Origin of the sequence: Methanobrevibacter sp. (assembly GCF_030539665.1) — an archaeon.
GTDB lineage: Archaea > Methanobacteriota > Methanobacteria > Methanobacteriales > Methanobacteriaceae > Methanocatella.
This window is the reverse complement of sequence record NZ_JAUNXR010000001.1, coordinates 164,767-222,437: the sequence shown is the minus strand read 5'-3', so window position 1 is coordinate 222,437 and position 57,671 is coordinate 164,767. Positions and strand designations below refer to the sequence as shown.

The 57,671-nt window shown below is 34.3% G+C and carries 57 protein-coding genes and 7 tRNA genes (1 of these 64 running past the window's edge); 18 read left to right on the top strand and 46 right to left on the bottom strand.

The features are described from left to right. The 6 genes from pheA to Q4P18_RS00990 form a co-directional block, all read right to left on the bottom strand. Positions 1-36 carry the start of a prephenate dehydratase gene (gene pheA / locus Q4P18_RS01015; RefSeq protein WP_303335148.1) on the bottom strand. It extends 774 nt beyond the left edge of the window, so only the first 36 of its 810 coding nucleotides appear in the window; the start codon lies at positions 34-36; its stop codon lies off the left edge, out of view. A gap of 48 nt (positions 37-84) precedes the next feature. Beyond that, entirely contained in the window at positions 85-906 is an 822-nt protein-coding gene (locus Q4P18_RS01010) for a CBS domain-containing protein (protein WP_303334583.1), read from the bottom strand. 25 nt (positions 907-931) lie between these two features. Next, positions 932-1,873, bottom strand: a complete 942-nt coding sequence (locus Q4P18_RS01005; protein WP_303334581.1) for a CBS domain-containing protein — start codon at positions 1,871-1,873, stop codon at positions 932-934. A gap of 64 nt (positions 1,874-1,937) precedes the next feature. Next, a complete protein-coding gene (locus Q4P18_RS01000; RefSeq protein ID WP_303334579.1) occupies positions 1,938-2,633 on the bottom strand; it encodes a 7-carboxy-7-deazaguanine synthase QueE in 696 nt (231 codons plus the stop codon). 2 nt (positions 2,634-2,635) lie between these two features. Beyond that, positions 2,636-3,157, bottom strand: a complete 522-nt coding sequence (locus Q4P18_RS00995; RefSeq protein WP_303334577.1) for a 6-carboxytetrahydropterin synthase — start codon at positions 3,155-3,157, stop codon at positions 2,636-2,638. Between the two features lie 13 nt (positions 3,158-3,170). Next, positions 3,171-3,764 carry a DUF366 family protein gene (locus Q4P18_RS00990; protein ID WP_303334575.1) on the bottom strand — a complete coding sequence of 198 codons (594 nt, stop codon included), beginning with the start codon at positions 3,762-3,764 and terminating at the stop codon, positions 3,171-3,173. A 759-nt stretch (positions 3,765-4,523) separates the two neighbouring features. On the opposite strand from Q4P18_RS00990, the gene Q4P18_RS00985 reads away from it, so the two are divergent. Further along, the gene (locus Q4P18_RS00985; RefSeq protein ID WP_303334573.1) at positions 4,524-5,588 is read left to right on the top strand and encodes a DNA polymerase subunit beta; all 1,065 of its coding nucleotides are present in this window, start codon (positions 4,524-4,526) and stop codon (positions 5,586-5,588) included. 138 nt (positions 5,589-5,726) lie between these two features. On the opposite strand, the gene Q4P18_RS00980 is transcribed toward Q4P18_RS00985, so the two are convergent. Both Q4P18_RS00980 and Q4P18_RS00975 read right to left on the bottom strand, forming a co-directional pair. Then, the gene (locus tag Q4P18_RS00980; protein ID WP_303334571.1) at positions 5,727-5,969 is read right to left on the bottom strand and encodes a hypothetical protein; all 243 of its coding nucleotides are present in this window, start codon (positions 5,967-5,969) and stop codon (positions 5,727-5,729) included. A 191-nt stretch (positions 5,970-6,160) separates the two neighbouring features. Continuing rightward, the gene (locus tag Q4P18_RS00975; protein ID WP_303334569.1) at positions 6,161-8,317 is read right to left on the bottom strand and encodes a hypothetical protein; all 2,157 of its coding nucleotides are present in this window, start codon (positions 8,315-8,317) and stop codon (positions 6,161-6,163) included. A 303-nt stretch (positions 8,318-8,620) separates the two neighbouring features. Between Q4P18_RS00975 and Q4P18_RS00970 the strand changes: the two genes are divergently transcribed. Together Q4P18_RS00970 and Q4P18_RS00965 are read left to right on the top strand one after the other, a co-directional pair. Then, on the top strand, positions 8,621-13,087 hold the full coding sequence (locus tag Q4P18_RS00970; protein WP_303334567.1) for an Ig-like domain repeat protein: 4,467 nt from the start codon (positions 8,621-8,623) through the stop codon (positions 13,085-13,087). Between the two features lie 232 nt (positions 13,088-13,319). Next, the gene (locus Q4P18_RS00965; protein WP_303334564.1) at positions 13,320-14,132 is read left to right on the top strand and encodes a Dna2/Cas4 domain-containing protein; all 813 of its coding nucleotides are present in this window, start codon (positions 13,320-13,322) and stop codon (positions 14,130-14,132) included. On the opposite strand, the gene Q4P18_RS00960 is transcribed toward Q4P18_RS00965, so the two are convergent. The 19 genes from Q4P18_RS00960 to Q4P18_RS00870 all read right to left on the bottom strand — a co-directional run bounded on the left by Q4P18_RS00960 (position 14,129) and on the right by Q4P18_RS00870 (position 25,742). Further along, the gene (locus Q4P18_RS00960; RefSeq protein ID WP_303334562.1) at positions 14,129-14,788 is read right to left on the bottom strand and encodes a DUF5612 domain-containing protein; all 660 of its coding nucleotides are present in this window, start codon (positions 14,786-14,788) and stop codon (positions 14,129-14,131) included. The genes Q4P18_RS00965 and Q4P18_RS00960 overlap by 4 nt on opposite strands. A 1-nt stretch (position 14,789) precedes the next feature. Further along, positions 14,790-15,044 (bottom strand): energy-converting hydrogenase B subunit P, encoded by a 255-nt coding sequence (locus tag Q4P18_RS00955; RefSeq protein WP_303334560.1) that lies wholly within the window; start codon positions 15,042-15,044, stop codon positions 14,790-14,792. Positions 15,045-15,053: 9 nt separating this feature from the next. Continuing rightward, entirely contained in the window at positions 15,054-16,052 is a 999-nt protein-coding gene (locus tag Q4P18_RS00950) for a respiratory chain complex I subunit 1 family protein (protein WP_303334558.1), read from the bottom strand. Positions 16,053-16,055: 3 nt separating this feature from the next. Then, entirely contained in the window at positions 16,056-17,183 is a 1,128-nt protein-coding gene (locus Q4P18_RS00945; RefSeq protein ID WP_303334556.1) for a nickel-dependent hydrogenase large subunit, read from the bottom strand. Between the two features lie 17 nt (positions 17,184-17,200). Further along, a complete protein-coding gene (locus tag Q4P18_RS00940) occupies positions 17,201-17,647 on the bottom strand; it encodes an NADH-quinone oxidoreductase subunit B family protein (protein ID WP_303334554.1) in 447 nt (148 codons plus the stop codon). A 12-nt stretch (positions 17,648-17,659) separates the two neighbouring features. Next, the gene (locus Q4P18_RS00935; RefSeq protein WP_303334552.1) at positions 17,660-18,145 is read right to left on the bottom strand and encodes a 4Fe-4S binding protein; all 486 of its coding nucleotides are present in this window, start codon (positions 18,143-18,145) and stop codon (positions 17,660-17,662) included. Beyond that, positions 18,146-19,555, bottom strand: coding sequence for a 4Fe-4S binding protein (locus tag Q4P18_RS00930; protein WP_303334550.1), 1,410 nt, complete (start codon positions 19,553-19,555; stop codon positions 18,146-18,148). It abuts the gene before it with no gap. Between the two features lie 17 nt (positions 19,556-19,572). Next, positions 19,573-19,830, bottom strand: coding sequence for an energy-converting hydrogenase B subunit J (locus tag Q4P18_RS00925; RefSeq protein WP_303334548.1), 258 nt, complete (start codon positions 19,828-19,830; stop codon positions 19,573-19,575). Between the two features lie 9 nt (positions 19,831-19,839). Beyond that, entirely contained in the window at positions 19,840-20,310 is a 471-nt protein-coding gene (locus Q4P18_RS00920) for an MnhB domain-containing protein (RefSeq protein ID WP_303334546.1), read from the bottom strand. After that, positions 20,307-20,585, bottom strand: coding sequence for an EhbH (locus tag Q4P18_RS00915; protein WP_303334544.1), 279 nt, complete (start codon positions 20,583-20,585; stop codon positions 20,307-20,309). The genes Q4P18_RS00920 and Q4P18_RS00915 overlap by 4 nt, the downstream gene beginning before the upstream one ends. Next, positions 20,578-20,913 (bottom strand): hydrogenase, encoded by a 336-nt coding sequence (locus Q4P18_RS00910; protein WP_303334541.1) that lies wholly within the window; start codon positions 20,911-20,913, stop codon positions 20,578-20,580. Before Q4P18_RS00910 ends, Q4P18_RS00915 begins: the two co-directional genes overlap by 8 nt. After that, positions 20,914-22,371, bottom strand: a complete 1,458-nt coding sequence (ehbF, locus tag Q4P18_RS00905; RefSeq protein WP_303334539.1) for an energy conserving hydrogenase EhbF — start codon at positions 22,369-22,371, stop codon at positions 20,914-20,916. Further along, positions 22,361-22,747 (bottom strand): cation:proton antiporter subunit C, encoded by a 387-nt coding sequence (locus Q4P18_RS00900; RefSeq protein ID WP_303334537.1) that lies wholly within the window; start codon positions 22,745-22,747, stop codon positions 22,361-22,363. The genes ehbF and Q4P18_RS00900 overlap by 11 nt, the downstream gene beginning before the upstream one ends. Next, the gene (locus Q4P18_RS00895) at positions 22,747-22,980 is read right to left on the bottom strand and encodes a DUF4040 domain-containing protein (protein WP_303334535.1); all 234 of its coding nucleotides are present in this window, start codon (positions 22,978-22,980) and stop codon (positions 22,747-22,749) included. Before Q4P18_RS00895 ends, Q4P18_RS00900 begins: the two co-directional genes overlap by 1 nt. A 1-nt stretch (position 22,981) precedes the next feature. Then, on the bottom strand, positions 22,982-23,416 hold the full coding sequence (locus Q4P18_RS00890; protein WP_303334533.1) for a cation:proton antiporter: 435 nt from the start codon (positions 23,414-23,416) through the stop codon (positions 22,982-22,984). Next, positions 23,416-23,679 (bottom strand): hypothetical protein, encoded by a 264-nt coding sequence (locus Q4P18_RS00885; RefSeq protein WP_303334531.1) that lies wholly within the window; start codon positions 23,677-23,679, stop codon positions 23,416-23,418. The genes Q4P18_RS00890 and Q4P18_RS00885 overlap by 1 nt, the downstream gene beginning before the upstream one ends. Positions 23,680-23,734: 55 nt before the next feature. Further along, complete coding sequence (locus tag Q4P18_RS00880) at positions 23,735-24,049, bottom strand: Na+/H+ antiporter subunit E (RefSeq protein ID WP_303334525.1); 315 nt, start codon at positions 24,047-24,049, stop codon at positions 23,735-23,737. A 152-nt stretch (positions 24,050-24,201) separates the two neighbouring features. Beyond that, positions 24,202-24,933, bottom strand: coding sequence for a metal-dependent hydrolase (locus tag Q4P18_RS00875; protein ID WP_303334524.1), 732 nt, complete (start codon positions 24,931-24,933; stop codon positions 24,202-24,204). Between the two features lie 68 nt (positions 24,934-25,001). Then, positions 25,002-25,742, bottom strand: a complete 741-nt coding sequence (locus tag Q4P18_RS00870) for a succinylglutamate desuccinylase/aspartoacylase family protein (RefSeq protein WP_303334521.1) — start codon at positions 25,740-25,742, stop codon at positions 25,002-25,004. Positions 25,743-25,808: 66 nt separating this feature from the next. Here Q4P18_RS00870 and Q4P18_RS00865 point away from each other — a divergent pair, with 66 nt between their 5' ends. The 4 genes from Q4P18_RS00865 to Q4P18_RS00850 all read left to right on the top strand — a co-directional run bounded on the left by Q4P18_RS00865 (position 25,809) and on the right by Q4P18_RS00850 (position 30,472). Then, entirely contained in the window at positions 25,809-27,785 is a 1,977-nt protein-coding gene (locus Q4P18_RS00865; protein ID WP_303334519.1) for an IGHMBP2 family helicase, read from the top strand. A 124-nt stretch (positions 27,786-27,909) separates the two neighbouring features. Next, positions 27,910-28,311, top strand: coding sequence for a hypothetical protein (locus Q4P18_RS00860; RefSeq protein ID WP_303334517.1), 402 nt, complete (start codon positions 27,910-27,912; stop codon positions 28,309-28,311). A gap of 249 nt (positions 28,312-28,560) precedes the next feature. Next, positions 28,561-29,730: an argininosuccinate synthase gene (locus Q4P18_RS00855; protein WP_303334515.1), complete on the top strand. Its 1,170-nt coding sequence runs from the start codon at positions 28,561-28,563 to the stop codon at positions 29,728-29,730. Positions 29,731-29,764: 34 nt separating this feature from the next. Next, positions 29,765-30,472, top strand: coding sequence for an NAD-dependent protein deacylase (locus Q4P18_RS00850; RefSeq protein WP_303334513.1), 708 nt, complete (start codon positions 29,765-29,767; stop codon positions 30,470-30,472). On the opposite strand, the gene sfsA is transcribed toward Q4P18_RS00850, so the two are convergent. Both sfsA and Q4P18_RS00840 read right to left on the bottom strand, forming a co-directional pair. Continuing rightward, on the bottom strand, positions 30,469-31,164 hold the full coding sequence (gene sfsA / locus Q4P18_RS00845; protein ID WP_303334510.1) for a DNA/RNA nuclease SfsA: 696 nt from the start codon (positions 31,162-31,164) through the stop codon (positions 30,469-30,471). The genes Q4P18_RS00850 and sfsA overlap by 4 nt on opposite strands. Before the next feature lie 4 nt (positions 31,165-31,168). Continuing rightward, positions 31,169-32,728, bottom strand: coding sequence for an NAD(P)H-hydrate dehydratase (locus Q4P18_RS00840; protein WP_368660179.1), 1,560 nt, complete (start codon positions 32,726-32,728; stop codon positions 31,169-31,171). 83 nt (positions 32,729-32,811) lie between these two features. Between Q4P18_RS00840 and Q4P18_RS00835 the strand changes: the two genes are divergently transcribed. Continuing rightward, on the top strand, positions 32,812-33,963 hold the full coding sequence (locus Q4P18_RS00835; protein WP_303334506.1) for an NAD-binding protein: 1,152 nt from the start codon (positions 32,812-32,814) through the stop codon (positions 33,961-33,963). Positions 33,964-34,151: 188 nt separating this feature from the next. Here the strand turns inward: Q4P18_RS00835 and fhcD are convergent, their stop codons facing one another. Together fhcD and Q4P18_RS00825 are read right to left on the bottom strand one after the other, a co-directional pair. Further along, positions 34,152-35,045, bottom strand: coding sequence for a formylmethanofuran--tetrahydromethanopterin N-formyltransferase (gene fhcD, locus Q4P18_RS00830; RefSeq protein ID WP_303334504.1), 894 nt, complete (start codon positions 35,043-35,045; stop codon positions 34,152-34,154). Positions 35,046-35,111: 66 nt separating this feature from the next. Then, positions 35,112-36,224, bottom strand: a complete 1,113-nt coding sequence (locus Q4P18_RS00825) for a UPF0104 family protein (RefSeq protein WP_303334502.1) — start codon at positions 36,222-36,224, stop codon at positions 35,112-35,114. A 77-nt stretch (positions 36,225-36,301) separates the two neighbouring features. Here Q4P18_RS00825 and Q4P18_RS00820 point away from each other — a divergent pair, with 77 nt between their 5' ends. Together Q4P18_RS00820 and Q4P18_RS00815 are read left to right on the top strand one after the other, a co-directional pair. Continuing rightward, positions 36,302-37,732 carry a TrkH family potassium uptake protein gene (locus Q4P18_RS00820; protein ID WP_303334500.1) on the top strand — a complete coding sequence of 477 codons (1,431 nt, stop codon included), beginning with the start codon at positions 36,302-36,304 and terminating at the stop codon, positions 37,730-37,732. A gap of 70 nt (positions 37,733-37,802) precedes the next feature. After that, positions 37,803-38,453 (top strand): TrkA family potassium uptake protein, encoded by a 651-nt coding sequence (locus Q4P18_RS00815; RefSeq protein ID WP_303334498.1) that lies wholly within the window; start codon positions 37,803-37,805, stop codon positions 38,451-38,453. A 2-nt stretch (positions 38,454-38,455) separates the two neighbouring features. Here Q4P18_RS00815 and Q4P18_RS00810 read toward each other — a convergent pair whose 3' ends face one another. The 9 genes from Q4P18_RS00810 to Q4P18_RS00770 all read right to left on the bottom strand — a co-directional run bounded on the left by Q4P18_RS00810 (position 38,456) and on the right by Q4P18_RS00770 (position 40,419). Beyond that, complete coding sequence (locus Q4P18_RS00810; protein WP_303334496.1) at positions 38,456-39,076, bottom strand: MBL fold metallo-hydrolase; 621 nt, start codon at positions 39,074-39,076, stop codon at positions 38,456-38,458. 34 nt (positions 39,077-39,110) lie between these two features. Next, a tRNA-Trp gene (locus Q4P18_RS00805) sits at positions 39,111-39,257 on the bottom strand. Between the two features lie 19 nt (positions 39,258-39,276). Further along, positions 39,277-39,348: transfer RNA gene (locus Q4P18_RS00800), tRNA-Cys, on the bottom strand. A 63-nt stretch (positions 39,349-39,411) separates the two neighbouring features. Next, a complete protein-coding gene (gene hjc, locus Q4P18_RS00795; protein ID WP_303334493.1) occupies positions 39,412-39,822 on the bottom strand; it encodes a Holliday junction resolvase Hjc in 411 nt (136 codons plus the stop codon). Between the two features lie 89 nt (positions 39,823-39,911). Then, positions 39,912-39,987, bottom strand: a tRNA-His gene (locus Q4P18_RS00790). A gap of 37 nt (positions 39,988-40,024) precedes the next feature. Then, positions 40,025-40,107, bottom strand: a tRNA-Leu gene (locus Q4P18_RS00785). A 55-nt stretch (positions 40,108-40,162) separates the two neighbouring features. Continuing rightward, positions 40,163-40,237: transfer RNA gene (locus Q4P18_RS00780), tRNA-Glu, on the bottom strand. A 29-nt stretch (positions 40,238-40,266) separates the two neighbouring features. Continuing rightward, a tRNA-Ile gene (locus tag Q4P18_RS00775) sits at positions 40,267-40,340 on the bottom strand. A gap of 6 nt (positions 40,341-40,346) precedes the next feature. Further along, positions 40,347-40,419: transfer RNA gene (locus tag Q4P18_RS00770), tRNA-Asn, on the bottom strand. A 217-nt stretch (positions 40,420-40,636) separates the two neighbouring features. On the opposite strand from Q4P18_RS00770, the gene Q4P18_RS00765 reads away from it, so the two are divergent. Then, entirely contained in the window at positions 40,637-41,626 is a 990-nt protein-coding gene (locus Q4P18_RS00765; protein WP_303334491.1) for a radical SAM protein, read from the top strand. Here the strand turns inward: Q4P18_RS00765 and Q4P18_RS00760 are convergent. After that, positions 41,623-41,967, bottom strand: a complete 345-nt coding sequence (locus Q4P18_RS00760) for a hypothetical protein (protein ID WP_303334489.1) — start codon at positions 41,965-41,967, stop codon at positions 41,623-41,625. The genes Q4P18_RS00765 and Q4P18_RS00760 overlap by 4 nt on opposite strands. 121 nt (positions 41,968-42,088) lie before the next feature. Between Q4P18_RS00760 and gatB the strand changes: the two genes are divergently transcribed. From gatB to hisE, 3 genes are read left to right on the top strand one after another with little or no spacing between them, the layout of a single operon-like run. Continuing rightward, positions 42,089-43,441 (top strand): Asp-tRNA(Asn)/Glu-tRNA(Gln) amidotransferase subunit GatB, encoded by a 1,353-nt coding sequence (gatB, locus tag Q4P18_RS00755; protein WP_303334487.1) that lies wholly within the window; start codon positions 42,089-42,091, stop codon positions 43,439-43,441. Positions 43,442-43,454: 13 nt separating this feature from the next. Further along, positions 43,455-44,261, top strand: coding sequence for a CBS domain-containing protein (locus Q4P18_RS00750; RefSeq protein ID WP_303334485.1), 807 nt, complete (start codon positions 43,455-43,457; stop codon positions 44,259-44,261). Between the two features lies 1 nt (position 44,262). Then, positions 44,263-44,550, top strand: coding sequence for a phosphoribosyl-ATP diphosphatase (gene hisE, locus Q4P18_RS00745; RefSeq protein ID WP_303334482.1), 288 nt, complete (start codon positions 44,263-44,265; stop codon positions 44,548-44,550). Here hisE and Q4P18_RS00740 read toward each other — a convergent pair whose 3' ends face one another. Continuing rightward, positions 44,551-45,117 carry an N-acetyltransferase gene (locus Q4P18_RS00740; protein ID WP_303334480.1) on the bottom strand — a complete coding sequence of 189 codons (567 nt, stop codon included), beginning with the start codon at positions 45,115-45,117 and terminating at the stop codon, positions 44,551-44,553. It lies immediately after the preceding gene. After that, positions 45,114-45,887: a nickel pincer cofactor biosynthesis protein LarB gene (gene larB, locus Q4P18_RS00735; protein ID WP_303334478.1), complete on the bottom strand. Its 774-nt coding sequence runs from the start codon at positions 45,885-45,887 to the stop codon at positions 45,114-45,116. Before larB ends, Q4P18_RS00740 begins: the two co-directional genes overlap by 4 nt. A 57-nt stretch (positions 45,888-45,944) precedes the next feature. On the opposite strand from larB, the gene hypF reads away from it, so the two are divergent. Further along, positions 45,945-48,212, top strand: coding sequence for a carbamoyltransferase HypF (gene hypF / locus Q4P18_RS00730; RefSeq protein ID WP_303334476.1), 2,268 nt, complete (start codon positions 45,945-45,947; stop codon positions 48,210-48,212). 24 nt (positions 48,213-48,236) lie between these two features. Here hypF and Q4P18_RS00725 read toward each other — a convergent pair whose 3' ends face one another. Further along, the gene (locus Q4P18_RS00725; protein ID WP_303334473.1) at positions 48,237-48,815 is read right to left on the bottom strand and encodes an ArsR family transcriptional regulator; all 579 of its coding nucleotides are present in this window, start codon (positions 48,813-48,815) and stop codon (positions 48,237-48,239) included. Between the two features lie 267 nt (positions 48,816-49,082). Between Q4P18_RS00725 and Q4P18_RS00720 the strand changes: the two genes are divergently transcribed. The 3 genes from Q4P18_RS00720 to dnaJ all read left to right on the top strand — a co-directional run bounded on the left by Q4P18_RS00720 (position 49,083) and on the right by dnaJ (position 52,843). Next, positions 49,083-49,652, top strand: a complete 570-nt coding sequence (locus Q4P18_RS00720) for a nucleotide exchange factor GrpE (protein ID WP_303334471.1) — start codon at positions 49,083-49,085, stop codon at positions 49,650-49,652. A 12-nt stretch (positions 49,653-49,664) separates the two neighbouring features. Then, the gene (gene dnaK / locus Q4P18_RS00715) at positions 49,665-51,545 is read left to right on the top strand and encodes a molecular chaperone DnaK (protein ID WP_303334470.1); all 1,881 of its coding nucleotides are present in this window, start codon (positions 49,665-49,667) and stop codon (positions 51,543-51,545) included. A 134-nt stretch (positions 51,546-51,679) separates the two neighbouring features. Beyond that, positions 51,680-52,843: a molecular chaperone DnaJ gene (gene dnaJ, locus Q4P18_RS00710; RefSeq protein WP_303334468.1), complete on the top strand. Its 1,164-nt coding sequence runs from the start codon at positions 51,680-51,682 to the stop codon at positions 52,841-52,843. A gap of 267 nt (positions 52,844-53,110) precedes the next feature. Here the strand turns inward: dnaJ and Q4P18_RS00705 are convergent, their stop codons facing one another. Together Q4P18_RS00705 and Q4P18_RS00700 are read right to left on the bottom strand one after the other, a co-directional pair. Continuing rightward, complete coding sequence (locus Q4P18_RS00705) at positions 53,111-56,977, bottom strand: Ig-like domain-containing protein (protein ID WP_303334466.1); 3,867 nt, start codon at positions 56,975-56,977, stop codon at positions 53,111-53,113. A gap of 293 nt (positions 56,978-57,270) precedes the next feature. Then, positions 57,271-57,671, bottom strand: a 401-nt coding sequence (locus tag Q4P18_RS00700) for a hypothetical protein (RefSeq protein ID WP_303334464.1), incomplete at its 5' end; no start/stop codon positions are given.

Below are 57,671 nucleotides of genomic sequence, written 5' to 3'. Positions count from 1 at the left end.
TGTGCCTTTAGGTCCTAAAAATGATATTGGTTTTATAAAAAGTCCTCCTAAAAAAATAATAATATAGCTAAAAAATAGCCATATTTAAGATTCTAACTCAATCAACAAACCTAAAATGTCTGTTTGAGTTATAATACCAACTACATAATTATTATCATTAATAGTTGGAATTCCATTGAATCCTGTTTCAATCATCAAATTATCAACTTTTGAAACGGATTCATATTCATTAGCAGATAATGGATTTGGAGTCATGATTTCATCCACTAAAAGTTCTTTTAAATGAACTTTTTGATGATTTTCAGGAACATTTTTCTTAATATCAAGGAATGCTCTAATCAAATCCTTATAAGTAATCATACCCACTAACTTATCATTTTCAATAACAGGAAGTCTGCCCACTTTTGCATCAATCATCAATCTTCTTGCATGAACCACCCTTTCGTCAGGTGAAACGGAAGTTATATTTTTAGACATTACATCCTTTACGTATAATTTGTCAAAAGCCTTTCCGTTAGCTAATGTTAAGAAGTCTGCTTTTGAAACAATTCCCACAAGATTATTTTCATCATCCATTACTGGAACAGAACCTATTCCATTGTCAAACATCAATTTAGCTACATCTATCAAATCCATATCTTCAGGAACGGTAATTATGTCCTTAACCATTACAGAGGAAACATGAATTCTTGAAATTGGCTTTTTCTCAAATTTTGCAGAGCCTATCTTATCAGCTATATCCCTTTCTGATATAATACCTACAAGTTCCTTTTTGTGTTCATGATTTGCATTTAAAACCGGCAATCTAGATATTTTATGTTTATGCATCAATTTTAATGCGTCTGTTAAATTTTGATCTTTATCGATAGTGATTAAATCTTCTGTCATTAAATTTTTAATTTTCATAACTTCATCTCCTACAAATAGTTATTTAGAATTTTTTAATAGCTTTGATAACATCTCTTTCGGTAATAATACCTACAATTTTGCCATCTTTTACAACAGGTGCTCCACCAATGTTCTTTTCAGCGAAGGTTAAGCATAAGTCACCTAATTTCTCATTTGGTGCAACAGTCACTAAATCAGTAACCATTATTTCAGAAAGTTTAGTGTCCAATACTTCTGTTGCAGAATTGCCTTTTAAATTACCGAATAGTTCTTTATCGTTTAAGAAGTTTACAATATCTGTTGAAGTTACCATTCCTAAAAGTTTTTTATTAGCTTTTGAAATGTCTGCATCCCCTCCAACAATAGGGATTCTTCTTAAGCTATTTCTTACCATTATTTTACATGCTCCTTCAACAGGGGTTCCAGGAGTGGTAGTGAAAACTTTAGTACTCATGTAGTCTTGTACTTCCTCTTCGGTCAATACTCCTGCAAGAGACAATGCAACATCCCTTTCGGTGATAATACCTACAAGGTTTCCGTCATGGTCAATAATTGGAACTGCACCAATTTGATTGTCCAGCATGGTTTTGATAGTCTCATCAACGGATGCCTTATTAGATAAGGTAATTACACCAGTTGACATGATTTCTTTAACAGGAACATTGATAGCCGCTAAAAAGTTATCATCATATTTTTTCTCGATGATGTTGAATTTATCTCCCCCACCAAGGAAATTTAAGACATCCATAACAGTAACAATACCTAAAACTTTACCTGAACCCGGATCGGTTACAGGCAATCTTCTGAATTTATGTTCCATCATAATTTCAGTTGTTTCTTTAATGCTGGTTGATGGTGGTATTGAAAGAACATCCCTGCTTGCCATTTCCATAATGTCCCCATCATGGTCTGCAGCTTTAGTTTGATGTTCAATTGAACCTCTATTTCCTGATTTACTTACATTTATTGCTTTTTTATCTTTCATTTGTATACACCTCTTTCGAGAGTTGCCACAGCAGAAAGGCAATGAAAACATTAAATAAAGATCACTATTCAATATTCAAAATCGGATGAATTTGCGGAATAGTGGAAACTTCAAAATATTCCCCTGCAATCTCTGAAAATTTAAATAACTTCCAAGTATTGCCCTTCCAGTCTGAAAGTGGACTGGATGGTTGAATATCAATTTGAAGCTCATTATTTATTGTACTTTCAGAAAGTTTTTCTATTACCTCTTTAATCGTATTCGTTTTTGTTGTTGGCAACGTAACGATTTTACAATATACCAATATAGACTTAGCCATTAATAAATGTAATGATTTAATCTCATTATCAAAAATAGTTTTATCATAATCATTATCAAAATGTTCAGGAAGTTTGATATCTAACGAAACAATGTTCAGATTTTTAATTCTATTTATATTATCTGGCAAAGTACCGTTTGTTTCCAGAAGTGTCTTCAAATCAATCCTTTCAGAAACCTCTGAGATGAAATCTGGGTATAGGCTTGGCTCCCCACCAGTAAATGAAACCACCTTACAGTCAGGTGTTTTTAGCCTATTGATTTCATCAACAACCTCTTCCACAGTCATTGACTTGCCGGATTTTTCAGATTTGCTTTTGTTTGTATCACAGTAGCTACAATCCAAATTGCATCCGGCAAAACGGACAAATATCTGCCTTTGACCAATATACGGTCCTTCACCCTGAAAACTTGAAAATATTTCAATTATTGGAGCTTTCATTTTTATTCCACAAATTCTTTTGTATACATTGCCCCTTGACCAATGCCTTCATTAACACATACTGAAAGTGTAAATAAATTATCATATTTCTTAGATAGCTCTTTGACTAAAATATCTGCAAAATATTTGGACAATTCCTCTGCTGAAGTATATGGAAGGTCTAAAAATACACAATCGTCAGCAGGAACGCTATATCCTTTACCATCCACCTTAAAATGAACGGTTTTTGCGTCCTCCAACTTTTCAATAGGGTCCGCCCATTTGGTAAAGTCCTTGAATTCAATCAAATCATTTTGAACTGGGATTAAAAGCCTGTGATCCAAGGTATCGCAAATGGCTTTTGTATATGCCTTAACATCTTTAAAATCAACTACAAAATCAAATTCCCCAGCACGGTCACCTTCAATTTCAACATCCACAAAATAGGAATGTCCATGGATATGACCGCAGGTTGGATGTCCTGGAATTATATGCGCTGAAGAGAACCTTAAATTGGATTGAATACCGTTAATTAAAATTTTCATCTTAAATCACCTACTATAATAAATTAGTTTTTGAAATATCATTTTCAATTGTTTCTAACTCCAATATAAATCTATCGACTGTTTCGTTAACTAGATCTACAAGATTGCCGTCATCAAATATCTGATTGTTGTCTTCATCAGTAATGTCAAACAAACCGATAGTATCCACATCATCAGGAGTTCCCTTATCTTCAAGATTAAGAGCAAAATGAATCTTCATACTGCTTAAGCTGGCTGTAGCGATTGATATGCTAAGTTTTCTGCCATCCACAAAGATATCATCACCCTCCCTTTTGGTTTCAACTCCCTTTTCAAACAATATTTCCCTAAATATCATCACAAGAAGTCTTTGGCGAAGATAAGCTATTCTCATATTGGCAGGTTGACAATCAAAAAATTCACAAATAAAATTAATCATATAATTAGACTTGATTTCAAGTCCTACATCAGCAAAATCCTTCAGGTTGTCCGGAGTTATGTTTACTGGACCAACCCATGTTATGATGGATGATCCGTAAATTCCAAATTCCCTAAAAGCCCAAGAAGCATCAATTTGACTTCCATCATATGGAAAAATTTCTGCAACATGTTTGTGTTCAATACTCATAAAATCTCCTAATTAAAGATATGGGCATTATTTTTATTAAATATGTTCATTGAAGAGAGATAGTGAAAAAATATATTCATGCGTGAAATTGACAGGATAGCACATATTTATAACAAATAAAACTCTTAATTAATATTCAAGAATATAGAAACTATATTCGAAGTCTTTATTAGACACTACAATATTAATTCTAATGAAAATAAATTAATGCTACAAGGAAGTTGCATATGACAATTTGCTATATGCAACTAGCATTAATGAATCAATAATGAAGAATTTATTTTTATCTTAACTTAAAATTTCCATATTAATCTGTTTTAAGGAAGTCTTTTCTATATCTGATTCTTCCACATTTTGAATATTGTATTAATCTGAAATATTGATTTAATTAATAATAATTGTTTTATTTAAAAATTGAATAGTTTAAAGACATGAATATTGAAAATAACGAACAATAGTTTAAATCAATAATATTGCTTTCATTTGCAAGAGAAACTATTTATAGTTTTTTCAACAAATCGGATTACAGAATATGTATTCACATATTTTATATCAATCCTTTGTTAATGAGTAATGAAGAATATCAAATGGGACTGTCTGGATTTTCTAGATATTGCGATATTCTTTATTTAATTTATTTTTTATGAAATCCACTTTTTGTTTAATGCCTTTACTAAAATAATCAATAATGACATGAATGCTCAAAAGAAAATGATTTTTATATAAAAATCGACAATTTATATATTAGGGAGTGTTTTTATGGAAAAGGTAAGAACAAGAGATTTTATTTATACCACTGACGGATTATTCTTTGCTTCAACAAATTATGTTCATCCTGAGGGTCGTTATATTTCATTTTTAAGATATGTTCCCGATGAAAATGGCGATCGTGAAAAGAACGGCACAAAATACAGAAAAGTAAGTTCTGATGAAGCTTATGAATATTTGACTGAAAATTATCCTGATTACCTTTATGATTGTGATGTAACCAAGGTCAAAAACATGATGGGGGTTCCACTTGAAAAGGTAGAGCAAATCATAAGGCCACAGAATCGTCTTAGGGACATAAGGGAAAATGGGGAAAGCAAAAATCCCGAAATCGTTGCTAAGCTTCTGGATGTTGCTGACTTTTTCCATTATGTGGCAGGCATTGATTATGACCATCTTGGAATTTCAGGCTCAATCCTTCCAGGACTTCATAAAAGTGATGTTTCAGACATTGATTTTGTAATTTTCGGCCTTGAAAATCATAGAAAAGCCATGAAAGCATTTAGGGAAAACAAAGGAAAGGACGTTTATATTGATGAAATCGGAAAATCAATAAAGGTAATGGGAATTACTGATGACTACTGGGATTTCCTTTACGATAAAAGAATAAAGGATGATAGCCTATCCAAAGAGGAATTCAGATGGTATGAAAACAGAAAAGGAAACCGTGGAACCATCGATGGAACATTATTTGACATATTGGCCACCAAGGACTATGATGAGATTGAAGGTGAATGGGGAGATACAGTTTATGAACCTATAGGAGTGGCAAGCGTCGAATGCAAGATTGTAAGTGCATTGGGAGCCTTTGACAACCCATCACTTTATACCATTGAAGACCTGAAGATAATTGACGGAGTAGAGGCTCCAATTACAGAATTGGTATCGTTTACCCACACCTATGCCGGAGAAGTGGAAGACGAAGAGGAAGTTGTAGCTCGCGGAAAGGTTGAAAAGGTAATTAAAAACGGAACTGACATCAGCTACAGACTTGTTGTCGGAACCACTAGAGAGTCCATAGACGAATACATTAAACTTAAGGAAAGTCCTGCCTAGGACTTTAATTTTCTATTTTTAAAAGTCAAAGATTGTTTATCAACACTACATTATCACATCTTTCAAATTGCTTATCATAACTAATTTTATTTTAAATACTGATTCTTTTATGGAGAATATTTGGCATAAAAACAAGTTTTATTGATATGGCTCCATTTCCAGCTCAACCGCATTGGTTTTTTCTTTTGTTTTCATCAAACCTACAATGTCATCGAAAGTCCACTCTTTTTCTCTTTTTCTAAAATTTAATTTTACATTATTGTCTTTATCTAAATCCCATTCAATAACATCATTTTCACCAATTTCCAATGTTTCAATTATTTGTCTGGGAATTGCTGTTTGTTTATTTAGATAAACCTTAGTTGTTGCGATAACCACCATTCTAAAACACCCTAATTATTTAATAATTATGTTATTATTAACTCCAGATAAATTTAATGTTAGAAGAGAGCTAAATTTTCCAGTTCAAATACAATATTTATTGCTGGGTGCAAAATATATAAAAAAGATAATATCTCCAAAACTCTAAAAATAAAGAAAAATGCCCTAAGGCATTTTAAAAAAAAACAAATTTAATCTTCTTTTGAACCATATCGCTTATAACCAACTAATAGCAATGCCAATAAAACAACAATACCTACTATGAAGTAAGGTTTTAAATCATCTGATTTAACTTTCTTGGATGTTTTTGAAACTTCATGAGCTTTTGAAGCACTAGCAGACTCTGCAGGACTTTCTGAAGATAACAATTGGCTTGTCAATCCCGGACTAATTGAAGATGTAACATTATTTCTCAATATCAAGGTACTATTTGTTACTGTGGAATTGCTGATGTTTGCATTGTCAACAATGTCGTTAACAATATTACCATTATTTTCGAAATTATTGCTGCTGTCCCCATTTAAGTTAGAATCAACATTCTCTGAAGAGTTACTGTTTTCAATGTCTGTGGTGGCATTTCCAGATATTGTGTTGTTACCGGTTACGTTTCCGGTTCCATTACCTGTCTGATTTCCAGCAATTGATGAATTTCCACTAGTGGAATTGTTTGGCAACTCTACAGAAGTGTTGTTATTAACTTCGGTGTTCGTATTATTAGTTGAGGGAGTGCCACTACCTGATTCCTTGTTAGCTTCAATCCTATTGTTTAAATCTTCAAGATAATCTTTTAACCAGTCTGGATATAATTCTTCAGACATGACCTTCTTATCCACTTTGAGTCCTGTGTTGTTCTTGACTGTTACGTTACGGAGGGATCCTCCAACCATAACTGCCTTGTTTCCTTCACCTTTGCTGGACACTATCTGATTGTTTGCAACGATTGTATCCACAACCATACCATTAGGCTGACCTTTCAAGGTTACTGCATATTGCCCTTCGGAGATTACAGTATTATATTGAATATTGTATGCATGATCATAGTTTGTCGGTTGTGAATAGCTGATTCCATAAAGGTTTCCTAAACTGCTGTTTAAGGTGTTGTGAACCTCTATGGTATTGTTCAGTATCAAATCATTGGTATCCTGAACTTCAATTCCTGCAACCAATGCCCAGGAGTCCCCTCCAGCACGGCCAGTGATGTTGATGTGGTTGCTTACAAGATGAATATGAGTTTCCCCATAGAAGTTGGAGGAATATATTCCGATGTTTGGACCGTTGCTTACTGAACTGATGTTGTTGAAAGCAAGCTTGAGATTGTTAGATGGTCCTGTGACCTGCATAGGATATGCAGTTCCATGTGACATTTGTCCCCCAGTAGTTCTGACATGGACGTTGTTGTAAACAACTGTTGTATCGTCACAGAGGAACATATCAATAGCATAAAGATAATTGTCCACATCAATTGGAGTGTCGTAGTCAACCTCTATTATTGTGTTGTTTTCTATAAGGGAGTAATCACACTTGTAAAGCAGACAAGCGTCCAATGTAGGGTATTGACCGAACCTTCCATTTCCGGATGTGTAAATGTAGTTGCCGGACATTGTTAGATGTTCACATTGTCCGAATGCTATTGTTGCAACGAATTCCATTCCTATTCCACCATATATTCCCTGATTCCAACTTACCGGCCTTAAGGGAAGTGAAGTATTGATTTTATTGCCATAAACCATTACATCGTCAGCATAAGTGATTGCCAGAGCATAATTGTATCCGTTTTCAAGATTGTGAGATTCGAAATAGATATCGTTGTTGCTTATGCTAACATTTTCGAAAGAATCTGTTTTGCTACCCTTCAAATAGATTCCATGAGCAGTAGAGTTCGGTGTGATGTAGCTAATCTTGTTGTTGGAAACCTTGATTCCATTGTTTTCTATTAGAATCAATGAATCATCACTGTTTGGAAAAGAAACATTTGCCAAAAAGATTCCGTTGGCCAATGTTATGTTTTCCCCTTTCAAATGAAATCCAGTATTAATGAAATATGAATCATTACAATTGATATTGACATTTGAATTAGCTATTTTCAAAGTGCCCAAATCAGTGAAATTGCCTGAAAATGAAATACTCTGGTTTTCATATTCAGATTTCAATTCGTTATTTGCAAAGTAGTCTGCGAAATTCTCATTGGTTATGACATGGTTATTAGAAAAATTCTGAACATTGCTGCTAAGCATTGAAACATTGTTCAAGTCATCTGTAGGATTTGCAAAACTGCAATTGATACAGATTAGAAAAATGAAAACAATACCCAGCAGTAGCTTTTTATTGAAATAATTTTTCAAAACCATACAAATTTTTCCTAATTTGATAGCCAAATAATTAAAAATTACTTGACTAATTCTTATATTTGCCTTATTATAATATAAAATGTTTGCTAAAATTACTTTTGATAAAGTGTTTTTAAAATTGTTTTAGAAAGGAATTGGGGTTTAATTAAAATTTTTTTTAAAATATAATGAATTAATAATTGAAAATTAAAAAAATAAAGAAATTGTAAAAAAACAATATTATATATATTATGAATACAAAATAAACAATCAATAAAGTAAATTTGAATATTAATTAAAAATACTTTATTAGAAATGACAAAGGTGTTAGAAATTAATAAAATTACAAAAATTTCATTTTTAATGATACTCCTGATTCTGAGTATCGGAGCAGTTAGTGCAGCAGACATTTCCGCTGACAACATGACTGCAGACACTGATGTTGATCTAATGCTTGATGATTCTCCAGCGAGGGTTTCAAGCGTAAATGTAAATGCAAATAATTATGCTGATTTAAAGGACTATTGTAAAAAAACTGATGTTAATTATGTTATAAATTTGACAGGTTCATCCAATACCGTAGAAATCCAAAATGGAACCTACTTGTTTGAAAACAATGTATTCATAAACAGTGTACAGAATATTCCTCAACAAAACACTGCAGGAAATATTCCACTTTTAATGGCAAGTGCAGCTTTGGTTACATCCAATGAAGATTCAGAGGATACTCCCACTGTCATTTATCAGAAAAATGGTACTTATAACTCAATTTATTATCATGAGGGTGAAAACCTTATTTTAATAGGTGAAAGTCGTGATGGAGTCATTTTTAAAGAAATGGAGATAAATCCGGATGGTCAAACTGGAAAATTTGGAAATTATACTTTTATAAACATGACAATTAAGGAAAATGGAAAATATCCATTAGAGTTGCCCCTTAATTCTAATGTGAAATTCATAAATTGTACATTTATTAATGTTTTTTTTAATCTAAATAGCGATATTGCTTTCCAATTTAATGTGGAATATAAAAGTTTTGGAAATGGGGTGTCAAATATAGGGCCTTATGATTTCCAAAATGCAAGTTATTCATTTATAAATTGTCATTTTTATTTTGAGAATGGTACTGATCAACCTGAAGTATGGTCAGGTAATCCAGCTTATTATGGAGATTCAATTAAAGCAGTAATATTTTCCGATTGTTTAGCTACTCTCAATATAATTGACTGTACATTTGAAAATATTGTAAGTGCAGATGATATTATTTACATGATGTTAATCCAGAGAAGAGGAGACGAAAGAATCAACATTGTTAACCCAACTATAATTGACTGTACTTATAACACTTTTGTAAACGCAGAAATACCTGGTTTGGATAGTGATGATAATGGTGTCGTTTCAATCACCTACAAACCTAAATTGAACGTGACCGTAGGAGATAGCAAAATCGGAGAACCTAACCCTGTCGTTATCACCCTTCCAGCGGATGCTACTGGAAACGTTACCGTCACCATCAATGGAAAAACCTACAAGGGAAAAGTCTCCAACGGAGCTGCAACCATTAATGCGGATCCTTTGGATTATGGAAACTATGCTGCTCATGTTGACTATTCAGGTGACGACAAATACACACCTGCCACCAAGGTAGCAAACTTTGCTGTTGGTTTTAACAATTACCTAACCAATGACACCTTCTTCTCTTACTTTAACCAAGACGGTACCTTGAAGGAAGAATATGGCTACAACAACTTGACTTTCAACGGCATATTCAGTAATTTGGGTGTAGAAACCGTTACCATCAACAAGCCAATAACAATTTATGGAAAAGAGACTGTCTTGAACAATATTGGATTGGTGATTGATTCTGATAATGTTTTAGTTAAAAACTTTACATTCAACATCAATGATTTGGAAAGTGCAATTGAAATTATCTCCAAAAACAACGTAACTTTAGTTAACAACACCATCAATTTCAATGCAACCGCTGACAAAGACGGATATGGAATTTATGCATCATCCGTTGAGAACATGACAGTTGCAAACAATACCATCAACTACATCGGAGCAACTGAGGAAAATGGTCCTGTAAATGCGATTATCTTTATTGAAAATGGAAAAAATATCAGCATGACCGGAAATAATATTTCTGCAACATTGGACTCAGTTCCTGTTAGCTACGAGCCATTACCTCCTTGGACAGCAACCATTTTTAGTCAAGGAGTTTACATGTCCGGAACTGACATAAATGTGGAAAACAATGATTTAAAAGTAAAGACTGGAGAAAGCTCCGGCGCTTACGATACCATATACGGCTTCATCTTAAATGCTGACAATGCCAGTTTTGCCAACAACAATATTACTGCAGAAGGAAACAGTTATATCTACGGACTAACCATCAGCGGTAAAAACAGCAATGTGACACAAAACAATATAAATGTTACCACACCTGGCAAATATGCAGGAGGAATTCAAATCAATTCCCCATATGCAGGCACAGTAAGTGAAAACAATGTCACAATCAAATCAAAGGATGTTGCATACGGAATTTTCACCTATGGTGATGTGAATGCAACCATTAAGGAAAACAATGTTGACATTGCTTCCAGCACCCTATATGCTATTGAAGTGATTGGAAACAATGAAACAGTAATTGAAAACAATATTACTGCAAAAGGAAATTACACAATCGGAATTGCAAGTAGTACCAATGGTCCTGTTACTATCAAGGACAACCAAATCAAAGTTGACGGTGAAGGATTGGGAGAACCAACTACCGGCGATTTGATCAAACCAACAAATGCTGGAATTTTAGTTACCAACTATCCTACCTCAGCAACCATTACAGGAAACACCATAATAGCAAACATTCCTGCAAAACCAATGGGTAACTTGACTGCAGGTATGAAATTGGCTTCATCAAATACATTAGTTGAAAACAATACCATAACAGTAACTCCAACTGCCGGATCAGGCTATGATTCAATATACGGATTATCCAGTACTGGTAACGATGTAACCATCAAGAACAACACCATAACAGTAGAAGGAGACAAAGCTCCATACGAATATGGTGTCTCCGTATCCGGTGACGATGTAAACATCGATTCCAACAAAATCACTGTTAACAATGACAAGAACTATGCTGACGGTATACAGGTAAATACTGGATTCAGTGGAACTGTTGCAAACAATGAAGTAAATGTAAAAGGCAATCAATCTGCTTATGGAATTATCTCTTCAGCATGGGGATCCACAACCGTGGAAGCAACCTACGACAACAACAATGTAACCGTTGACGGACAAACCGCATACGGATTACAATTGTTAGGAACTGAAGAAAATGCAACCAACAACAATGTTGCTGTAACCGGTGAATATACCATGGGTATAACCACCAACACACCAATAATTGAAATTAAAGATAACAATGTCACTGCAGAAGGTACTGGAAAAACCAGTTTACCAACCTATGACATGTTCGGTGCAACAAACCAAGGTATATTAATCTATAACAATGCAACCAAAGCAACAATAACCGGAAACAATGTAACCACTACAGGAGAATATGCTGTTAATGTCCTAAAAACAGAAAATAGTGTCTCAACAGTCAAAGACAATTATTTGGTCGCAGAAAAATTAACCGGTAATGACGCTATAAACAACATAACTGGTGAAATTGAAAACAACACACCTATTAAAGACATATTGGTATCCCAAGATCTTGTAAAATACTACAAAAACGGAACCCAATATACAGTGACTGTTTTAAACAACAAAGTTCCGGTAGCTAACAAGAAAGTTACTGTTGTACTTAATGGACCTTCCTTCAAAAACTTACAATACACAATTGTAACAAACAGCGAAGGTGTTGCAACATTACCGATTAACTTAGCACCTGGACAATACACAATCAATGCGTTCACTGACAATTCCGAAGAGATTGAAAACACAATTACTGTTTTACCACAATCATACTCTTTAGAAGCAGAAGACATTGACATGTTTGTAAAAGACGGAACCAAATATGAAGTAACATTGACTGATGCTAGCGGCAGCCCAGTTGCCAACACAAAAGTTACATTAACCCTTAACGGTAAATCGTTCAAAAATCTTAAATACGATAGGATCACTGATGCAAACGGTGTAGCAAGCTTGCCAATAAACTTAGCAGTAGGCCAATACGCAATCACCGCTACATACGGATCAGAATCAATTACAACAAATGTAAACGTTTTACCTAAAGAAAGTGCTTTAATTGCTGAAAATGTAGTAAAATACTACAAAAACGGAACTCAGTACAACGTGAAACTTTTAGATGAAAATGGAAAACCAGCTGCAGGAAAAACAATAACCGTAACATTAAACGGAGCATCCTTCAAAAATCTCAAGTACAACATTGTAACCAACAATGATGGAGTAGCTACCTTAAATATCGGTTTAGCACCTGGAGCATACACAATCACCGCAAATTACGGTGAAATGTCAACCACAAACACAATAAACGTTTTACCAACATTAACTACTGAAGACCTAACCAAAGCAGTAAACAAGCCTGCAAGTTTCACAGCTAAACTTGTAGACCAACAAGGTAAACCGATGGCTAACGCAAAAGTAAGTTTCACAATAACTGGAAAAACCATTAAAACCGTAACCTACACCAAAGTTACAGATGCAAATGGTATTGCTAGCTTACCTATCAACTTAGCTCAAGGAGACTATACAATCACTGTAAGTGACAATAGCGGAGCAAAAGCAGCAGGAAACGTGAAAGTTACAAAAGCAACCGCATAAAAATAAAATTTTAAAGTAGGGATTCCAAAATCCCTATGACCTTCTATTTTTAAAATAAATTTTACTCTTCAAAATCATTTTTGACCCCATTAAAAAATATTTCTTCTTTTGAAAAACAAATTACAGTCAAAAAACAATTTTAACCTCATTAAAAACTATTTATCTTAAATACAAGCCTAATTATTTATATAATCTTAATCTAAGTATAACTACAAAGTTTAGAGGTTATTAAATGACAAATATATCTTCAATAAAAACCTACATGTATTGTCCAAGAAAAGTCTACATACAAGAAAACATTGCACAGGAAAAAACACAGGCAAATCCTTTTTATACGGAAATAAAACTGCTTCAAAATGACATCAGCGACATCCTAAATAAGAACATGCGCAAAATAAAAAAAGAAATGACTCTTGAAGAAATTGAAAAAACACTTTCCCATGGAACCCGCAGATGCGTAGACAAAACATTTGAAGAAATAATGATTGGCGAGAATAAAATCGGCGACAAAAAAATAGAAGAGATTTATGATGATTTAAACAATCAAATCAAGTACAGTGTGAAAATACTGTCATTAAAGTCCAAAAAGGCAATGAGACTATTGAAAAAGGACGGGGCAAGAATATCAGAAATGTTTTTTCCAAGTTCAATGTGTTCCTACTACATAAAAGACGATAAGCTTGATTTAACTGGAATGTGTGATAAAATTGAAATAATTGATGGAATTTATTATCCAATCAGTTTTAAAAACAACACTCCCCCAATAAAAGGAGTTTGGAACCAGGATGCATTGGAACTAGCTGCCCAAGCAATTCTAATAGAACAGGAATTCGATTGTGACGTATATGTAGGTTTTGTGGAATATCAAAAAATAGGAGAAAGAAGACCTGTGGTTATGGATGTAAATATTAGAAAAGGAGTCTTTGATGTCCTGCATGAAATGAATCAACTGAAATTAATGAAAAAGGCCCCAAATGTGAAAATAAATAAGAAAAAGTGTGAGATGTGCGAATATGAAAATATATGTTTAGAAAAAAAGGTTTAAAATTTATTTTTACCTTTTAATCTGTCAATATCAAAAACAGCCGTATCCGCAATAGCCATCACTGCCATAACTCCCGCTTGTGTTGGATCGGTAACAACCAAATCAACAGCTTCAGTTATGCTTCCAGGCATATTCAGTGAAATGATTTTAATATCATTTTCCTCTTTTAATTTTTTAACAGATTCTGTAATTTTTCCACCCATGAGAGAGCCTGCAAGAACCAATGCATGAACCCTAGGCAATCTTGCAACACCTGCAACTGCCTCTGCAATATCCTGTTCCCCAACTAAAGGAATGGTATCCACACCTATCCTTTCACCACGTATATTGTGCCTATCTGCTTCACTGATTGCCCCAGAAGCTACTTGAGACACTTGGGCTCCACCACCCATTACAACTATGCGCTTCCCATAAATGTCATTGGAAGAGACGTTGGTTTCTACAGAAATTACTTCAGGAATCTTTTTAATGTCCTCAATCAATTTATCAATGTCCTCAACGTCCTCCACTTCAAAATCAATTGTTGCAGTGTCCTTTGAATCAATGAAAAGATGAGTGTAAGAGATGTTTACGTCATGATTACTCAACATTTGAGTTATATCATTTAAAACATGCTTTTCCTCATCGGTTTTAATTGTAATTGCATAATCTGTCATATTACGGCCTTACTTTATCTAATTCTGCATGAGCTCTTTTCCATAAAGCTAAAAAGTTATCCTCCCTTGAAACTGGAATAACTTCAACTCCCAATTCCCTTTGTTCCTGAATCCATTCTTCTTCAAATACCGGAATTTGAATTTTAATAGGCTCTGCAGTTTTGTTAACGACTATGAGGTTTCTGTAAGGGAAATCCCATTCAACAATATAACCTCCAAGAGCTACCATATGATAAGGCCTCATTACGAATTTCATATAATCACCTCATAATACTCCAAGTGCAATAGCTAAAACTCCAAGCAAGCTTGTTGCAATAGATACTGGCAACAATTGCCTGTTTGTAAATACTGGTGAGAATGCTGAAAATATTCCCATAGCCAATACGAAGATTAAAGCTACAATTATGTTTAAAATTATACTCCATGACAAGATGGTTGTTGGAATTCCAATGAAAAGCACTGAGAATAATGCTGCAAGTACAAACATTAAAAATCCTCTTGAAATGTAGACAATACCTCTATACTTAGCTGCATATTCCATGTATGGCCCTTCAATAACATCAGATTTTGCCTTGATGAATGAAAATGGATATTCGTTTAAGACAACCATGTATCCAATGAAGAACACTACTGCGGCAATCATACCTGATATTGTGAACAAATAAGGACCGTGAGCTTGTTGATATGCGACAATTCCACTTATGAAAATTGTTCCGGATTGAGCTACAGGACCAAATAATGCCAAATACAATGGAAATGAACCGTAAGTAATCATTCTCAATGATCTTTTAGCACTTAAATCTTCAATAAATGACCTTGTAACATCAGGATTTACAGCTCCCTTTACAACATCAGGGAAAGGCATTCTAACAGACATTACAGACTTGGACAATGCTCCCATCAACACATAGCAAATTTCTTCAACCTTAAGCAATCCAATGATAGCTATTAAACTGGATAAAGCAGGAATATAAAATGCTTGTGGTGTAATTGCTATTAAAATAACTAAAATAACTATAAAGCATACAATAGGCAATGCCTTATATAATCCTGGAACAGGAGAGGAAATTTTAACGTTTTCCTTAAATGCAAACTTAATTGGAGCCATTATCCCAGGAGATGTTACTGGAGGCCCTATCCTTTGCTGAATTCTTGCATGAACATACTTTCTTTCAACACCCGGCAAAAATGTACTTACAACAAAACATACAAGCACAGTAATTATTACTGCAATGATAGCAAATAAAATTGTTTCGATTGTCATTTTCTATCTCCTAATTATTTCTATTGCCCTATCAGTACATGTAAAACAAGGGTCGCATTGAACAATACATAATTGAGCATCAGTTATTTGATCGCCGATACATGCATATTGCATTGCACCAATATTCGCCATTGATGGAGTTCTGATAACGGAATGCCTTACTTTTCCTTTTTCCAAAGCATAGGAATGATATAATGTACCTCTTGGAACTTCAATATAGCTATCTATAATGTCTGTGTCAATCATATCCCAGTCATGATTGACAACTTTACCTTCAGGCAAACCTTCAATCACTTGCCTAATGATTTTGATGGATTCAAATGATTCCAATGCCCTCATTATTAGGTTAGATTTTACATCGCCATCTGGCTGAGTTATTACATTAAAGTCGAAAGGCTCATATTCAATCATACGAGTCCTTAAGTCGTTTGGAACTCCAGTCGCCCTAAGGGAAGGTCCTGTAACAGCTAATTTTAAAGCTTGCTTTTGTGGAAGCACTCCTATTCCTGTAATCCTACTCATTATGATATTGTCTGATGTGAATCTTTTAACAAAATCAGTAAGTCCTGCTTCAATTGCATCCATTCCTTCAATAACCCTTCTGATTCTATTGTCATCCAAATCACATCTAGGACGCACTCCTCCAAGAACGGAACAACCATATTGAACCCTGTTTCCCCCAATCATGTTCAAGAGTTCCATTACGGTTTCCCTTAAGTAGAACACCCTCATGGAAAATGTTTCGTGAGACAGTACTTCACAACCATGAGCCAAATAAAGGAAGTGGCTGTGCAAACGTTCAAGTTCGCCCATAAGTACACGAATATATTGAGCTCTCTCTGGAACTTCAATACCTATGCCTATTTCCCCAGTCCTACAGGAGTTCCATATATGTGCATTAGAACAGATTCCACAAATTTTCTCAGTAAGTGCATTTGCCTTCTCAACAGGCAAACCTTCCATTATTCTTTCAACACCCCTATGGTTTACACCAATGGTAATTTCAGCTTCGCGAACTATTTCATCTTCAACAAATAATCTTACCCTATAGGGTTCCAAAGCTGCAGGATGAACAGTACCCAATGGAATTTCTGTTTCAATAACCTTACTATTTGGTATTTTTTCTTCCATTTTTAACCTCCCTTAAATTAATCTTGCTCCAATAATTTTGGTAAAACTGATACCAAACCTGACAAAACGTCTTGTGGCCTTACAGCACAACCCGGAACCTTTGCATCAACAGGAATGATATTGTCTACAGGCCCTTCAATCTCTTCGGAAGGGATATCTCCATGAATATTTTTATAGACTCCACCCATCAATGCACAACCACCAGCAGCTATTACAATTTTTGGGTCAGGAATAGCTTCATAAATTGCCTCTAAAGGTTTTCTGTTTAAAGTTGTTACTGGACCTGTAACTACCAATACATCAGCTTCACGAGGATTCCATGTTAAAAAAACCTTATATTGTTCTGCATCAAATTTTGGTGATAAAACAGAATTTACAATCTCAATATCACAACCATTACATCCCCCAGTATAAACCAACATGAGATGTATTGCTCTTTTCCTTGCAAATGATTTAATTCCCATATAATCCTCCCTTTATTCCTTTTTATTTTTAACAATAGTTTTATCTGACAAATATTTAGAAATGACTTTAAGCTTATCTTCAGATATCTTAATAGGTTTATCAATCAAATCTGAAACTTCAATATGCTGTTCTCCAACTGAATTTGGATGAATGGTACCCTTAAGACCAAACAATGCATAAACCGGACAGAAATCATGACAATAATAACAAACGATGCATTTTAAAGAATCGATTTCTGGAATTTCTGTTTTGACCCAGTCATCAGTTAATGAAACCGGTGTTGCCAAAGCCTTCATTTCAATAGCATCAGTTGGACAGACGTTAGCACAACCCCCACATCCGATACATGCATCTGTGTCTAATGTTTCCTCTTGAACAACATTTCCTGTAGCTATCTGCCTACGCAACTCCATGTCAGTTACCCTATCAGCTGCAAAAAATATTCTCTTAAAGTTAGTGAATGCTCCATCTAAAGCTATTTTAAGTAAATCCTTCATTTAAATCCCCTCTGTGGAATCTTTAAATTTTCTCTCAAAGATAAATGAATTAGCAGGACATGCATTTACACATGCGCTGCAATAAGTACAGTTTTCCTCATTAACTTCAAAGCAGCCGTTATTTTCTTCAATAGCATCATAATGACATGCTTTATAACATAAACCACATTTGATACATGTTCTTTGATCAATAGCATTGAATCCACCTACAATGAATTTTTTATCCATAGTGGTTCTTGGAATCGCATCAACAGGACAGTAAACAGCACATTTACCACATAAAATACATTTGTCCAAGTCTACTGAAACATCTCCCCTATGAAGACTCATTGCATCCTCAGGACATACATTAACACAAGTTCCACAGGAAATGCAGTCATCGGAGATATAGCCGTCCCAGACATCCACTTTGAACTGTCTCGCATGAGTTACATCACATACCTGAACACATAAACCGCAGCTTACACAAAATCCTTTCAAAGTCGGATGCTCAATGCCTGTAACTTCATCAAAAACAACCATTCCGCAATCCTCTTTAAGAGTAGAAACTGGACATATTTCAATTGAATTTTCATGACTTTTAGCTACATCTGCAACATCCTTAGTTGGATCATATCTTTGTTTACCGTCAATCCTAACCATTGATCCGTTTTCAGATGTTTCAGCACATAATCCACAGTTAACACAGCTAACAATTGTTCCTTCTTGTGCAGTATTGATTTTGTTAATGTTAACTTCAAAGTCCCCAACAGAAATTGCATCATGAGGACAAGCATCAACACAGTTCAGACAAAGAGTACAAGTTCCATGATTTACAATCAAATGTTTGTTTATAGATCCGTTTGGACATGCATCAACACAAAGCCTACATTCAGTACAAATTCCCTCTTCCCTTTCATTCTTAACAACGATGGCTTCTGTTGGACAATAGTCTTCACATCTACCGCAGAAAATGCAATCATCAAAATTGGTTCCGAAATATCCTCTTGTTACTTCTTTTTTAGATGATTTTTCCGGTTTTTTATAGGTCGGTAGGGAAACATTTAATGATTTAATAAAGTCCATCTGTTTTTCTTCGTTTGCTTCAAAACCATCAATTCTAGAATGTGTCGGGCATGCATCAACACAAACTCCACAACGAGAACAAATTCCATAAACGGTACCGTCAATAATGCTAATGTTATTTGTAGGACAGTTATACATACAAATACCACATGCATTACATTTTGTTTTGTCTACAACATATCCTCCATAGCTATTAATGAAAATTGCATCATTAGGACAATTTTTATAACAAGCTCCACAAGTAAGACAACTGAATGCCTTACCTCCAATAAGCTTAATAGCTTTTGTAGGACATTGTTTAATACATTCTCCTATTCCATCACATGTATTAGTTGATAAAAACATAATAAAACTCCTACAAATTAATTAGCACTCCCTCTTGCAAATAAAATTTTTCCGATTAAAATTCCGATCAATGCAGATACAAATGCGGTTGCAATAGGCAAATCATTATAGAATGGGAATTGCCCAATTTGCCAAGCAGCAACAATTCCAGCAATTAAAATAACTACAAATGATGATATGGTGAAATTAATGCCACTTTCAGGATTCTTCTTAACTTGTGAACCTAGAATCAAACCTAATATAAATCCAAATATAATTGGCCCTAATACTAACATAACTTCACCTCATTCCTCTGTAATTTTTTTAAATCCTGCAAAAGCTATTACAATTGCACTCAATCCTACAAACACTTTCAAACCTACAAATATATTTAAATAAGGCACTATTCCCGCATTAGTCACATCAGGATAATGGAAAATTTCCTGAATCATTGCAGGAACAAGATTGGAAATATCTGCACCGACATTGTATAAAAATGATCCGGCAACAAACAGACCAACCAATCCAAATATGATAAACATTAACGCTCCGAAATTTTCCAAAACTTCAATATAAAGATGTGAAAATTTAATAGGAGATTCTTCAAGACCGTAGACAAGAATACAAAGAATCACACCTGCTGCAATCATTGCACCCCCCTGGAATCCACCTCCAGGAGTTATATGTCCACCAAGAACAGTCATTATACCTAAACAAAACAATATAACTGCTATAGGTAAAGCAATAATTTTTAAAATTACACTTCCTTGACTCATTCTTCTTTACCTCCTAATTTACCTTTACCAAATACTAATAAAACCACTAAACCAGCAGTCAATAGAATTAATGATTCTCCAAGAGTATCGTACCCTCTAAAATCAAAAATTACGATTGTAACTAAGTTTGGAGCTATTTGAGTTCCTAAAGCATTATAAATATTGCTTACACCTGGAACAATCATTTTGCTTAAATGGAACAATGAGTCTAAAAGAGTAATACTAAATATTACAGTAGCCACACTAGCTATCAAATTTCTAATTCCTCTAGACATATTGAGCCCCCCAATAGATAAATACAACAATTATTGCCAAAGTTAGAATGGCATAGAACACCATCTTATTTAAAGAATCTTCCTGCTCTATTTTAAATTTCGGAATCAAAGGCATGTTAATTACTAAAATAACAGCTAAAATTAAAGTTACCATACCTGCAACCAAAACATTCACATGTCTTAGTAAAAGTGCCACCAAACAGAAAGACACAATAATAAGGAATTCAGCTGTTAAAGTTCCAGAAACCTCAATATTTGTTACTGGACCTCCAGCAAATAGCTGTCTGAACTTTTTAACTACATCAAAGAATTTATCATACAACCACATCTATAACATACCTCCTACAAACTGTGAAATCCCATTTGTTACAATTCCAGGGAATAAACCTAATAACACAATAATGATTAAGAATATTACCAACGCAAATACCATTGATTTTGGAGCTTTCTTGTCTGGAATTTGAAGAGTATTTGGTTTTGGTCTTAAAAACATTGTATAGTATGTTTTAATGAACACTACAAATGTAGCAATACTTACAATAATAGCAAGCAAGGACAATTCAGGATATCCGCAACTTAATGAAGCTTGAATAAGCATTAATTTACTTTGGAAACCGTTTAACGGAGGTACACCAGCCATAGCCAGACCGGAAATTAAAACCAAAATTGCAATTTTCGGATGATAACCTATTAAACCACCCATCCTGCGAGTGTCTGTCTCACCAGATAAGTATGCGATTAAACCAAATCCTATGAACAATGAAGCTGTTACAACCATTTCATTTATAGCCTGGAAAAGACCAGCAGTAATAGCGAATTCAGTTCCAAGACCAATACCTAAACCAATGAAACCCAATTCACCAACAGCTAAAAATCCTATCATTCTTCTGAAATCTGTTTGTGTCAATGCCATTGTTACTCCTAAAATCATAGCAATAGCTGAAAATACTACAAGCAATACTTCAAAGAATGGTACGACACTATAAATTCTAAACATGATTAAAACAATTGAAACCATTGAAATTACAGTAAATGCCTGAAGCAATGCAGAAGCATGAGGCTCTGCTTTACTGTACATACCTGATTTTATGGTATGGAATGGTGGTAAACCAGATGCATATAACCATCCGAAGAATATTAAACCACAGCTCATTAAGAATACAGGAGAATTAACTACTACTCTTCCTGCCTTGATTGCCATTACAATATCAGTTATGTTTACAGATCCAGTAATTGCAAGTAAAAATCCGATACCCAATAGAATCATTGGACTGCCAATAGCCCCTAAAATCATATATTTTAAAGCCATTTCATAATGGTTTTCTATAGGGGAAGCTGCCACAATACCCACTTGAGCCAATGCAAGTATTTCGAAGAATACGAACATGTTAAAAATATCGTCTGTCAATAGCAATGCAGTTACAGCGGCAATACCCATAAACAATAGGAATACATATGGCCCAGATGCTTTCTTGTATTTGTTAATATAGATTAAAACCACAAGGAAGACCAATATTCCTAAAAGACCAATGAATATTTTTTGTAAAATATCAAATGAATATGTAATTGCCGGATGGTAAACAATTCCAGTTAAATTATCAATCATTGGAGGATATCCGCCAAAGAAATGAAGACCGTAATTTGATATAATTGGAATTATAGGCACTATAATCGCAACGACAATAGCTATGGCTTTAATTGTCTTGTTGAATTTTGAAAATGAACTTACAAGTAAAGCACAAATCAAAGGAATGATTACCATAAGTGGAATAAACTCATTCATCAATACCATCTCCTTTTGAATTGTCGGCAAGCATTACAGAAGTACTTAAAGTTCCGTATTTTTTGTAAAGTACCATTACCAGAGCAAGCATTACAGCCAATGTACTTGCACCGATTACGATACTTGTTAAAACTAAACCGAATGGCAATGGATATGCTGCATTTGCTGCAAACCAACCTTTATCCATTCCAGGCATTAAAATAGGAACTACCCCTCCTGCTTTATATCCAATACCAATAATAAACAGATTAACTCCTTCCTCAATAAAGCTAATTCCAATTACCTTTTTAATAATGTTGTCAAGGAAAATAGCTGCAAATAATCCGACAATTACCAATAATCCCGCAGTAATCAAAACTGCCAATTGTGTAGATGCCATCAGTTATCCTCCCTTTGAGTTTTTTTAACAGCTAACGCTATAAATACTGGTATAATAGCTGCACCCACAATTGCTTGTGTTAAAGCAACATCAGGAGCTAGTAAAATTTGGAATAAAACTGCTAAAGCTCCACCAGAAAATCCAGTTAAAATAGCTGCCTTTAATAAATCAGATTGGACAAGAGCAAGAACCGCACTTAAAACAGTAATAATCATCAATACATAATCTAACATCTTACTCCCCCTCAGTTATCTCTAATGTAGCTACTGACAATCCCATATCATCACTATCGTCAACAAAAACTGTTGATTGTTCCAATTCCTGAATTTTGGATTTTGGATGAATGAAAGGACTTTCAATCTCCACATCTTCTTCTTCATCAGTCTTTTCAATATTTGGATTGTTTAAACTATCTTCACTTTTGAAAAATGCATATCCGATTGCATGTGCAGTAAAAGGTGCTAAAATGAAGTAGATTCCTGCTAAAAGCCACTGCCCAATTGCAAGCATTGCCAAAATTATTGCAATATCGAAAACACCTACAATATGGATTCTAGCATAATCAACATTTTTCCCATTTCTGTTTAAACTTACAATACCTATCGCAGCTATTATAATAAAAATAGCTGAGATTATAAGAAGAATTGACTGTATATATTCTATATACATTAATTATCTCCCCCCATTGTCATAGCAAAGGCAACTGTACCTACAAAACCAAAGAATATTAAAGCCATTGAAATATCTTTGTAAAATTCAATAGCGTACATGTCCCCAACGAAAAGTAATGCTATAGCAAAGGCGACGACTGCTACTGAGCTCCCCAAAAGAGCCATAGAAGATGTTCTATATGCTCCCACTCTTAATGCAGCAAACATCATAATAATTAATGCAATTACCACAACATATTTTGAAATAAATAAAATATCCATACTATCCCACTTTTACGTTAAATAATCTCTAAAAAAGATTTAAAGAAAAAAAGAATTATTCTAACATCTTTTTAATGTATTTTTCAAAAGGAATGATCTCTTCTTTTTTTCTTGGAGAAATAGTAGCTACTTTAATAATTTTATTTTCAGAATCAAGATCCACAGATAAAGTTCCAGGAGTTAAAGAAATACTATTAGCTAAGATTGTTTGTGAAACAGGTCTTTCTAAAATTGTTTCTACATCCACAACTACAGGATCAATATTTCTTCCAATAACACCATTAAATGCAACAGAAACTGTTGCTTTTATAATTTCATAAATTAAATCAAAGAAATAAATAATTCCATAACTAATTCTAGTAAAAAACATTAAATAAGCTCCATCTCATCGATAAGTTAAGCCATAAAAATATGACTAGATAAATTATATAATTTTATAATTATATTTAACATGATTATTTATTATAAATCTTTCCTTATTACACCAAAATAATGAAAAAATCAACATGATTTAAAAAAATATCATGAAATTTTATAAGTGTTCAGAGAGTTTAAAATCAAATCTACGAACAAGTTTCCAAAATTAAAATAATAAAGGATAGCTATAGGTAAAAGAAGACAGATGCAAACAATTGCAAATTTCCTATGAACCTTTCTAGAAGAAAGTGGAGCCAATGGTTTTATTCCTGCGGGAGTGAAACAGTCCAATATTATATGGCTTAAGATTCCAATGAATATTGCGAAACTTAATTGAATATAGTCCAATCCACCCCTAGGTAAAAGCAATGCTCCAATAACCAACAAAGGCAAAAATACTAAAAAAACTTTCTTATTCAAGAATAAGAAACCCAATAAAATCACTATCAGCAGCATGACATAATAATGATTAAATTTTGGAAATGCAATGAAATTAACAACCAGATTATATGAAAAAATCAAGATTAAAGAAACTGCTGCTGTTAGGATAAACAAACCAAAAATAGAGTGTGTTAAACTTCTATGGTCTGAAAAAAAGAATACTGCCCCTAAAAATACAATAATCAAACCCAAATAATAAGGCAAATTAAATATATAAAGTCCTATAAAGATTATTAAACCAATTATAATCATTTGATATACTTTTTCTTTTTTGAACTTATGATCAAAATCCGGAAGATTAGCTCCAATAATTGTCAAAGCTATTAAAATTGGATTTTGAAAAAACAACAATGATAAAATAAGGGCAAAAATGGTATGGCCTTTATATGAAGACAATGACATCACCTTAATAAAATATTATCACTAAAATATAAAAAGAATTGGCAAGAGCATTTGAAAAGTAATTATAAACCAAAATAACTAAGAAAACTTTTCATCTGACCATAAGATCTCTCGACACTGCCTTTACCAACAGCACCGAAAGGGGAAACAACTTCACCAGTAATGGCAGGAATGCCCAATAGATTGCATTCATCCTCCATAGCCCCCTTATAAGAAGCACCTGCTTGAGGAAAGACAATACTTTTACAGCCAACATCCTGAGATACGAATCTGGAAATTATAAAACTTTCAGAAGTGGGATACTTTGATGAAAAAATAGATTCAAACCCAGGATTGCTGTTAACGGCAGTAGTATGAAAATCCCCAACGAAATCGATTTCCAAATTGATAATGGCCTCTAAAATCCTATAAGACAAAGAATTGGCAATATGGGCTGAACGATTTAAATCATTATACATATACTGTCTTTCGTTCCTCATTGTGGAAAACGGAGAAGCGAAAGGGATGAAATAAAGAGTATGGTTAAACTTTTTGTTATTATACTCATTTAAAAGCTTTAGATTAGCGATTTGAGAGGAAAGTTCATTACCATGAATTCCAGATAAAACCAATATACTGCTTCCACCACTCCCTTTTTTAAAAATGGGAGTTCCCATAACAGCTTTTTCCAGAACAAATTGATTTAATGGAGTCAATTCTATGTAATTAAAAATATTTTTGTTTTTGGAGATATATCCTCCAGAATCTTCGGATATGTAAGAATAAGTCAAATCACCAAAATCATCCGCATTTTTAAAAATCATTTAAGCCCTCATTAATTATTTATATATGCAAGTTATTTATAATTGTATTAGAAGGAGATGATTTCAGTGAAAAAATATATCAAAAAGCTAACTGCCCTTGTTGACGAGGAAAGAAAAGCTGAAATGGAGCTAATGATAAATGAAATAAAACGTTTATCCCCTGGAAAAAGAGAGCAATTAGGAAGGGCAATAAATAAGGTAAAAGGAAAAAATCTTGGAAAAGAATTAGGTTTCAACATAATACAATATGGAAGAAGAGAACCTATAGATACGGAGATTAGTGTTGGAGATATTGTATTAATAAGTATAGGGAACCCTTTGAAAAGTGATTTGACAGGAACAGTCACCGAAAAAGGTGGCAGATTCATAAAAGTAGCTATTGAAAACGTTCCTAGATGGGCATTGAAAAAGCATGTTCGCATTGACTTATATGCAAATGACGTCACTTTCAAAAGAATGGAAGAAAATCTTGCAAATCTCTCAATTAAAGGTAAAGATGCATTAGAATACAGCCTACATGTGAGAAAACCTAAAAAGGATGATGAAACCATTCTAAATAAGAAACTAGATTATGTAGATGATTCCTTAAACGAATCTCAAAAGATAGCTGTAAGAAAAGCATTGGCATCCAGAAGCTTCTTTTTGATACATGGGCCTTTTGGAACAGGAAAAACAAGAACATTGATTGAATTGATCAATCAGGAATATTTTATGGGGTCTAAGATATTGGCTACATCAGAAAGCAATAACGCCATTGACAACATTCTGGAAAGACTGGCCAAAAGCAATGACAAAATTAACCTAACAAGATTAGGACACCCTCAAAGGGTTGATAAAGAAAACATCCGATTTACATTAGCTTACAAAGTGGAAAACCATCCGTTGAATGAAAGAATAATAGAGCTTAGACAAAAGGCAGATGAGCTTATTGAAAAGCGTGACGAGTTTACAAAACCAAGTCCTAGATATAAGAGAGGATATAGCGACAGCGAAATCTACCGTCTGGGAGTAATGAGAAAAGGAGGACGTGGAATAAGTCCTGCCATCATGAATTCAATGGCAAAATGGATTGAACAAAATAAAAATGTTGATGAAATCCTTGACAACATCAAAAAAATTGAAGAGAACATCATAAAAGACATCATAAACAAAAGTGATGTTATCTTATCTACAAACTCATCAGCAGCCCTAGAATCAATTGCAAAAACAAAATTTGATGTGGCAATCATTGATGAGGCATCACAGGCAACAATTCCAAGCGTTTTGATTCCAATAGCCAAAGCGGACAAGTTTGTGCTTGCAGGAGACCATAAACAGCTCCCACCAACAATCATCAGTAAAAAGGCACTGGAGTTAGAAGACACATTGTTTGAAAGCCTTATAAACAAATATCCCGACAAGTCTGCCTTATTGAACATCCAATACAGGATGAACAACCTATTGATGGAGTTCCCAAACTCAGAATTCTACAATTCAAAGCTTAATAGTGCAGAAAATGTGGAAAACATTCTTATAACCGATATTATTGAAGAAAATAAGCTGTCTGAGATTGAGGATGTTAATATTGAAGACCAATTACTATCAACAAAGCAGCCATTGATATTTGTGGATACCTCAAAGCTTTCTAAAAACAGAGAAAAACAATTGAAAGATTCCAAATCCATCATAAATCTTGCAGAGGCGGAAGTTACATTGGACATTGCCGAGTTTTATCAAAAATTAGGAGTTGCAGACAAGGACATTGGAATCATAAGTCCTTATGCGGATCAAGTAAATCTAATAAAAAGCAGATCAGAATTTGAAGTTAAAACTGTCGATGGATTCCAAGGCCGTGAGAAAGAAATTATAATAATATCCACTGTAAGAAGCAATGATAAAGGAAGGATTGGTTTTTTAAGTGATTTGAGAAGGTTGAATGTTGCCCTAACAAGAGCTAAAAGAAAATTAATCGTAATAGGAAATAAGGAAACACTGAAAGTGAATCCAACCTATAAAAGACTAATTGAATATGCCTACGAAAATGATGCTGTTGTGTCTATTTAAAAAGGTTTAAATAGTATAAATGGCTATTAGAAAAACGAAACACAGAGTTCAAATCATTATTTATGAGGGGGAAAATCATTTCTCCTCACCTCCATTCCATAAAAGATTAAAACCAGGTAATAGCATGAGCGAAATATACAAAAAAGTGCTTTTGAAAAACATAGCAAAGACACTTGAATCTTATTCTTATAAATTTTTGAAGACTCTTGAAATAGAACCTGGAACCATAAACTGTTTATTCAAAAAGAATGACGATGATATCATCATAGTCACATTTAGCTATAAACCTACAACAGAATTTCAAAAACACAAAAATGAAGGGAATTATCTGAATGAAGGTTTTTATAGAAAGACCATAAATGGAAAAAATGGGTTTTACGGAATCATAACTGAATCCGATAAAAAATGGGAGAAGTTTACATATCTGCTTAACAACGAAACCCTTATGATTACAATATCAAGACTTGTGGACTCATCAATTCCTATGACCGACCTGGTTAAGGATTACTTGAATGTAACAAATTAGGCCCTAAAAACATACCTTTAAATAATATCATTCCCTAATAAGTGTTTGCAGATTAAGGTGAACTAAAGTCGTTTTAATCTTGTCTTAATTAGGTGGTTAAATATCCTCTATATGAAACACCAAAATCAAATTTAAAATACCACCACCTAATTAAGAAACCCTTATTTTATCTAACTATTAAATAGTATTAACAATAAAAATATTTCATGAATATTTATTCTTATAAAAATTTATTTTTGGTGAATATAAATGGATAAAGTCATTCTTGCATTCAGTGGTGGATTAGATACCTCTGTTTGTGTTAAATTATTACAGGAAGAATACGATTTAGAAGTAATTTCAGTATGTGTAGATGTTGGACAAGGCGAAGAAGAAATGAAAAAAGCTGAAATAATGGCTGAACAGATTGGAAGTTCAAAACATTACAACATAGACGCAAAAGAAGAATTCGCAAATGAATACATCGCAAGAGCTATCAAAGCAAATGCAGAATACGAAGGATATCCTTTAAGTACTGCTCTTGCAAGACCTTTAATCGCTAAAAAAATTATTGAAATAGCTGAAAAAGAAGGAGCAAAAGCTATTGCACACGGATGTACTGGAAAAGGAAACGACCAATTCAGATTTGAAGCTGTAATTTTAGCAATGTCTGATTTCGATATCATTGCACCAGTTCGTGAATTTAACCTTACCAGAACTGAAGAACAAGAATATGCTGCTTCAAAAGGAATTCAACTTAAAACAGATAAGATTTACAGTGTAGATGAAAACATTTGGGGAAGAAGTATTGAAGGAGGAAACCTCGAAGACCCTGCAAATGCACCAGACGAAGACATTTACGAATGGACTGCAGGATGGGAATCTGCACTAAACGTACCTCAAGAAATCACCATTGAGTTTGAAGAAGGTATTCCAGTAGCAATCAATGGTGAAATGATGCCTTTAATAGACATCATCAAAAAAGCAAACTTGATTGCTGGTGAAAACGGTATTGGAAGAGTAGATACCATCGAAAACAGAATGATCGGACTTAAAAGTAGGGAAATCTATGAAGTTCCAGGTGCAAAATTGTTAATAGCTGCTCACCAATACTTAGAGGAATTGGTTTTAACAACTGATGAATTAAGATTTGCAGAATACATGAGTACCCTCTATGCTGACTTGGTATACAGGGCATTATGGCAAGAACCTTTAAGAGAAGACCTTGACCAAGCATTTGATCAAATGCAAAGAAGAGTAAGCGGAGAAGTAACCTTAAGACTTTTCAAAGGAAATATTACAGTATTATCCAGAAAATCCCCTTACAGTTTACACAGCATTGAACAAATCACCTTTGAAGACAAAGAAACCGATCAAAGAGAAGTTGAAGGTATGATTAAATACCACGGTCTTCAAGCTGCAAACTATCAAAAATTATAGCTATTAAATTAGCTATCATTTCTTTCTTTTTTTTATGTCAAAAATCAACAAACTTCAAGAGATTATCGATAAGTCAGAAAATATCGTCTTTTTCGGTGGCGCTGGAGTGTCTACAGAAAGTGGAATTCCTGATTTTAGAAGCGATACTGGAATCTACAATTATACTCCTGAAGAAGTGCTCTCACACACTTATTTTGAAAACCACACAGAAGAGTTCTTTGACTATTATAGAAATCATTTAATATTTAACAATGCAAAACCAAATCCTGCCCATTTAAAGTTGGCTGAAGGAGAAAAGGCAGGTAAAATTAAAGCAGTCATCACACAAAATGTTGATGGCCTTCATCAAAAAGCAGGAAGTGAAAATGTCCTTGAACTTCATGGAAACGTCAATAGGAACTATTGTCAATTCTGTGGACGGGAATATGAGGTAAATAAAATTTTAACAACCCCCGGCATTCCCTATTGCGAATGTGATGGGCTTATAAAGCCAGATGTTGTTCTGTATGAAGAGCCTTTAAAAAATGATATTATCAGCGATTCGATTAAATATATCTCCCAGGCAGACACTTTAATAGTTGGCGGAACCTCTCTTGTTGTATATCCTGCAGCAGGACTTATTCAATATTTCAATGGGGAAAACCTCGTTTTGATCAATAAAAGTCCTACTGATTATGATTCCTTTGCAAGTCTCACAATAGCTGAACCAATAGGGGAAGTTTTCTCACAGATCAAATTTTAATCTTCCTTTTTGGACAGTTCAAATTCAAGAGACCTTTCAACAAAATTTATTCCATCCAATGTATTTTCAGTTTTGTAGACCAAAATTTCAACACCTGCATCATGTGCTTCATTTAATGTTTTTGAAAATTTAGGATCATTATCCCAGTTAGGTCTAAATTTATCTCCTGCAGGATGTTGAATCAGGAAAAATACGACTGTACGGATTCCCTGTTTTTTGAGCTTTATAAGTTCCTTTAGATGTTTTGTTCCCCTTTCGGTTGGAGCGTCTGGAAATCTTGCTTCATCATCAATTATTAAAGTTACCCCTTTGACTTCAACATAACATTCTTCATTTTCATTTGCAAGATATATATCAATTCTTGAATTATCAATTGTTTTTTCTCTTTGAAGAATAGAATAACCTGAAAGTTCTTTAATTTGATTATTTTCAATAGCTTCATATACAATGCGATTAGCTTCTTGAGAGTATAATGATACCAATTCATTTCTATTGACAACAAAGTGCAATGTGAATTTGGTTTTTCTGTTGGGATTGTCCGAAGGAGCCAAATAAACCTCAGCATCATCCACCAACAGCTCCTTGCACCTTCCAGTATTCGGCACGTGGGCTATTTCAATATTCCCATCAACTTCCACCTCCGCAACAAACCTGTTGGGACGATTTTTAAAGATGCCCTTAACATAATCCATCATATCATCCATTTAGCAATATTGAACCAATATTTTTAGTTAAATCTGTAGCTGAAAAGCCATAGCCATCCTTTTCAAATGCAACATCACCTGCCCTACCATTGACATAAGCAGCTACAATAGAAGCGTCAAAAGCATCCAAACCCTGTGAAAACAGACTTGCAGTTAAACCAGCCAAGGCATCTCCGGTTCCTCCAACAGTCATTCCAGGATTTCCAGTCTTGTTAATTTTAAACCTTTTCCTATTGACTATGAAATCATATTCCCCTTTGATGATGACAGTTCCCTTAATCTCCCTTACAATCCTCTGAAATGCAGTTACGGTTCCATCAACCATGTTGAAATTAGTTGCATCAGCTATTTTGAAATCATTTGACCTGATTCCAAGCTCTTTAATGACTTTATCGAAGAATGCCTTAAATTCAAACAAATGAGGAGTCAGAATAAGATTCTCATTGTTTTTAACCAGATTGATGTCTACCTCCTTTAATGCGTCAGCATCAATTACCATTGGCTTTTTGATTTTTGCTGCAAGAACGTTGAATAATTTTGAAGTGCCCTCACACCTTCCGGCTCCAGGACCTATCAACACGGCATCCACCGAATCTACAAGATCCATGATTTCATCCAAATGTTCCAAGCCCAGATAATCCCCTTCAAGTTCACGAACGATAAAGTCGGGAGAGGTCAATTTGACCGGCAGCGCTGCAGGTGTGGGTGTTGCAATATAAACCAAATCTGCACCTGCAGAAATGGCTGACAGGCCTGCAATGGCGGGCGCTCCAAAATAATCCTTGCTTCCTCCAACAATTAGCAGCTTTCCGTTGTTCCCCTTATGAGATGCGTCTGATCTGTTTTTGAGCCTTAGGAGGTCCCCAATACCTGTAAAGTATTCCGCTTCGATGGGAATTCCAATGTCGCAAATTACACTTCCTCCAGTGAGTTCCTCTCCTGCAAGCTCCACACCATCCTTGATTTTATGAAAACTGACAGTATATTCAGGATCTACTGCAATATCTGAAATTTCACCATTTTCAGGATTGAGGCCTGAAGGAACATCTACAGAAATTGTAAGACCATTAGATTCGTTTATCACCTCAATGGCTTTTCTTACTTTAGGCCTTAATTTTCCCCTAATTCCAGTTCCCAAAATGGCATCAATTATTATAAACTCGGAAAAACTTTCGCTTTGGGCAATCTGAGTATTTTCAATATCTTCCACACTATCCAGATTATAGATATTCAAGTGAGAAAGCCTCGGTTTCATGCTAAGAAGGATTTCATAATTTATCCTAGCGTTTTCATCCTTGATGGTTGGATTTAAATTATATATGTCAACCTCATATCCTCTGTTCAGCAAATATCTAGCAGCTACAAAACCATCCCCCCCATTTCCACCAGAACCTGTAAAAATAGCTACCTTAACTGGCTTTGAAAAGGTATAGACCGCAATCTTTCCAACCTCTTCAGCCAATGATTTTCCAGCTGATTCCATTAAACATAATCTTGAAAGACCCAAGCACTCGCAGTTAATGTCAGTAATTTTCATATCTAAAGGAGAAATCATTATAACACCTTTTTATAAATTTGTCTAAAATATAATATAAATTAATATAATATGTAGTCCAATACTAATTTTAATAGGTGATGAGAATAACTTTAAGAAAATTTGCAAGACAGATAATGAGTAAGCTTCCGCTAAACTACATAAGGAACGGAAGCATCCTTGTCATTGGGCTATTGATATATGGCATTATCGGTTCCAGAATTATAATGGGCCTGGACTTTTTTAACTCATTGTATTACAGCATAATCACAATGGCCACTGTAGGATATGGGGATATCGTGCCTAAAACTTTCATTCAAAAGATATTTTCCATGACTCTTGCATTGGGCGGTGTTGGAATAATAACATACATGTTCAGCATAATTCTTGAAAACTTCTCAAAAAGAATGAGCGAATACTCAAAAGGGGCAAAAATGTATAAGAAAATCAAGAAAATGAGAGACTATTACATCCTCTGCGGATATGGTCGTGTGGGAAAGGTTGTTTTTGAAGAGCTTAAGCAAAGAAATCAGAATGTGATAATAATAGAAAAAGACATTCAGGCCACACAGGACATCGATCCTGACGATTCCACAGTAATCATAAATAGGGACGCAACTGAAGACTCCCTTCTAAGCCAGATAATCTTTGACAAGTGCAGAAGCATTATAGTCACAACCGGTAGCGATGTCACTAACCTGTTTATCGTATTGACAATCAGGGAACTTCAGCCAAACGCATGGGTCGTTTCAAGATGCAGCAAGACAGAAAACATAAAAAGGCTTTACAAGGCAGGGGCAAACAAAATCGTGTCTCCGGAAATAATAGGTGGAGCCGACCTTTACTTTGAAGCTGCAAAGCCCCATCTGATTAGGATAACCCTAAGACACAATGTAGAAGACATCACCCGTGAAATGAAAATGATAATAGACCACAAATGCACATTGGAAAACATTGACTATCATTTCCCAGGAATCAGAGCTCCTTTGACACGTAAGATTGGAGTGTTGACCCTTGAAGAGATTGAGGAGTTTGAAGAAAAGCTGAAAAACAATCCTCAAAAAAGAAGTTCACTGAAAAACCTTTATGATTCAGTTCATGAAATACATTCACACTGGATTTCCGGCTCAGACAAGGCCAATATCGACAGGCTGATCAAGGAGATTGAAAAGAAGGACAAAATCATTGGAATTGACCTTACCAATGAAGAAATAGCTGAAATCACATCAAAATATATCCATCATGATGATTAAAATTTAAAACTCATTTAATGGATTAAACTATTATATGGCTCAATAAATCTTTTAATTTTTAAATCATAAAACCAATTTGCATTATTTTATAAAAATAATCATTTAATATGCATTAAATTAAATAAATCTCATTGCATTGAGAAAAACACTGAAATTTTAAAATAAAAAAAAAGATAAGGGCAGAACCCTTAGAATAAGTCTTGTAAGTTGATTTTGTAAGCTCCTAAGTTTCCACCGAAGTTACCAGCGTCGATTTCTAAAACACCGTCAACGGTACAAGCAGCTTCAATACCTGCTTTCATAGCAGCACGTACGGATTCTTCGTCAGCACCGTCAATTACGATTTCAAATACACCGTGTGCATCTTCTCTGATGTTGGATTCCATACCTTTTTCTTTTAAGCTGATACACATTTTTTCGTTGGTGGATGCGTCTAAGAATTCGTAACTGTTACAACCTACTTTTGAACCGGAAGCAACCATACCTCCAGGGAATGGAGTAATTACTTTAGGTACAGCAGCAATAGCGTCTACAGCTACTTCAGCAGCTATTAAACCGGACATTTTACTGTCAGCAATAATGAAGAAGTTTCCTCCAGCTACACCGTCTTTGTATCCGAATTTGTCTTCTACTAAGAAGTCACCAGACATAATTGGGATAGCGTGCATTTTTCTACCAGCGATTTCTAAGGTTTCTTCATATCCGTCACCGAAGAATTTTAATTTGAAACCGGTTTTGAGTAAGTCATCCTCATCGTCAAGAAGGTTGAATACTGCAGTGGTTGGTGCGGTTAAAATACACATTCCTACTCTTTCAAGAAGTTCGTGGTCTAATTTCTTTTTAGAACCGTTACAGATCATGATAACGTAACCAGGTCTTCCGTCAGGAGTTTCGGTTGGAGGCATGTAACAATCAATACCTGCTTCAGCAGGACATCCGATTACAGAAGTTCCGTATCCAGTAGCTTCAGTAGCTGCAACTTTAGCTAATTTTTTAGTAGCTGCAGTAACGAGTAATCTTGTAACTTTAATTCCGAAAGCTTCTGCGTAATTATCTTTAATTTCTACACCGTTAATTTCCATTATTTCACCTTATCAAAAAAATTTTGATATAATGAAATTTATAGTAAAGAAATAAAATAAAGTTTTCTATTTATTTTTTTCATCATAGTCCTTATCGAAAACTTTACCATCTTCACCAATATCTTCAAATTCATCAGTTATTTCGTCAAATGTTTGATCTGCCTTCGGATTGAATGAAATCTTATCGAATACTGACTTACCATAATAAGGAACAATGCACATTCCTATAATGGTAACCATCCAGAAGGAAATTAGTCTTTCCACAACGGTAGCTGCAGCACTGATAGATGTTGAGATGCCTGCCATTGAATAGAATATGATCATGATTCCGTCAACTGCACCGATTCCACCTGGAAGTGCAGGAATCATACCTACCAATGAAGCCATGATGAATACTTCACCAATAATAATAGGACTTATATTGGCTCCAAATGCCAAGAATACAATGTACACACGAAGAATCTCAAAAATCCAAATAATGAATGACAATGGAAGTGCATATTTAGCTATATTGTTCTTATCAAGCATCAATTTCAAGGTATCCTGAAAACCAGCTATTGTTTCGAAAACTTTCTTTTCAAGAGCCTCTGAATTCTTCTTATAAAATCTTCTAAGCAATGATATAATGAAATTTGAAACCTTTTCACTAAACTTTTCATTTAATACCATGTAAATTAAAATTGCGAGAACGGCCACGATTGCAATTACTGCTATAATCATAGCTATAATCAACCAGGTAGCAATTTTAAAGTAGAATGTAGCGCCAATAATTGTCAAAATAGCTAATACAATAAACGGGAATGTATCTAAAGCCCTATCGGCCACAACTGTTGCAAATGTCTCTTCCATCGGATAATCTGAATCCCTAGCCAATATGTATGCCCTTACAGGTTCTCCCCCACCTCTTCCAGCAGGAGTAATATTGTTAAATGCAAGACCTACAAATGTCATTGGAAGCAAGTTTTTAATTGACACGTCAATATCTGCTACCTTATTAATAATATGCCATCTCAAAGCATACATATAACAGATAAAAATTTGCACTACAACGGCCAATAAAATTAAATACATGTCAGCCTTTTCCAATGCTGAAATAATGTTATCAATACCAACTATATAAAGCATTACCGCAAGGATAATCAAACTTATTCCTAAAAAAATTACAGATTTATGCTTCATTTTCATCTCTCCATATTAACATTATTACATATGTGTTATTAATATTTATATATTGATTTATCCAAATTATTAAAGTGATGCGATACATAAATAAAAACGACATTATTTCTATCTTAAGCTATTCCGGACAGATGATGGAAGTTATAGGAATAATGTGTTTATTACCTATAGTTTTTGAATTTATTTCATTGGAATTTAATGTTATGGGCTATGTTATCGCCGGACTTATTTCATTTACTTTTGGAATTCTTTTCGACAAGGGATTTTCGAAATATAGGAAACGCATGAGATTGAAACATGCTATGATCGTTTCCGCATTCATATGGATGTGGGCAAGTATTATTGGTGGAGTAGCTCTCTGTTTAGTTACAAATCTAGATTATCTGTCATGTGTTTTTGAAAATATGTCCGCATTGACTGGTACTGGAATAACAATGTTCCGAAATGTTGAATCATTGCCTTTATCAGTTCTATTTTTCAGATCATTCGAACAATGGATTGGAGGATTGGGAGTAATTATTCTGGTTATTGGAGTAATGACCCGACCAGGAACAGCTACTGCAAAATTATACCAATCCGAAGCTCGTGAAGAACGTTTGGAACCAAGTATAAAAAGTACTCTTAAAAAAACATTCCACATTTATTTGATTTATACAGTCGGTGGAATCATACTATATTTAATAGCAGGAATGCCTTTGTTCGATTCCATAAATGCCTCATTCACATCCATATCCACTGGAGGAATGTCAATAAAAAATGCAAACATGGGCTTTTACCACAACGACTGGATTTACCTTATCACAATCATCCTTATGATATTGGGAGCTACAAGTTTTACAGCCCATTATAGAATTATTAAAACACGTGGAATGTCACTCATTAAGGATTTGCAATTTCAAATCATGCTCATAATCGTTGCAATAGGATTTATCCTGATTACAACAATATATCATTTTATTCCAATAGAAACATTGTTTACTGTGGTATCAGCGATTACCACAACAGGAGCTTCTGTTGAACCTGATAAAATATTCAATGCTTGGCCGATATTTCCTTTAATCGTAATTATGACATTTATGCTCATTGGTGGTTCTAGCGGATCTACCGTAGGTTCAATTAAACTTTTACGTGTCATAATGTTCTTCAAAGGAGTTTATAAACACTTGAAGGAAATCATGTCCCCTGAAGGAAGGGTAATGGTAATAAAAATATCAAATCATATAATTCCAACAAAAGCAGTGACGGAAAGTGGAACCTACATTACTCTATTTATGGTATTCGTTCTTATCGGATGGGCTCTATTCTGTGCATTCGGATACGATCCGTTTAAAAGCCTATTTGGAATAGTCTCCCTCCAGGGTAACAACGGTTTGGAATTGGGAATTATCAATTTTGATTTGCATTGGTTTTTAAAGATAGTTTCAATATTCCACATGTGGATCGGAAGGCTGGAAATCTTTCCAGTACTGGTTTTATTAAAAACATGCTTCGAAGTACTTAAAATATAATGACAAATATTAGAAAGATTTAAAATGAATATTGTTCAAATAATATAAATATTTATTTAGAGGGATTATAATGTATGTTATTATAATGGGTGCTGGACGTGTTGGTCTTTCACTTGCAAATTTATTAATTGAAGATGGATATGATATAACCGTAATTGACAGTAACGAAGAATTATGCAGAAACGCCGCTGCAGAGTTAGATGCATTAGTAATATGTGGAAATGGAACTAATTCCAAGCTATTAGAGGAAGTCAATATTGATGAAGCGGATTTCTTCGTTGCAACAACCGGAAACGATGAAGCAAACCTTTTATCCTGTATTATTGTAAAAAAATATAACGTTCCAAACATTATTGCTAGAGTAAGTAACCCTGACAATGAAGAGGCATTCATTGAAGTGGGAATCGATAACGTAATAAGTCCTGAAAGAACTGCTTCAGGATTTTTAGAAAAGCTTATCAGCCGTCCTAATGTTGCAGATTTGATAACCCTTGGAGAAGGAAATGCAGAGATTTTAGATATGACTGTAACAAATGACAAGGTAATCGGTAAGAAAATATCTGAAATATCACCAACTAAAGACTATATTATAATAGCTACTTATCCTAATGGAGAATTGATGATACCTCAAAATGATACCGTCCTATCAAGAGGAGAAAAGATTTCAATTCTTGTAAAACAGGGAGCATTTAAAAAAGTAGGTAAAAAGTTCGAAAAATAAAGTTAAATCGAATTAATATAATTGTAAGAAGCATTGATATGAGCCTTACCATTTCCCTCAACAATAGGCCCATGACCTGGAAGAATATTTTCAACATCTAATTCTTTCAATCTTCCAACGGACTTTTTCATGTCTTCATAGCTGCCCCCTATATCCATTCTACCGATTCCCCCATGAGCAAAAATTGTATCTCCACTTATGAGGGTTTTGCCATCCCATAAGCAGATTCCTCCTGCAGAATGACCTGGAGTATCAATTACTTCAAAAGTACTAATTTTATCTCCTTCCTTTAAGAAAATATCAACATCACAACGTTCAATATCATGGCCAAATAATCTTGAACAGGTATTTTCATCATCTTTCATAATGGAACGACCATCAATATCTCCAATAGCCACTTTCGCATTAGGAAAATCTTTATTGCCTCCAACATGATCATAATGGCAATGAGTATTGACAATCATTTTAATATCATCCACTTCAATACCATATTCCTTAAGTTTTGAGTATAAATAATCAGTATGTTGTCCTGTACCTGTATCAACCAATATTTCCTTATCAATTACAAAGTAATTAGAATCTTCAGATGCGCTAGGAATGCAAATAACATTATCAATAATCATAAAATAAGTTATAAAAAAAGTAGTATATAAAAAGTGGGGTCACAGGGATTTGAACCCCGATCCTGGGATTTCTCTTGTCTCAGTACTCCAATTGTTCATCACAACGGATACTGTTCAGTTACGCGTATTTTCATCAAAGACAACTGGAGTCCCAGATGATGCCTGGTTACACTATAACCCCACATGATTAACAAATGAAAAGCCAAGAGAGAGATTTGAACTCCCGTGTAATTGGTCTGCAGCCAACCGCTTCGCCTCTAAGCTATCTTGGCATCTTGATATTATATTAATTAAACATCATATATAAATATTGCTATTATGCGAAATAGCTCCAATTAATCAAATTTAACTTGTTTGTCAATTCCAGTAATTTCATCAATTTCTAAAGCTTTTTCAAGAGCAAAGTTTTTCTCAATTTTATAATTGTTCTTTTTGGTTCTTTCTACATCCTTGGGTTCTAAAAACAACCATTTGGTATACTTGAATTTTACACCAATATAACATTTAGCTCCAAATTTCTCAGAAAATTCATGCAGATCATCAATTTGAGGATAATCAATATATATCTTATCTTTTGTAGTAGTTTTAACTTCAATGGCCAGATAAATCTTACCGTTTCCAGCAATAACATCAGGCAATGGCCTTTTAGTAGCTCCTCCTGATGCTGGAGCCCTCATAGCTGCAAAATCTCTTTCCCATAATTTATGCACTAAATCTCTTTCTTCAGCTGAACCTTTTTTTGCCAAATTAACACCATTATTATGTTTATAAAATAATATATTAAATAATTCTGTTAGAGCATTTGAAAAGTAATAATTTAAAAAAAGTTTATAAATGGGGCCGGGGCCGAGATTTGAACCCGAGTCACAGGATCCACAGTCCCGTAGGATGACCGCCTACCCTACCCCGGCATAATAAATGATATAAAACTAAAAAAAATAATGTTAATGCGGGAGCAGGGATTTGAACCCTGGTAGACCTGCGTCAACAGGTCCTAAGCCTGTCCCCTTTGGCCTCTCGGGCACCCCCGCTTACGAAAGAAAGGATACATAGAAACCATTAAAAATCTTAACAAAATTTTTTAAATGCTCCGGCCGGGATTCGAACCCGAGTCTTCGGCTCGAAAGGCCGAAATGATTGGCCGGACTACACCACCGGAGCATATGTACAAACAAAATGAAATTTTAAAATGGGCCCAATGGGGTTCGAACCCATGGCCTTCCGGTTATGAGCCGGACGCTCTACCTGGCTAAGCTATGGGCCCAAAAAGCGCCATCGACAGGGCTCGAACCTGTGACCAATCGGTTAACAGCCGAACGCTCTACCTACTGAGCTACGATGGCATAAGATACCCAATTCTTAACCAAATAAATAACCCATGTTTAAAATTCAAAGACTTCAAACAGTAATAAATAATCTATAACTAATACTATATAAAGCTTTTGATTTTATAATTATCATATATTTCGTGCCATGTAACATGACAACATCTATTAATAGATTAGAACAAACTAATATATAACTTTAACTATTTAAACGGGAAAAAACAAAATTAAATTATTGATTGATATGAATTTAGAACTATTTGATTTAATAAAAGATGCCAATAATATTACATTAAAAAACCATGGAAATACCGTGAGTTTGGAAAGGGCCGTCTTTCTCTCCTGGTGGTGTGATAAGGGAGATTGTGCTTTTTGTTATATGAGCACTCAAAAAAATAAAATAAAAGATCCTGCAAAAGCTAGAAGAAAAGTGCCTAACATATATGCTGAAGCAGAAATGTGCAGAAGATTACACTGGAATATTGAATTTCTTTCAGGAGGATATGAATCCTTTACAACACCAGAGATAAAAGAGATAGCTACAACCATAAAAAATATTATGGGAGAAGGAGTTTGGTTAAATACTGGAATAACAGAAGAATTAAATGAATATGGTAATGAGATAAAAGGAATTACCGGTGCTGTTGAAGTAGCTAACCAAAAACTTCATAAAGAAATTTGCCCATCCAAAAGTCTTGAAGACATAAGCAACATGTTAGAAGTGGCGGGAGATTTGGGTTTTAAAAAGGCAATCACCATAATATTAGGGCTTGGAGAAACATTGGAAGATTTGGAATACCTTATAGACTACATAAAAACATACAAAATTGACAGAGTGATTTTTTATTCTTTAAATCCCCATAAAGAGACAATTTATGCTGAAAGTTCACAGCCTGCCTCCCTTTACTATGCGGAAGTTGTAGCGAGAATCAGAGTTGAATTCCCATCTCTGGAAATCATTTGTGGAACCTGGATTGACAATTTAGCCAATATCGGGATTCTTATTTTAAGTGGAGCTACAGGAATTACAAAGTTCCCGTTATTTAAAATGTTTGGGACAAAGTATGGAAAGCGTGTAGAGGAAGAAGTAAAGGCAGCAGGGCGTCAGTTAAAAGGAACATTTACTGACAAGGCCATGCTAGGACCTGAAAAAAGTAACATTAACCCAGAATGGGATAAATTTATAAAAAGATATGTAAAAGAGTCCCTTAAAAACAAGTATTAAAAAGAGACCTCTAATGAATTTGAGCTTATTGTAAATGTATCTGTAGTAATTGAAAATGTTAGACTAGCAGAACCAATAACAAACGGGTTGGATATGGTTGCATCTTCTCCAAAGTCCGCCTTAATTAAGTCAATAGAAGGTAAAACAAATGGAAAACTAAATTCAACTTTACTATGAGCTTTTATTTCTCCAAATTCATGCACCATTTCTTGAGAAAATCCTTTTACTTTTTCCAAATGAAAATCTGAATCGTTAACAACAATCCATTTTATTTCTATTTTATCACCTTCGCCAAAGGATTTTGGTGCTTCCTGATAAAATTTAATTTTAGATTTTGGCATTTAAAAATCTCCCTTTAAGAAATATTTATTAATAAATTTATATAAATAAATAACATAATATTAAAATTTATTTATTATATAATTTTCTAAAATTATTGGAGGAATTATTATTAGTGTAAATATGAAATGTGGGCTTGAAATCCACGTACAATTAGAAACAGAGTCCAAATTATTTTGTGATTGTCCAACAAATTATCAAGAGGCTCCTGAAAACTCAAATATTTGTCCAGTATGTTTAAACCAACCTGGTGCAAAGCCTCATCCAACTAATGAAAAAGCTTTAGAAAATGCATTGATGATAGCTTTAATGCTCAACTGTAAAATTGATAAAGGATTCACTTATTTCATGAGAAAACATTATGACTATCCGGATTTGCCTTCAGGATACCAAAGAACTTCAGTACCAATCGGATATGAAGGAGAATTGAATGGAGTTAGAATTAGAGAAATTCACGTAGAAGAAGATCCTGGTCAATACAAACCAGATAGAGGTATCGTGAACTTTAACCGTTCTGGAATTCCTTTGGTGGAAATCGTAACCGAACCTGACATAAAGTCTCCTGAAGAAGCAAGAAGCTTTTTAAATGAATTGATTCGTGTTCTTCAATACAGTGGAGGAGCACGTGGTGAAGGTACAATGAGAGCAGACGTAAACATTTCTATTGAAGGTGGAAACAGAGTAGAAATGAAAAACGTAAACTCAATTAAAGGTGCTTACAGAGCTTTGAAATTTGAACTTGTGAGGCAAAAAAACCTTATGAAAAGAGGAGCTGAAATTAAACAAGAAACCCGTGCATACCTTGAATCTCAAATGATAACAGTGGGAATGAGATTAAAAGAAGATGCTGACGATTACAGATTTATTCCTGACCCTGATTTACCTCCAATGGAAATATCACAAGAAAAAATTGATGAAATTCTTGAAACAATGCCTGAAGCTCCACACAACAAGGTGAAAAGGTTTGTTGAAGAATATAATGTTGATGAAGAAACTGCAAAGGTATTGACTTCCGAATTGGATTTGGCTATAGCTTATGAAGAAGTGGCAAAACAAGTCGACTCAAAATTTGCCGCTAAATGGATGAGAGACGAACTTAAAAGAGTTTTATCATACAATAAGTTATCATTTGGTGAAAGTGGAATTACCGTAGACCAATTGGTAGAATTCTTAAACCTTTTATTGAATAAAGAAATCACTACAAAAGCAGGGCAAAGAGTTATTGAACAAATGCCTAACAATGACAAATCACCAAAAGCTATTGCTGAAGAATTAGGATTGATTGGTGTGGCTGGAGACGATGAAGTATTATCAGCTGTAAAAGAAGCAATAGAACAAAATCCAAAAGCTGTGAATGACTATCTTGAAGGCCAGGAAGCTTCTTTAAACTTCCTTGTAGGTCAAGTAATGAGAATAACTCGTGGAAAAGCTGATCCTGGAGAAACTGTAAAATTATTAAAAGAAAACATTCAATAGGTGAGGGGTAAAAATGGCTAAAAAGAAATCTTTTGTAAAAGATTATATGACAAAAAATGTTATAAGCGTAAGCCCTTCCACCCCTACTGAAGAAGTAATTCGAATAATGAAAGAAAGTAATCATAACAGTTATCCAGTGGTTAATGAAGATGAAAGATTGGTTGGTATTGTAACTTCCTTCGATATTCTACTTAAAGATTGGGCTGATGAAGTAAAAGATTTAATGACAACTGATCTTGTAGTTGCAAATGAAGAGCTAAGCATTAATGATGCTTCAAGAGTGATGTTCAGAAGAGGAATATCAAGAATGCCTGTCATCAATAGAGAAGGCAGACTTGTTGGAATTATCACAAATACGGATATGGTACGTTCCCACATTGAAAGATCAACTCCAAATAAAGTAGAATACTTTAAAAATACTTTAGAACAATTATATGGAATCAAAACCACTTTAAAACATATGAAAGTGGAAACAGAGAAGCTTAGACCAACACAAGATAGAGTTTATGCTGATGAGTTAGAAGGCAGAATCTATGAACTTAAAAGAGGACTGGCTGAACCTGCAATTGTCGTTAAAACTGGGGACAGATGGATTCTTGTAGACGGACATCATAGATCTGTAGCTTCAAAAGAGTTAGGATGTAAAGAAGTAGATTCATATGTTATTGATTTGGGTCGGGACATCCGTTTAGGAATGGAAAGAACTGCTGATGAAGCTGGAATCAAGACTTTTGAAGATATTGAAATTATTGATGACGACCAACATCCATTAATAGCTCTTACTGAAACTATTAAAGACCAACAAAACAAAGAGGATTAAAATGTCAGATGAAGTAATAAGAGCAGTTTATGAAGTGCTTGAATCAAGAAGAGACAATCCTATTGACTCTTACACCTCCAATATTATGCAAGACAGCGACAAAAAAGCTGAGGATAAAATTCTTGAAAAAATAGCCGAAGAAACTGGAGAAGTATTAATAGCTACCAAAAACAAAGAAAATTTAGTTTACGAATCCGTAGACCTGTTGTTTTTCACATTACTCAATTGTGTTTATCAGGGAATTACAATTGAAGAAATCTTTGAAGAGTTTGAAAGAAGAAGAAAATAGCTATTTTTCTTTTTCTAAAACATACTCCATATTAAACATTCCTCTTTTTAAAAATTCCTTTTTATTGAAAACTTCAAATCCTATTTTTTCATAAAGTCTTTTGGCTCCTTCGTTTCTAAAATCCGCGTCAAGAGTGACTCTTTTGAAATTGTTTTTTCGTGCATATTCTATTACCGTGTCCAGGACTTTTTTTCCAATTCCTTTTCCACGACATTCACTTGAAATTGCCAAGTCAGCTACATGCAAATCATCCTTTTCAACATCACATAAAACAAAGTAATCCAAAATATCAATAGCTAGCAATTTAAAAGAAGTAAATTTAGAAAGTGAATGAATAAATGAAGGTTTTTTACGAATCCAGAAGACAATAATTCCAATTATTTTTCCCCCATCCAAAATCACATAGAAATCCTCAGAACCACCTTTAAAAAGACTTTTGGAAATGTCTTTAATGGCCAAGTCCTTGTTTTTATAAAGCTGATTGAATGTCCTGAAGTCCACGTCATAAAGCAGGGAAGCCACTTTTTCAACCGAATGTCCTTGAGGGTCAAACTTTTCAAATTTCATAAAAAACTCTTTATTATTGTAAGTGCAAAAATTGCCGCTCCAAAACCGTTGTCAATGTTGACTACAGAGATTCCAGGAGCGCAGGACTGAAGCATTGAATTTAAAGCAACAAAGCCTCCCTCCCCAACACCATATCCCACAGAAGTTGGAACAGCTATGATTGGAATGTCCACAAGGCCTGCAATTACAGTTGGAAGTGCCCCTTCCATACCAGCACACACTATCAAAACCTTTACATCCTCCTTAATCATGTCCGCAATGACTGGAAACAGCCTATGAATTCCTGCAACCCCAACATCATATGCGGTAATCGCTGCACATCCACCTTCCTCAACGATGACTTTGGCCTCCTCACCAACTTCAATATCGGAAGTTCCAGCAGTTATGATTCCAATGTTTGCCAATGGTTTTGATGTTTTAGGTTCTATTCTTAAAATAAGGATTCGTGCTTGCTTGTTATAATCGAAAACCACGCCCTCATCCATCAGATATCTCAAATCTTCCCTTAACCTATTGAATCTTTCTTCAGAAAGCCTAGTTACAATGAGATTCTCTTTAGAATTTTTAAAATAATTTTCAATGATTGTCAGCAAATCATCATAGGACTTGCTTTCAGCATAAACCGCTTCTGGAAAACCTGTTCTGTTAGTTCTTGAAGTGTCAAAATTAGCAACCCCCTCAAATTCCAAAACATTGTCTGCCTTAAGAAGTTTTTCACATTCCTCAAGTGAAATTTCATTATTTTTAAATTCTTCTAAAATCTTTCTCATAGATTAATAGTTTGGATTGTATTAAATATAAATATAGCTAAAATTAATTATTCTATAATGGCAAGTCAAAAATTATTAGTTGAAGGAATTGTACAGGGAGTGGGTTTTAGACCTTTTGTCTATAGACTAGCTAAAGATATGGGCATCAATGGAAATGTTCGTAATTTAGGAAATATCGTTGAAATAAATATCGATTCTAATTTTGACCAATTTAAAGAACGTTTGGTGAATGAACTTCCTCCAATAGCTAGCATAAACTCCATAAAATCTGAAGAAATTCCTGACCAAAACTTTAGTGACTTTACAATCCTTGAAAGTGATGACTATTCAGACGGAGTATCTGTCATACCTCCTGATGTGAGTATTTGCGATAAATGTTTAGAGGAGATTAGAGACCCAAACAATCGCCGCTACAAATATCCATTTAATGCCTGTACGGATTGCGGTCCTCGTTTTACTGTAATCGACTCCGTACCCTATGATAGAATCAACACTTCAATGAATGAGTTTCCCCTTTGTGATGACTGCCTTGAAGAGTATAAAGAACCTATGGACAGGCGCTATCACGGTGAAGCGATTTGCTGTGAAGAATGCGGACCTGAAATGATGCTTTATAGCAACTCCAAACTGGTCAACACTGATGATCCCATCAAAGAAGCAGCCAAACAATTGGGTAAAGGAAAAATAATAGCAATAAAAGGAATTGGTGGAACACATCTGGTTGTAGATGCATATAACAAAAAAGCAATACAAACCTTAAGGGATAGGTTAAATAGGCCAAATCAGGCCTTTGCAGTTATGAGTAAAGACCTTGAAACAGTCGAGGATTATACAATACTGTCTGAAAATGAAAAGAAAACATTGAAATCCCGTGAAAGACCAATTGTGGTTGTTAAAGCTAATAAAGACTATCCGTTTCCAGAAAATCTTACTGGAGGACTTCATACTATTGGCGTTATGCTCCCATATTCCCCAATGCACTACCTGTTGTTTGATGAAAGTGAAAGCGACACTTTGGTCATGACTTCTGCCAATATCCCAGGAGAACCAATGATGATTGATTCCGATGAGATTATAAACTTGGAAATTGCAGATTACAGCTTGGTTCACAATAGGGAAATCCTAAACCGTTGTGACGATTCTGTCGTAAGATTCAGGAACGATGAATTGTCCTTCATCAGAAGATCAAGAGGATATACCCCAACACCTGTAGAAATATCCGACAATTATGATATTAATGATTATGACGTCCTTTCATTAGGTCCTGAACTTGACGTTACCTTTTCAATAGCTACAAAGAACCTTGTTTATCCTTCACAGCATATTGGAAACACCAACAAATTCAAGACATTGGAATTCTTAAAAACAGCCATCACTCATTTGGAAAACATTTTGAAAATCAATGATTATGATGTTATTGCATGTGATCTCCACCCTAACTTCTTTACAACAAAATTGGCTAAGGAATATAGTGATAAATATGATGCCCAGCTACTGCAGGTTCAGCATCACTATGCACATGCAGTAAGTCTAATGAATGACAATAAATGCCCTGAAGCAGTTGTGATTGCTGCTGATGGTGTTGGATATGGTGACGACAATACCAGTTGGGGCGGAGAAATCCTATACAGCAACGTTGAGAGCTATAAAAGGCTAGCAAGTCTTGAGGCCCATAAAATGCCTGGAGGAGATCAGGCTACAAAATATCCTGCACGTATGCTTGCAAGTATACTTTCAACACAGTATTCAAATGAAGAATTGGAGCGTATTTTAAAAGAAAACTATTCACACCTATTTAAATACGGTGAAAAAGAAGTTGAAATGGTTCTAAAACAAATTGATGCTAATTTGAATGTCGGTTTAAGTTCAAGTACCGGACGTGTGCTTGATTCCGTTGCAGTAGCTTTAGACATATGTGGTGAGAGAACCTATGAAGGAGAATGTTCCATGAAACTTGAAAGTGCAGCATATAAATCCTCCAATCCTATAGCTATTGACTTTGAAATAAAAGATAATAAACTGATTACTTCAAAAATCCTAAAAGATGTTGTTGAAAATTATATTAATGGAGAAAATAAAAAAGACATTGCTGCAGGAGCACAAATCGCTGTTGCAAAAGGATTAAGTGAATTGGCAATTGAAAATGCGGGAAATGTAGATACAATAGGTGCAACCGGAGGAGTATTCTACAATGAATCCATTAGTAAGACCTGTAAGGAATATATAACTAAAAATGGATTTAATTTTATACAACATAAAAATAGCTGTAGTGGAGACGGATCAGTTTCCGTTGGGCAGGCCATTGTAGCGAAAGTTAAAAAATAATAAAAAATAATGAAAAATAGAATTTTATCTATTTTTCAAGGTTCTTTCAAGAATATATTCAGCTCTTTCTTTAAGATTTGAATATAATCTTATCTGATTTTTAAGTTCTTCTATAGCTTCTAATTGTCCATTATCTATCTTTTTCTCAATCTCGAGCAGTTTTGACCATTCATCTCCAGATGGTAATTGTGGAGTTAACAGAAGATCTTCAGGAATATTGGCTTCAAAACCTATTTTGTTGATTGTTACATTAATTGTTACATCATGTTCCAAGTCATAATATTTCCTTGGCCTTCCCCTCATGATTTTTTTGTAAGAGGAATTTAAGATTCCCATTTCCTCCATTGCCCTTAGGTGTGCAATAATTGCTTTTTGACCAATGTTTAATTCGCTGGATATTTCACTTACGAACATCGGTTCATCCTTTAAAAGATTAATTATATCCCTACGTGTTTTGCACCCCATTACATCAAAGATATCTTCAATATCAATATCTTCTATATCTGGATTGATGTTTCTATTAACTTCAATACCGCCTTTTGAATGTGAAATAGTATTAACAGATTTATCAGAAGATTTTTTATTTTTGCTAATATCTTTCATAATATACATTATTATATCGAAAGGTTTATATAACCTTTGGTTACTATAATATAATATACGAGAAACCTAACCTTTGGTTACTTTAATATTTGGTTGAAACAAAATCATCTAAAAATAGTCGTTGTTCGAACCATTTTCCTATATGTCCATAAATTCCCCAAATCCAAAAAATTAAAGTAACCAACAATACATTCTCAATTACAACGATTATTAGATGATTTAAAAATAATATTTATCGAATAATAAAAAACTTTTGTAGGTGACCAAATGGCTAGTGATAAAGAAGAAAAAATTGAAGAAGAAGAAAAAGATCTTCAGGATGACGACACAACAAAAGAAGAAAGTTCTGAAAATGATGAAGTGACTAAACTAAAAGAAGAAATAGAAACTCTCAAGGAAGAACTCGCATCCCAAGAAGAAAAGACTAACGAATACATATCATACAGCCAAAGACTTCAGGCAGACTTTGAAAACTTCAAAAAAATAAATGAAAAGCAAAAGCAGGAAGTTATCAAGTATGCCAATGAAAATCTAATTAAAAATATATTAGATAGCTATGAAGACTTAGGAAGAGCTTTGGAAAATTCATCAAATTATGATGAGTTAAAAGAAGGAATCGAATTAATAAATAACAAGCTACATGACGCTCTTAAAAAAGAGGGCCTCGAAGAAATTCCTACAAAAGGAGAAAAATTCGATCCGTTTAAGCATGAAGCTCTTATGGCTGAAGCAAATGATGACGTTGAAAACGGATACATCATTGAAGAGCTAATGAAAGGTTATACTCTTAAAGATAAAGTTATTAAATATTCAAAAGTGAAAGTTTGTAAAAAATAAATAGGTGATAGAATGGCAGATTCAAAAAAAGAAAAAATTATAGGTATTGATTTAGGAACAAGTAACTCAGCAGCATCCGTACTCGTAGGAGGAAAACCTACCGTAATCCCATCAGCAGAAGGAGCAAGCCAATATGGTAAAGCATTCCCAAGTTATGTGGCATTTACTGACGACGGACAAATGCTCGTAGGAGAACCTGCAAGAAGACAAGCAGTTACCAACCCTGAAAACACAATTAGTGCAATCAAAAGATTAATGGGAACAAACCAAAAAGTAAAAGCAAATGGAAAAGAATATTCCCCACAAGAAATTTCCGCATTCATCTTACAAAAAATTAAAAAAGATGCAGAAGCATTTTTAGGAGAACCAATTGAAAAGGCTGTTATTACCGTACCAGCATACTTTGACGATAACCAAAGAACTGCAACCAAAGATGCAGGAACCATTGCAGGATTAGATGTAGTAAGACTCGTAAACGAACCAACAGCAGCAAGTCTTGCATATGGTATTGACAAACAAGATGACGATGACCTAAACATCATGGTATACGATTTAGGTGGAGGAACATTAGACGTAACCATTATGGAATTCGGTGGAGGAGTATTTGAAGTAAAAGCTACCAGCGGAGATACCCAACTTGGTGGAACCGATATGGATAATGCAATTCTCAACTATTTAGCTTCCGAATTTGAAAAAGAAAATGGCATTAACCTTATGGATAACGATCAAGCTGTACAAAGATTAAGAGAAGCAGCAGAAAAAGCAAAAATCGAATTGTCCACAGTGCTAACCACTGAAGTAAACTTACCATTTATCGCAATGGGAACTGACGGATCCCCTAAAAACTTAATCATCACACTTACCAGAGCTAAATTAGAAGAATTAGTAGATGACATCGTTAAAAAATCCGGAAGTCCAATGCAACAAGCATTAGATGATGCTAAAATGAGCAAAAATGACATTGACAAAATCATTCTCGTTGGTGGACCTACAAGAATGCCAATCGTACAAAAATACGTTGAAAACTTCATAGGAAAACCAATCGAAAGAGGAATTGACCCAATGGAATGTGTATCTATGGGTGCATCCATCCAAGGAGGAGTATTAGCAGGAGAAATCAAAGACTTAGTTCTTTTAGATGTAACTCCATTATCCTTAGGTATTGAAACCCTTGGTGGAGTATCAACCACATTAATTGAAAGAAACACCACAATTCCAACTAAGAAAAGTCAAATCTTCTCAACTGCAGCAGACAACCAACCTTCCGTAGACATCAATGTGTTACAAGGTGAAAGGCCAATGGCTGCAGACAACACTAGTCTTGGAAGATTCCAATTAGTAGGTATCCCACCAGCACCAAGAGGAGTTCCTCAAATTGAAGTAACCTTCGATATTGATGCAAACGGTATTATTAATGTATCTGCTAAAGATAAAGGAACTGGAAAAGAACAAGCAATCACAATCACTTCTTCAACCAAATTATCCGATGAAGAAATTGAACAAAAAGTAAAAGAAGCAGAAATGAACGCTGAAGCTGACAAAGCTAAACAAGAAGAAATTCAAGTTAGAAACGATGCAGATTCAATGATCTATACTGCTGAAAAAACATTAGACGAATTGAAAGACCAAGTTAGTGATGATGACAGAACTAACATTGAAGGTCTTGTAAAAGATTTAAGAGAAGTTGTAGCTGGAGATGACATTGCTCAAATCAAAGAAAAAACAGAAGCTTTAACTAAAGCTGTACAAGAAATTGGTGCAAAAATCTACCAACAAGCAGAAGCAGCTCAACAACAAGCAGCAGGTCAAGACCCTAATGCTGGAGCTGAACAAGCACCAAATGACAACGATGACGATACAATCGATGCAGACTACAAAGTAAAAGACGAATAAGTGAAAATTGTTTAAGAAACGTTTTATTCCCATAGGTTAAATAATCAGAATCAACAAAAACAACTAACAGGAATAAAATGTTTAAAACAATTTTTTATTTTTTTATTTTAATACTATTTTTATAAGGTGGCTAAATGGCAGAAAAGCGAGATTATTATGATGTCCTTGGAGTTGACAAAGGGGCAGATGAAAAAGAAATTAAGAAAGCATATCGTAAACTAGCTATGAAATACCATCCTGATGTTAGTGAAGAAGAAGATGCATCTGAAAAATTCAAAGAAATAAGTGAAGCTTATGCTGTCTTATCAGATTCAGACAAACGTCAAAGATATGATCAATTTGGTCACGCAGGCATGGATGGATTCAATGTTGAAGATTTCTATCAAAACGTAAACTTTGATGACCTATTCCAAGGAATGGGTTTTGATATAGGAAATATATTTGAAATGTTTGGTTTTGGAGGCGGAGGACGTCGCGGTGGATTTTCACGCCAGCCAGCAGGTCCTGAAAAAGGTTCAGACATATATACCGAAACACAGATAACCCTTAAGGAAGCTTTTGAAGGCTGTGAAAAGGAAATCAAAATCAGACAGGAACAACTCTGTCCTACATGTAACGGTTCTAGATCAAGACCTGGAGTAGAACCTGAAGTTTGTAAGGCATGTGATGGTACAGGACAGGTTAAAGAAGTTAGAAACTCTATTTTAGGACAGATGATTAACTTCAGACCATGTAGAGAGTGTGGAGGAACTGGAAAAATAATTACAGACCCATGTCCTGATTGTAGAGGAAAAGGAAAAACTCGTGAAACAAAAACAATAACCATTGATATTCCTGCAGGTGTAAGCGAAGGAGATCGCCTGAGAGTAGGTGGAGAAGGTAACTGTGGAGATGCTCCTGGATTAAGCGGAGATTTGATTGTTAGCATCCATATAAAACAGGATAAAAACTTTACTAGAGATGGCAAAGACCTGCATTACACTAAACACATCAGTTTTCCACAAGCAACTCTTGGTGACGACATAACAATACCAACAATCGAAGGCAAGGAATTGGAATTTGAAATTCCAGCAGGAACACAAAGTGAAACCGTATTTAAACTTAGAGGCCAAGGTATGCCTGCTTTAAGAGGAGGAAACCGTGGAAATCTATATGTCAAGGTTGTTGTTGTAATTCCTAGCAAAATAAATAGCAAACAGAGAAAGCTTCTCGAAGAATTCGCCGAAGTAAGTGGCGATGAAATCAAAAAACCTAAAAAGGGATTCTTCGATAAAGTGAAGGATGCCATTGAAAACTAAAGCTATTTTTAAACAGGGGATAAATATCCTCTTTATTTTCTAATTTTATAAATATTTGATATAGATATTATCAAACTTTTTTTATAAACTTCCCCATATGTCAAATATATTAACAGATATGATTAAAATTTAAGTATTTAACAAGAAAACATTTAATTTAATTGACTGTTTTTTAAAGAAAAATAGATGGAAACCAATGTGAATTTTAGGATTATTTTAAAAAAAGAAATGATAGAGAAATGAATCTCTATTTTAAAAATTTTATTTTTAAGCGGTTGCTTTTGTAACTTTCACATTTCCAGTTGCTTTAGCTCCGCCATCAACACTTACAGTGATTTTATAGTCTCCTTGAGCTAAGTTGATAGGCAAACTAGCAATACCATTAGCATCAGTTACTTTGGTATAAGTTACTGTTTTTATGGTTTTTCCAGTTATTGTAAAGCTCACCTTTGCTCCGGACAATGGATTACCTTGGCCATCCACAAGTTTAGCTGTGAAACTAGCAGGTTTGTTAACCGCCTTGGTTAAGTCTTCTGCAGTCAAAGTAGGCAATACATCAACTGTATTAGTAGTTGACACTTCACCATAATTTGCAGCAATAGTGTAAGATCCAGCAGCCAAATTAATAGGCAATGTAGCAATACCATTAGCATCAGTTACAATATTATACTTAAGATTGTTGAAAGAAGCACCATTTAAGATTACAGTCACTGTTTTTCCTGATGCAGCATTTCCATCCTCATCTAAAAGTTTAACAGAGTATTGTGTTCCGTTTTTATAGTATTTCACTACATTTTCTGCAACCAAATTGTATTGTTTTGCTAAAACATTTACAGTTGTTGTAATTGCTTCAGAACCATATTTAGCAGTAACAGTGTACTGACCTACAGCCAAATTGATTGGTAAGCTTGCTATACCATTTTGATCAGTGACTCTGTCATATTTAAGGTCTTTGAAAGCTTTACAATTAAGAGTCAAGGTTACTTTTTCACCAGCAACAGGATTGCCATTAGCATCAGTTAAGGAAACCTCATAGCTTGTTCCGTTTTTGACAAACATTACTATATCTTCTGCTTCTAATGAGTAGGTCATAGGTAAAACAGTTACATTGTTTCCAATAACTTCAGAATCGTTAGTAAATGCTTCAATAGAATATTCTCCTGGCGCCAAATTAATTGGTAAAGTAGCAACACCCTTTTCATCAGTTAGCCTATCATATTTAAGATCTTTAAATGTAGGACCGTTAATAACAATAGTTACCTTCTTGTTAGAAATTGGATTGCCACGTACATCAACTACCTCAACAGAGTATTGTGTTGCGTTTTTATAGTATTTCACTACATTTTCTGCAGATAAAATATCATTAAATGCTGGTGTATTGTTTACAACAACTCCTGTAATGTTATTTACGGAATCATCACCAAATAATTCATTAGCCAACAAATAATTGTCTTTAACAGTTGAAGGATTATCATCAGATTTTAAAACGTTTACAGTATAATCACCAGTTGTTGAGATATTGTTTCTCAAAATTTCCGCATTTACGGAGTTATCCATCAACAATATTCCTTGGTTGGTAGCTCCAAACATGTCCATAGTTGTAGCATTAGTTTTTCCAGTACCGTTTGAGATTATTGAGTTGTCAACAATTGAAATTTCCGGAGTGGAAGTTGCAATACCCATGGTATATTCACCGTTTGCAACAACATTATTGTTTGAAACTGTTTCTTTGGTACCAATTAACTCAAAACCATATGATGTTTTACCGTCAACAGAGATATTGTTATTTTTGTACTCTGATTCCAAATCACTTCCCCATGAAGAGGAATAGATACCATATGCACATTCTTTGGCAGTTACATCAACGATGTTATCATTTACAATACCTTTAAATGGATTTTCAACAGTAATACCTGATGCATAGTTATTGTTATTGACTACAGTTAAATTGTTAGAACATATTTTAAAGTTTTCACCAGCAGATGCTTTTAAACCATAAGCATAGTTTGTTCCATTAACAAAGATTTCGTTGTTTTGAATTGTTACATCATCACCAGCAACTTTAAGTCCATAAATTGAATCATATGCTCCTACAGCATTAGATACTGATATGTTAAGTTTGTTACCGTCAAATAGAACATCATTAGCATCAGAGATTATTCCTGCAGAATTGGAAGTCCAATCACAGGAAGGAATAGATGCATTGATCTCATTTCCAATTATTTGAGCTGAATCAATATCCTTAGTTATGAAAATACCGGCATTGCATGAAGCTATGGTATCTCCAACAGTTGGAGTTCCCAATCCTTTTCCTTCCAAATTGATCTTATTATCCTTAACAATAGGAGTTGCTTCACTTCCACCAACCACAATACCCATGGTATAGTTACCTTTTGCATCGATTTCATTGTTAGCAATAGTTTCCTCTTTACCCATTGCCTCTAATGCATAAACTGAGTTTGCTTTAGAGACAATCTTATTATTATCATAATTAGCTTCCACATCACCCCAGCTTGTAATACCATATGCAACATCCTTAGCAGTTGAAGTAATGTTGTTATTTGAGATTACGCCACTGAATGAACCTGAACCCATAGTGGAGACATCAATACCGTTGGAATAATAATTCGGATTGTTTACAGTAATATTGTTGCCGTCTACGGTTATGTCATCACCATCAACCTGAAGTCCGTATGCATAGTAGACACCATTTACAGCAAGATCATTATTTTCAAATGTTACTCCATCAGCCTTGATTTTTACACCAAATACAGAATCCCAATTGCCTTTACGATTAGATACAGATACATTAATTTTATTGTTACTAAACAAACAATCATCAGCAGTTACATAAATCGCTTCGGATTCGGTTCCCCATGCGCAAGATGGAATAATTGCAGTTATATTATTTCCGGAAACTGTTGTTTCGTCAATTGAACCTGCAATATACATGCCCACATTCATTGAAGGAATCATATCCCCTTTAGTTGCATTTCCCAATCCAGTACCGTTGATGAAAATGTTGTTGTTTAAGATCTTAACTTCGCCTTCATATAAAAAGACAGCTATTCCTAATGTATAATTACCTGTTGCATTTATCTCATTATTGATAATAGTTGCATCATAACCCATTATTTCCATTCCATAAACGGAATTTGAGTTTAAAATAAATTTATTGCCATCATATACTGAAGTAATATCCCCTTCAAAATATTCGTTAACTCCATATGCGACATTTTTTGTGGTAACATTTACAATGTTTTTAGAAATAACACCTTTGAATGGATCATTTATGGAAATACCGTTTCCACAGTAATTGCTGCTTAAAATAGTTATGTTATTTTCAGTCAAGTTTACATCATCCCCATTAGCGGAAATACCGTAAACATAAGTGTTTCCATTTAGTTTTATTGAATTTTTGGAAACGACATTCTTGTCCCCATTTATGAGAATTGAATATAAGCTATCGTATGAACCTAAAACACAACTGTATTTTGCAGTAATTTCATTATCAGAAATAATATTGTTATCACCAGTTACTTGAATAACATAAGCAGCATAAGTTGCTTTATAATCCGGTGCTGGACCATATACAGTTGCAGAAGAAGGTATTTCTGCGTTGATTTTATTACCTACAATTTGCGCAGCAGTTACATCCTCTAAGTCAATAACACCATTAATTGTACTAGCAGTATTGGTTCCTTTCATATTAATTTCATTATTTTTAATTGTTAAGTTGGAAACTTCACTAGCTTTAATTACTATATTATTTTTACCCTGAGATAAAGAAGAGGTGAAAACATTGTTTACAATGGTTACATTGCTTGCATAAATTTCTATGGCATTTTCAAGAGATGTATTAAAAATAAAACCATCTATAATAGCACCTTCAGCAACATTAATAGAAATATTATTCAATGTTGCTTTATTGGAAACTAATTGAACAGGACGATCAATTTTAATGACATTACTTGAAATGTTTGAAAATTCACCCTCAAAAATTATCTTATCTGCAGTTACCTCAGATTTCAATGTACCGTCAGTTTCAAAATAATCATTGAAAGTTGAATTTGTTACAGTTACATTTGTTTCTACACCACTCTTTACTAGAGTATTTCCAGATGTACCTTCCACAATGGAGACAGATCCTACTGATAAATCTTCACTAGAAAGAGTTAAATTTTGATTAATATCATCTGTTGCTGATATTGTACTTATGGAAACTAAAAATAAGCAAAATATAGCAAAGAAAATAAAAAAACTATATTTTTTAATAGTTACTCCCCCATACTAAATAGTCAATATTTATTAAATAAAAATAATTTAAACTTGACTATTAATATATTATTAATTAATATGATATAAATTTTATTAATTCTAAAATAAACTTTAAAAAAAAGAAGAAATGAGAATTTGAAATTCCCAAATTATTTTTTAACTGTAACTGTGTTTGAAACTGTTACTCCACTGTATGTTGCAGATAAAGTGTAGGTGCCTACAGCCAAACCAATAGGCAAACTAGCAACACCATTACCATCAGTCACCTTAGTATAAGACGCAGACTTAACCTTAAACACAACAGAAACACCAGACAAAGCCTTACCACTACCATCAGTCACCCTAACAGAATAAGAAGAACCATCCTTATAAGTCATCACCACATTATTTCCAGTTAAAACTGGCTTGGAACTAATGGAAGCTCCCTCTTTTTGAACAGTGACAGTGTTTGAAACAGAAACTCCATTGTAAGTCGCACTTAAAGTGTAGGTACCGACAGCCAAACCAATAGGCAAACTAGCAACACCATTACCATCAGTCACCTTAGTAT

Bases quoted from the DNA above. Each gene is read 5' to 3' on its own strand.
- Q4P18_RS01010 (WP_303334583.1), bottom strand. From the start codon at position 906: ATGAAAATTAAAAATTTAATGACAGAAGATTTAATCACTATCGATAAA.
- Q4P18_RS01005 (WP_303334581.1), bottom strand. From the start codon at position 1,873: ATGAAAGATAAAAAAGCAATAAATGTAAGTAAATCAGGAAATAGAGGT.
- Q4P18_RS01000 (WP_303334579.1), bottom strand. From the start codon at position 2,633: ATGAAAGCTCCAATAATTGAAATATTTTCAAGTTTTCAGGGTGAAGGA.
- Q4P18_RS00995 (WP_303334577.1), bottom strand. From the start codon at position 3,157: ATGAAAATTTTAATTAACGGTATTCAATCCAATTTAAGGTTCTCTTCA.
- Q4P18_RS00990 (WP_303334575.1), bottom strand. From the start codon at position 3,764: ATGAGTATTGAACACAAACATGTTGCAGAAATTTTTCCATATGATGGA.
- Q4P18_RS00985 (WP_303334573.1), top strand. From the start codon at position 4,524: ATGGAAAAGGTAAGAACAAGAGATTTTATTTATACCACTGACGGATTA.
- Q4P18_RS00980 (WP_303334571.1), bottom strand. From the start codon at position 5,969: ATGGTGGTTATCGCAACAACTAAGGTTTATCTAAATAAACAAACAGCA.
- Q4P18_RS00975 (WP_303334569.1), bottom strand. From the start codon at position 8,317: ATGGTTTTGAAAAATTATTTCAATAAAAAGCTACTGCTGGGTATTGTT.
- Q4P18_RS00965 (WP_303334564.1), top strand. From the start codon at position 13,320: ATGACAAATATATCTTCAATAAAAACCTACATGTATTGTCCAAGAAAA.
- Q4P18_RS00960 (WP_303334562.1), bottom strand. From the start codon at position 14,788: ATGACAGATTATGCAATTACAATTAAAACCGATGAGGAAAAGCATGTT.
- Q4P18_RS00955 (WP_303334560.1), bottom strand. From the start codon at position 15,044: ATGAAATTCGTAATGAGGCCTTATCATATGGTAGCTCTTGGAGGTTAT.
- Q4P18_RS00950 (WP_303334558.1), bottom strand. From the start codon at position 16,052: ATGACAATCGAAACAATTTTATTTGCTATCATTGCAGTAATAATTACT.
- Q4P18_RS00945 (WP_303334556.1), bottom strand. From the start codon at position 17,183: ATGGAAGAAAAAATACCAAATAGTAAGGTTATTGAAACAGAAATTCCA.
- Q4P18_RS00940 (WP_303334554.1), bottom strand. From the start codon at position 17,647: ATGGGAATTAAATCATTTGCAAGGAAAAGAGCAATACATCTCATGTTG.
- Q4P18_RS00935 (WP_303334552.1), bottom strand. From the start codon at position 18,145: ATGAAGGATTTACTTAAAATAGCTTTAGATGGAGCATTCACTAACTTT.
- Q4P18_RS00930 (WP_303334550.1), bottom strand. From the start codon at position 19,555: ATGTTTTTATCAACTAATACATGTGATGGAATAGGAGAATGTATTAAA.
- Q4P18_RS00925 (WP_303334548.1), bottom strand. From the start codon at position 19,830: ATGTTAGTATTAGGGCCAATTATATTTGGATTTATATTAGGTTTGATT.
- Q4P18_RS00920 (WP_303334546.1), bottom strand. From the start codon at position 20,310: ATGAGTCAAGGAAGTGTAATTTTAAAAATTATTGCTTTACCTATAGCA.
- Q4P18_RS00915 (WP_303334544.1), bottom strand. From the start codon at position 20,585: ATGTCTAGAGGAATTAGAAATTTGATAGCTAGTGTGGCTACTGTAATA.
- Q4P18_RS00910 (WP_303334541.1), bottom strand. From the start codon at position 20,913: ATGTGGTTGTATGATAAATTCTTTGATGTAGTTAAAAAGTTCAGACAG.
- Q4P18_RS00900 (WP_303334537.1), bottom strand. From the start codon at position 22,747: ATGGCATCTACACAATTGGCAGTTTTGATTACTGCGGGATTATTGGTA.
- Q4P18_RS00895 (WP_303334535.1), bottom strand. From the start codon at position 22,980: ATGTTAGATTATGTATTGATGATTATTACTGTTTTAAGTGCGGTTCTT.
- Q4P18_RS00890 (WP_303334533.1), bottom strand. From the start codon at position 23,416: ATGTATATAGAATATATACAGTCAATTCTTCTTATAATCTCAGCTATT.
- Q4P18_RS00885 (WP_303334531.1), bottom strand. From the start codon at position 23,679: ATGGATATTTTATTTATTTCAAAATATGTTGTGGTAATTGCATTAATT.
- Q4P18_RS00880 (WP_303334525.1), bottom strand. From the start codon at position 24,049: ATGTTTTTTACTAGAATTAGTTATGGAATTATTTATTTCTTTGATTTA.
- Q4P18_RS00870 (WP_303334521.1), bottom strand. From the start codon at position 25,742: ATGATTTTTAAAAATGCGGATGATTTTGGTGATTTGACTTATTCTTAC.
- Q4P18_RS00860 (WP_303334517.1), top strand. From the start codon at position 27,910: ATGAGCGAAATATACAAAAAAGTGCTTTTGAAAAACATAGCAAAGACA.
- Q4P18_RS00855 (WP_303334515.1), top strand. From the start codon at position 28,561: ATGGATAAAGTCATTCTTGCATTCAGTGGTGGATTAGATACCTCTGTT.
- Q4P18_RS00850 (WP_303334513.1), top strand. From the start codon at position 29,765: ATGTCAAAAATCAACAAACTTCAAGAGATTATCGATAAGTCAGAAAAT.
- sfsA (WP_303334510.1), bottom strand. From the start codon at position 31,164: ATGGATTATGTTAAGGGCATCTTTAAAAATCGTCCCAACAGGTTTGTT.
- Q4P18_RS00835 (WP_303334506.1), top strand. From the start codon at position 32,812: ATGAGAATAACTTTAAGAAAATTTGCAAGACAGATAATGAGTAAGCTT.
- fhcD (WP_303334504.1), bottom strand. From the start codon at position 35,045: ATGGAAATTAACGGTGTAGAAATTAAAGATAATTACGCAGAAGCTTTC.
- Q4P18_RS00825 (WP_303334502.1), bottom strand. From the start codon at position 36,224: ATGAAGCATAAATCTGTAATTTTTTTAGGAATAAGTTTGATTATCCTT.
- Q4P18_RS00820 (WP_303334500.1), top strand. From the start codon at position 36,302: ATGCGATACATAAATAAAAACGACATTATTTCTATCTTAAGCTATTCC.
- Q4P18_RS00815 (WP_303334498.1), top strand. From the start codon at position 37,803: ATGTATGTTATTATAATGGGTGCTGGACGTGTTGGTCTTTCACTTGCA.
- Q4P18_RS00810 (WP_303334496.1), bottom strand. From the start codon at position 39,076: ATGATTATTGATAATGTTATTTGCATTCCTAGCGCATCTGAAGATTCT.
- Q4P18_RS00760 (WP_303334489.1), bottom strand. From the start codon at position 41,967: ATGCCAAAATCTAAAATTAAATTTTATCAGGAAGCACCAAAATCCTTT.
- gatB (WP_303334487.1), top strand. From the start codon at position 42,089: ATGAAATGTGGGCTTGAAATCCACGTACAATTAGAAACAGAGTCCAAA.
- Q4P18_RS00750 (WP_303334485.1), top strand. From the start codon at position 43,455: ATGGCTAAAAAGAAATCTTTTGTAAAAGATTATATGACAAAAAATGTT.
- hisE (WP_303334482.1), top strand. From the start codon at position 44,263: ATGTCAGATGAAGTAATAAGAGCAGTTTATGAAGTGCTTGAATCAAGA.
- Q4P18_RS00740 (WP_303334480.1), bottom strand. From the start codon at position 45,117: ATGAAATTTGAAAAGTTTGACCCTCAAGGACATTCGGTTGAAAAAGTG.
- larB (WP_303334478.1), bottom strand. From the start codon at position 45,887: ATGAGAAAGATTTTAGAAGAATTTAAAAATAATGAAATTTCACTTGAG.
- hypF (WP_303334476.1), top strand. From the start codon at position 45,945: ATGGCAAGTCAAAAATTATTAGTTGAAGGAATTGTACAGGGAGTGGGT.
- Q4P18_RS00725 (WP_303334473.1), bottom strand. From the start codon at position 48,815: ATGAAAGATATTAGCAAAAATAAAAAATCTTCTGATAAATCTGTTAAT.
- Q4P18_RS00720 (WP_303334471.1), top strand. From the start codon at position 49,083: ATGGCTAGTGATAAAGAAGAAAAAATTGAAGAAGAAGAAAAAGATCTT.
- dnaK (WP_303334470.1), top strand. From the start codon at position 49,665: ATGGCAGATTCAAAAAAAGAAAAAATTATAGGTATTGATTTAGGAACA.
- dnaJ (WP_303334468.1), top strand. From the start codon at position 51,680: ATGGCAGAAAAGCGAGATTATTATGATGTCCTTGGAGTTGACAAAGGG.